Here is a 57,671-nt window from a genome sequence, read left to right as displayed (position 1 = left end):
CCACGGGGGTGAAGGGCGTCACCGGCAGCCAACCCTGCACGGCCGTGCAGGAGTTGGAGAGCCTCTCCAGCCAGATCGGGAGCCTGCAAGGCGGCCAGGCGGGTGTGGCCGACGCGTTGAGCGCGGACGCGCAACAGGCGAGCACCCACGCCGACTCCGGTGCCTATCAGTGCGGCGTCTTCCAGTACAAGGACGGCGACTTCGACTCGGCGCTCACCACGATGAACGACTTCGTGAAGAACAACACGCACGACAAGAACCGGGCCCGGGCCAAGAAGATCGCGATCGCCGCCGAGGTGGCGAAGACGGTTCCGGCCGCCGGCAAGAATCTGCCCACGACCGCGTCCGGCGGCAGCATCTCCGTCACGGTCAAGAACGACAGCCCGGACGACATCACGGTCCTGTACACCGGGCCGGTGACCGGCAGCTTCACGCTGAAGGGCTGCGGGAGCTGCACGTCGTACTCCCTCACCACGACCCTGCTCAAGGGGTTCAAGCCGTGCAGCTCCGGCAAGAACTACCCGCAGAAGACGATCAGTCTGCCGACCGGGACGACGTACTTCGTGCACCGGCCTGACAGTTCCACCGCGACGCCGGCCTCGGACACGGCGAAGCTCAGGTCGGGCTACATCTACACGGAGTGCGCGTACAGCACGGGAGCCTTCGGCACCGGCTGACCGTACGGGGCTTGCGAGTTGAGGCGGCGGGCGCGCCGGCACTTCGGTGCCGGGGCGCCCGCCTCCTGCTCACAGCAGTGTGGGTGCGTGGAACGTGCCGAGGCCGGTGGTGAGGTCGCGGTCCAGCCAGTAGCGGCGGGGTTCGGCGAGCATCACGGCGACGCTGACGCCCAAGAGGCCAGGGATCGTTGCCAGTTCGTCGTCGACGAAGAGCGCCAGCGCGGCGCGGTCGGTGACCAGGCCGGTGGCGAGCACGGACATGTCGCTGGCGACGTGCGCGGCGAGCCGGGTCTGGGGCAACCGGTCGATGCGGCGCATGACGTCGGGGGTCGCACCCGGCGCCACCCGCAGCCGGAGGATGAACGCGGTCTGGAAGCCCAGCCACTCCGACACGACCTCCAGCCGCGGCTTGACCCAGCCCTCGTCCAGGACCCGGCGGACCACCCGGTGCGCGGTGGAGGTGGCGAGGTCGGCGGTGCGGGCGATGCTCGCGGCGGACGCGCGGCCGTCCCGGAGCAGCTGGGCCCCGACACCGCGCTCGGCCTCGCTGAGCGGCTTCGCCGGGGGTGTCGCGGTCGCCGTGCCCTCGGGACGGGAGCCGGTCAGCTTCAGCAGGTCGGCGCGCTCGGTGTCGGCGAGGAACTGCGGGTCCCAGGTGATGCCCCGACGCAGCGTGCTGAGTGCGGGCAGGGCGTTGACGCGCCGGACACCGGGCACGGAGAACATCCGGTCGATCGCCTCGCTGGTCGCCGCCTCGGACGGGGCGTGCACGACGGCGTAGAGCGGGTAGTCGCCCGAGATCTGCGCCAGCAACTGGAGATGGGGCAGGTCACGGAGCCGGTGCAGGACCGCGAGGGGGCTCTCGCCGGTGATGTCCAGGAAGACGTGGACGGGCATCGCCGTGGAGTGGACGCCCCAGTCGGCCTGCCCGATCACGCGCACCATGCGTGCCTCGTGCAAGCGGTCGTAACGGCGTTTGAGCGTACTGGCGTCGGCGGCCAGGATCTCGCCGATGTCGTCCCAGGTGGCCCGGGGCGCCAGGTGCAGCGCGCCGATGAGGCGCCGGTCGAGCTCGTCGAGGAGAGGACGGGTCATAGGGCCTCACTCTAAGGTGCTGTTTAATCCCACTGTTACTTCTAAGATATAGAGAATCTCTCACCTGGATGCCATTGTTCGCAGGAACATCCCCCCATTGCGCCAAGAGGTACCGATGAGTGTCACCTCCGCTCAACCTCAGCCCCCGTCCACCGAGCCCCGGTCGAGAGTCCTGCGGACCGCCTTCCGGGGCCTGACGGCGATCGAGAAGGTCGGCAACAAACTCCCCAACCCCTTCTGGCTCTTCTGGATCCTCGCGGGGATCGTCGCCGTCCTCAGCGCCGTCCTGGCGGCGACCGGCCTCAGCGCCGTGCACCCCGGCACGCACGAGACCATCAAGGTGCAGAACCTGCTCAGCAAGGACGGCCTCACCCTGGCCGTCGAGGGAGCCGTCGACAACTACGCGGCCTTCCCGCCACTGGCCACCATTCTCACCGTGATGTTCGGCATCGCCGTCGCCGAGAAGAGCGGACTGTTCTCCGCCCTGCTGCGCCGCATGGTCGCGCGCGTCCCGGGCAAGTACCTCACCTTCGCCCTGTCGATGACGGCCATGGTCAGCCATGTCGCCGGCGACGCCGCCTACGTCACCCTCATCCCGCTCGGCGCCCTGGTCTTCCGCGCGGCCGGCCGCAGCCCCGTCCTCGGCTGTGTCGTCGCCTACGTCTCGATCGCCGCGGGGTACGACGCCTCCCCGTCGCTCACCACCACCGACGTCCTGCTGTCCGGGATCTCCACAGCCGCCGCCCACACCATCGACGCGCACTACGTCGTCACCCCGGTCGCCAACTACTTCTTCGGCCTCGGCTCGTCCGTCCTGGTCGCGCTGGTGATCACCCTCGTCGTCGACAAGGTCCTCGCCCGCCGCTCCGACCTGGAACCCGACGAGCCGGTCGCCGCGCTGGGCGCCGAAGAGCTGGCCGAGATCGAGGTCACCGACCAGCAGCGGCGCGCCCTGCGCACGACCGGACTGGTCGCCGTCGGCTTCCTCGCGTTCCTCGCAGCGGCCATGATCCCCTCGTCCTCACCCCTGCGCGGCGAGGGCGGCGGCATCGTCAACTCCCCGCTGATCGGCGGCATGGCACTCGTCCTCGGCGTGTTCTTCGCGGTGCTCGGCACCGTCTACGGCCGGATGACCGGCACGTTCACCGCGGCCCGCGACAGCATCGGCGCGATGGTGGACGGCACCCGCTCGATGGCGCCGATCCTCGTCCTGTTCTTCGCGATCGCCCAGTTCCTCGCCTACTTCAAGTGGACGAACATCGGCAACATCCTTGCCATCAAGGGCGCCGAGACCCTGCGCGACCTGCACCTGCACGGCTGGACCGTGCTCGTCGGCATCGCCGTACTGATCACCTTCATGAACCTCGTCATCACCAGCGGCTCCGCCCTGTGGGCCCTGGCCGCACCGGTTCTCGTCCCCATGCTGATGCTCATCGGCATCGAGCCCGAGACCACCCAGGCCGTCTACCGCGTCGCCGACTCGGTCACCAACTGCGTCACCCCGATGAGCCCCTACTTCGTCATGGCCCTGGGCTTCATCCAGCAGTACCGCAAGTCCGCCGGAATCGGCACCCTCGCCTCCTTCACGATCCCGATCGCCGCCGTCGTGTGGGTCGTCTGGGTCGCGTTCTTCGTGGCCTGGTACCTGCTGGGCATCCCGCTCGGCATCAGCTGACCACCTCCCGAGCGACCCCGTCCGTCCGGCCGTACGAGAAAGCAGATCATGACCGCATCACCCGCACCCGCCCCCCTTACCACCCGCGCCCAGGACGTCACGTCGCAGATCGTCGAGGACATCCTGACCCTCGTCCGCCACGAGACCGGCATCTACGACCTTCCCGGCCTCGCGAGCGGCCTGGACCTGCTGCGCGGGCTGACCGTCCAGCGGCTCGGCCTGCCCGACCGCGAGGAGCGTCACCCCGGGGGCGAGTGCGGTGACACCCTCACCCTGACCTACGGCGGCACCGGCGCCGGGCATGTCGCGCTCGTCGGGCACTACGACACCGTATGGCCGACCGGGACCCTCGCCGGATGGGAGCAGCCGGCGGTGGGCGAGGACGGGCGGGAGAGGCTCAGCGGGCCCGGCATCTTCGACATGAAGACCGGTCTCGCACAAGGGATCTGGGCGCTGAAGCTGGCCCGGGAGGGCGGTGTGCCGCTGCCCACCGTCACCTTTCTCTTCAACGGTGACGAGGAGATCGGCTCCCTGTCCTCGCGGCCGGTGATCGAGGAGGTCGCGCAGAAGGCCGACGTCACGCTGGTCCTTGAGCCGAGTGCCCACGGCGCGGTGAAGACCGCCCGCAAGGGCACCGGGATCTTCCACGTCACCGCCGCCGGTGTCGAATCGCACGCCGGGCTGGCGCCGCAGGACGGGGCGAGTGCGATCACCGCGCTGTCCGAGTTCGTGGTCGCCGCCGCGAAGGTCGCCGCGCCCGACAAGGGCACGACGATCAACACCGGTCTGATCAAGGGCGGTTCGGCCATCAACGTCGTCGCCGGGCAGGCCACCGCCGGGGTCGACATCCGGGTCAGCAGCGCGGCCGAGCAGGCCCGGGTGGACGAGGAGTTGGACGCCATCAGGGTGAGTGACCCGCGCGTCCGCATCGACATCGACCACGCCTGGAACCGGCCCCCGATGACCCTCAACGCGGCCTCAGCCCCGCTGCTCGACCTCGCCCGGGAGGTCGCCCGTGACCAGGGCCGCGACCATCTGCCCGACACCGCCGTCGGCGGGGCCAGCGACGCCAACTTCGTCGCCGCGCTCGGGCTGCCGGTGCTGTGCGGCATGGGCGCGGTCGGCGACGGGGCGCATGCCCAGGGCGAGTTCATCTACCCGGACACCGTGCCCGCGCAGACCGCCCTGGTGGCCGGACTGCTGGGACGGCTGGCGGAACCCCTGCGGGGCTGAGCCGCACCGCACACCCGTCATCGGCCGGAACATCCGCGGGCGTCCAGGGTGGGGCGCGTCGTCCGATCGCCCCCTGACCGGCGACAATCGGTGCCATGACGGACGGTACGGACGGTAGGGGCGACTCCGAGAGCCGCTTGGCCAGGATCGAGCGGCTGCTGGAGAACGGCGGGCGCGATGTGGTGCCCGCGTGGCGCCGGGTGACGCGCGGCGAGACACGGTGGGCGGTGTCCGCCGTGATCCTGGTGGCGTTCGCCCTGCAACTGATGCTGCCGCACCGGCTCGCCTTCCAGCCGTACTGGCTGCTGCCGGCCCTCGAAATCGCGCTGATGGTCGGCCTGTTCGTCGCCAATCCCCGGCGGATCGAGCCCGGCACACGGTGGTTGCGCTGGCCGAGCCTGGTCCTGACGGGCGTGATCAGCCTGGCCAACAGCTGGTCGGCGGCCCGGCTGGTGGTGGGCCTGGTCAGGGGCACCGAGGGGCTGGGCGCCGGGCCGCTGCTGCTGACCGGCGGCGCCATCTGGCTGACGAACGTCATCGTGTTCGCCCTCTGGTACTGGGAGTGGGACCGCGGCGGACCGATGGCGCGGGTCATGGGGCACCACCAGTACGCCGACTTCCTCTTCGTCCAGATGCAGAGCCCGGAGACCGCGCCGCCGGATTGGGAACCGGTGTTCCTGGACTACCTGTACCTGTCCTTCACCAACTCCACCGCCTTCAGCCCGACCGACGTGATGCCGCTCTCCCGCTGGGCCAAGATGCTGATGATGGGCCAGTCCACGGTCTCCGTGTCGATCGTCGTCCTCGTCGTCGCGCGGGCGGTCAACATCCTCTGACAGCAGGGGAGTTGAACTGTCGAACAGCTGTCGAAACTGTCGAGTCTGTGAGTCCGGGCGTTCCGCTTGCCGCGCTCCGGCGGCCGCCCGAGCATGGTGCGACTCGCCCGTCCCCCCCACTCGACAGGGAGCTCCTGTGCGCTCGCGAGACCTCAACCGCCGTGGCTTTCTCGCCGGTACCGCCGCCACCGTGCTGGCGACCGGCCTCGATTCCGGTGTCGCGTCGGCCGCCGACCGGCGCACCAGCCGGAGCGCCGACGACCCCGTGACCACGGAGTCCGGCCAAGTCACCGGCGTCCAGGGCGGATTGAAAGGCATCGTCGCCTACAAGGGCATCCCGTACGCGGACACCACCGCCGGCGCCAACCGCTGGCGCCCGCCCCAGCCGGCCCCGTCCTGGGAAGGGATCCGCAAGGCGAACGCGTGGGGCCCGGCCTGCCCCCAGCCCGTCACGGGCATCCCGAGCGACCAGGTGCCAGACCTGAGCGAGGACTGCCTCAACCTCGACATCTGGACCGGCGCGGCCACTTCGGGCGACAGCAGACCGGTCCTCGTCTGGCTCCCCGGCGGCCGTGACACCGCGATCTGGACCGGACAGGAGATCTACAACGGCACCCTGCTGGCCAACAAGGGCGTCGTCTTCGTCAGCGTCAACCACCGCGTCGGCCCCTTCGCCGACCTCGCCCACCCCGACCTGAGCGCCGAGTCCGGGCACGCCGCCTCCGGCAACTGGGGTGCCCTGGACGCCGTAGCGGCGCTGGAGTGGGTGTCCCGGAACATCGCCGCGTTCGGCGGCGACCCGGACCGGGTGACGCTCGCCGGCTGGCAGAACGGCGCGAACCTCGTCAACGTCCTGATGGCCTCGCGGGCGGCCCGGGGTCTGTTCCACCGGGCCCTGCTGCCGTCCGGCGTGCACTACACCAAGGACCCCGCGCTCGGTCAATCGCCGTACGGCTACCGCACGTTGGCAGCCGCCGAGACCAACGGCACTGCCTTCGCTGCCTACTTGGACTGCTCGGCCCTCGCCGATCTGCGCGCGCTGTCCGCCGACGAGATCGTGGCGCGGACCTACGCCGACGGAGCACCGGCAGACGCCACCGGCTTCGGCGATGTACTCGACGGATACGTCCTACCGAGCACATACACGGAGGCCATGGAGGCGAGCAGGGAGATCGACGTACCGGTCCTCACCGGCAACTGCCGGGACGGGAAGGCCGCTTCACCCACGCTGACCCAATACCAGGCCTACGCCGATTCGCAGTTCGGGCCGGTCGGCCTCACCGATACGTTCCTCGACCTGTACCCGGCGACCACCGACGCGGAGGCCGCCACGCAGTACAACGCCTACGCGCGGGACGAGGAACGCGTCTCGACCTTCCTGTGGGGCGGCCAGTTCGAGGACACCGCGGGCAATCGTGGTCCCGTACACACGTACTTCTGGACCCGGGTCCCGCCGGGCCACGACGCCACCAACCCTGTTGTCGGAACCGGCAGTTCGGGCGCCTTCGACGGGGCCGACGTCTACTACCTGCTGGGCTTCATCTACAACACCGACCGCCCGTGGGCGTCGCGCGACTACGACATCGCCGACACCGCCGCCTCGTACGTGGCGAACTTCGCGGCCACGGGCGACCCGAACGGCGGCAGTCTCTCCAGCTGGCCGGCCCTGGACACCGGCACCTGGCAGACGATGGAGCTCGGTGACCACTTCGCCACGCTCCCGGCAGCGGACAGCGACGCCAAGTACGCCTTTCTCAAGGCCTACTTGACGTCGCAGCCCGTGTCCTACTGATCCCGCCGGAGATCAGCAGGAGCCCTCGTCCTGCCACGGGCCCCACTGGGAGGCACCGGGCACCTCGTTCTGGGTCCACCACTTGGCCACCCAGTTGTGGTTGCCGTACGACACCTCGTTGCCCTGCGTGTAGACGGCCGTGGAACTCCACGCCGTCTTGCACGTGCCGGGGGTGGGCGTCGGAGTCGGGGTCGGCGTGGGTGTCGAGGTCGGCGGGGTCACGCCCGCGAACTGCACCGAGTACTTGGCGAAGTCCCAGGCGTTCTGCGCCACGCTGGAGCAAGTCCCGGACGTCGTACCGCCGTTGTCGACCGGAGTGCACTGGCGGTCGCGGTTGAGGGACCAGAACGTGAAGCGGTCCATGTTGTGGCTGGTGGCGTAGTTCAGGACGGTCTGGAAGTCCGCCTGGGTGAAGTACTCGCCGGTGTCGCTGCGGCCGTTCATCCCCGAGAAGCCCTCGTGGGCGTACGCGGTCGCCTGGTCCCAGCCGAACGTGGACTGGAGGATCGAGTTGAAGTTGGTGAGTGCGCTGGTCTGGGAGGCCGCGCCGTTGAAGCCGCCGTCGAAGGGCATGATGGAGAAGTTGTTCGGCGTGAAGCCCTGCGACTTCGCCTCCAGCAGCATCTGCTTTCCGAACCAGCCGGTGCCGTCCGCCGTACCGGCCGTGGTGACGGAGACGTACAGGCCCGAGTTGTTCTGCTGGAGGATCTTGGCCGCGCCGATCTCGTTGTGGATGGCCGCGGTGTTCTCGTACTCCGGCTCCTCCAGGTCGAAGTCGATCGCGTGCAGGCCGTACTTGGTGATCACCTGCTGGTAGGCCGCCGCGGTCGAGGCCGGGTCGGAGCAGGCCTGGCCGAGCTTCGTGCCGCCGTAGCCGCCGATGGAGACGGAGACGTCGCCGCCCTTGGCGCGGATCGTGTTGATCACCGACTGGACGGCGGTGTCCGAGGAGACCGGTGAGGTTCCGCCCCAGGTGGGGGAGCAGCCGCCGCCGTTCGGGGCGAGGACGAAGGCGAGCTGGAAGGCCTTGAGGCCGGTGGCGTCCATGATGGCGCCCGCGTCCGGCGGGTTGTTGTCCGTCGGCATCAGATAGGGGGCCGCGGCGTACCAGCGGTTGCTGAGCGCGGTGGCCGCGTCGGTGGCGCCCTGGGCGTTGGTCGCGACCAGCGCGGTCGTGCCCGCGGCGGCGGTCGTCACGGCGGCCGCCGCGACCAGACATGCACGAAGACGTGTCACGTTGTGCCTCCGGTGGGAGTGGGGGAGGCGCCCAGCTTCTGGTGCTGTCGCGGCCACGTCAATGGATTGGACTGGACCAAAGCTCACTTTGGACTAGACCATACGATTTCTTTACCGTCGGCTCGTCGGAGCGCACCACGCGACACGTTTGCGACTAGTGTCCCGGCTCACATGGCGTTACAGGGGCGGCGCCGACACCATGGTGCACGTCATCGGCAGGCTGAAGGGATCGGGAATGTTCCGCAAGGTGCTGGTCGCCAACCGTGGAGAGATCGCGATCAGGGCGTTCCGCGCCGGCTATGAGCTGGGCGCGCGAACGGTCGCGGTCTTCCCCCACGAGGACCGCAATTCGCTGCACCGGCTCAAGGCCGACGAGGCCTACGAGATCGGTCAGCCCGGGCATCCGGTCCGCGCCTATCTCTCCGTCGAGGAGATCGTCCGCGCGGCCCAGCGCGCGGGAGCGGACGCGGTCTATCCGGGCTACGGATTCCTCTCCGAGAACCCCGAACTCGCCCGCGCCTGCGAGGAGGCGGGCATCACCTTCGTCGGTCCCAGTGCCCAGATCCTGGAGATGACCGGCAACAAGGCCACGGCGATCGCCGCCGCCCGCGCGGCCGGTGTACCGGTGCTCGGCTCCTCGGCGCCCTCCACCGACGTCGACGAACTGGTCCGCGCCGCCGAGGACATCGGCTTCCCCGTGTTCGTGAAGGCCGTGGCCGGCGGTGGCGGACGCGGTATGCGCCGCGTCGAGGACCCGGCCACCCTGCGCGAGTCGATCGAGGCGGCGGCCCGCGAGGCCATGTCGGCGTTCGGCGACGCCACCGTGTTCCTGGAGAAGGCCGTCGTCGACCCCCGGCACATCGAGGTGCAGATCCTCGCCGACGGCGAGGGCAACGTCATCCACCTCTTCGAGCGCGACTGCTCGCTGCAGCGCCGCCACCAGAAGGTCGTCGAGCTGGCTCCCGCGCCCAACCTCGACCCCGCCCTGCGCGACCGGATCTGTGCGGACGCCGTCCGCTTCGCCCGCGAGATCGGTTACCGCAACGCGGGCACCGTCGAGTTCCTCCTCGACCCGGCCGGCAACCACGTCTTCATCGAGATGAACCCGCGCATCCAGGTCGAGCACACGGTCACCGAGGAGGTCACCGACGTCGACCTCGTCCAGTCGCAGTTGCGGATCGCCTCGGGGGAGACCCTCACCGACCTCGGCCTCTCGCAGGAGACGGTCACCCTGCACGGCGCCGCCCTCCAGTGCCGTATCACCACCGAGGACCCCGCCAACGGCTTCCGCCCCGACACCGGCCGCATCAGCGCCTACCGCTCGCCCGGCGGCTCCGGCATCCGGCTCGACGGTGGAACCACCCACGCCGGTACGGAGATCAGCGCCCACTTCGACTCGATGCTGGTCAAACTCACCTGCCGGGGCCGGGACTTCACCACCGCCGTCAACCGCGCCCGGCGCGCCGTCGCCGAGTTCCGCATCCGCGGCGTGGCCACCAACATCCCGTTCCTCCAGGCGGTGCTGGACGACCCGGACTTCCAGGCCGGGCGGATCACCACGTCGTTCATCGAGCAACGCCCGCAGCTGCTGACGGCCCGTCAATCGGCCGACCGCGGAACCAAGTTGCTGACCTACCTGGCCGACGTCACGGTCAACAAGCCGCACGGTGAACGTCCCGACCTGATCGACCCGACCACCAAGCTGCCGCCGGTCCCGAGCACCGAACCCCCGGCCGGTTCACGGCAGTTGCTCGCCGAACTCGGCCCCGAGGGCTTCGCCCGCCATCTGCGCGAGTCGCCCACGATCGGCGTCACCGACACCACCTTCCGTGACGCCCACCAGTCTCTCCTCGCGACCCGCGTCCGCACCAAGGACCTCCTCGCGGTGGCCCCGGTCGTCGCCCACACCGTGCCCCAACTGCTCTCGCTGGAGTGCTGGGGCGGCGCCACCTACGACGTAGCGCTGCGCTTCCTCGCCGAGGACCCCTGGGACCGGCTGGCCGCACTGCGCGAGGCCGTCCCCAACATCTGCCTCCAGATGCTGCTGCGCGGTCGCAACACCGTCGGCTACACGCCGTATCCGACCCAGGTCACCGACGCCTTCGTCCAGGAGGCCGCCGCCACCGGCATCGACATCTTCCGCATTTTCGACGCGCTGAACGACGTAGGCCAGATGCGCCCCGCCATCGACGCCGTACGCGCCACCGGAACGTCGATCGCCGAGGTGGCCCTCTGCTACACCTCGGACCTGTCCGACCCGGGCGAGCGCCTCTACACGCTCGATTACTACCTCCGCCTCGCCGAACAGATAGTTGAGGCGGGCGCCCACGTCCTCGCGGTGAAGGACATGGCGGGCCTGCTGCGAGCACCCGCCGCCGCGACGCTCGTATCCGCGCTGCGCCGGGAGTTCGGCCTGCCGGTACACCTGCACACCCACGACACGGCGGGCGGCCAACTCGCCACCTACCTCGCCGCGATCCAAGCGGGCGCGGACGCCGTCGACGGCGCGGTCGCCTCCATGGCGGGCACCACCTCGCAGCCGTCCCTCTCCGCGATCGTCGCCGCGACCGACTACTCCGACCGCCCCACCGGCCTCGACCTCCAGGCCATCGGCGACCTGGAGCCGTACTGGGAGAGCGTCCGCAAGATCTACGCCCCCTTCGAGGCGGGCCTCGCCTCACCCACCGGCCGCGTCTACCACCACGAGATCCCCGGCGGCCAGCTTTCCAACCTGCGCACCCAGGCCATCGCGCTCGGCCTCGGCGACCGTTTCGAGGACATCGAGGCGATGTACGCCGCCGCCGACCGCATCCTCGGCCACCTGGTGAAGGTCACCCCGTCGTCGAAGGTCGTCGGCGACCTCGCCCTGCACCTGGTCGGCGCCGGAGTGAGCCCCGCCGACTTCGAGGCGTCCCCCGACCGCTACGACATCCCGGACTCCGTGATCGGCTTCCTGCGGGGCGAGTTGGGCACTCCGCCCGGCGGCTGGCCCGAACCGTTCCGCACCAAGGCACTCCAGGGCCGCGCAGCCCCCAAGCCCGTCCAGGAACTGAGCCCCGAGGACCGCACGGCCCTCGACAAGGACCGCCGCGCCACCCTCAACCGCCTGCTGTTCCCCGGCCCGACCCGCGAGTTCGAGACCCACCGCCAGACCTACGGCGACACCAGCGTCCTGGACAGCAAGGACTTCTTCTACGGCATCCGGCCCGGCAAGGAGTACACGGTCGACCTGGAGCCCGGCGTCCGTCTCCTGATCGAGCTGGAGGCCGTGGGCGAGGCCGACGAACGCGGGCTGCGCACGGTGATGTCCGCGCTGAACGGCCAACTCCGGCCGATCCAGGTCCGTGACACCGCAGCCGCGTCCGACATCCCCGTCACCGAGAAGGCCGACCGCGCCAACCAGGGTCATGTCGCGGCGCCGTTCGCGGGCGTGGTCACCCTCGCGGTCGAGGAGGGCGACGAGGTGGAGGCCGGGGTCACCGTCGCCACGATCGAGGCCATGAAGATGGAGGCGGCGATCACCGCGCCCAAGTCCGGCCGGGTCGCCCGCCTCGCCATCAACCGCATCCAGCAGGTGGAGGGCGGCGACCTGCTCGTCGAACTGAGGTAGACGGTACGGCGGCAGGCCGCTCAACCCCGGTGACCGGATCGGTCCGGTCCCGGACCCGATGCGGCCTGTCGCCACCCCGCCCGCACGGCGCAGTCTTGGGACATGACCCGAGCACTGATCGTCATCGATGTCCAGGAATCCTTCCGAGCCCGCCCGCTGTGGGAGACCATCTCCGACCCGAAGATCGCCGAACAGGCGAACCGTCTGGTCCAGCTCGCCCGCCGGGCCGGTGACCTCGTGGTGTGGGTCCTGCACTCCGAGCCCGGCAGCGGCGGCGTATTCGACCCGGCCCTCGGCCACGTCCGCCTCATGGACGAACTGGAGCGCGCGGAGGGCGAACCACTCCTCCTCAAGACGTCGCACAACGCCTTCACCACCACCAACCTGCAGCAACTCCTCACCGAGCACGGCGTCCGCGAGCTCACCGTCTGCGGCATCCGCACCGAGCAGTGCGTCGAGACGACCACCCGGGTCGCGAGCGACTTCGGCTACCAGGTCACCTTCGTCACCGACGCGACCGCCACGAACCCCATCCCGCACCGCGACGCCCCCGCCGACCAGACCGTCGCCGAACTCCTCGCCGACCCCCGCACCCTCCCCACCGACGAGATCATCCGCCGCACCGAGTACGCCCTCGCCGGCCGCTTCGCCACCATCGCGACGGTCGACGAACTGGAAGCCGCCGCAGCACATCAGGCATGATGACCGGATCGTGAGCAACGTCGTCTTCTTCCTGGTACCCGGAGTCCACCTGCTGGACCTGGCAGGCCCCGCGCAGGTCTTCTCCACGGCGGCCGACTTCGGGCACCCGTACACGCTCTCCTACGTCGCCGAGCAGCCCCAGGTCACCAGCGCCCAGGGGCTGCCGCTGGCGGCCGGACTCGACTGGCCAGAGCTGGGCCCCGAGGACCTGATCGTGGTGCCGGGGTGGCGTGCCGTCACCCTGGCCGCCGCACCCTCCATCGGTGCTACGGCTCTGCGCGTCCTCCGGGACCACCACGCCCAGGGCGGGACGGTGGCCAGTGTCTGCGCCGGCGCCGACGCGCTCGGCCGGGCCGGACTCCTCGACGGCCGCCACTGCACCACCCACCACGACGTCCAGGACGAACTCGCCCTGCGCCACCCGAAGGCGGCGGTCGTCCGCGACGTCCTGTTCACCACCGACGACCGGATCATCACCTCGGCCGGCATCGCCAGTGGCATCGACCTCGCCCTGCACATCGTCGCCACCCGGCACGGCCCCGCCGTAGCCGCGCAGATCGCCCGGGACATGGTCGTCTACGCCCGCCGCAACGGCCACGAGCCGCAGACCAGCGCGATGCTCCGGCACCGCTCCCACCTCGACGACACGGTGCACCGGGCCCAGGACCTCATCGACACGCGATTCGGCGAGGCGCTTCCGCTGCCCGCCCTCGCCTCGGCGGTCGGCGTCAGCGAGCGCACCCTGACCCGCCTCTTCAGCCGGGCCACCGGACTCACCCCGCTGCGGTACCAGCAGACCCTGCGCCTCGAACGCGCCGAGCACCTCATCAGCCACGGCGCCACGATCGACGCCGCCGCCCGCACGGTCGGCTTCGAGGACGCGCGGATGCTGCGCCGACTGCGTGCGCGCACCTCGTAATGGAGGGGCGGCGGGGCAGGCGCGCTGTTAGGTTGCCGGGTCGGCAGACCGCCGTACCGCAGCCCGACCGGCTTGCCACAGGAGTGCCCCGTGATCCCACCCCGTCTGGTTCCGCTGCTCGACCAGTTCGACTTCGCGTGCGAACGTCTCTCCAGCCGTATGACGGGACCCGTCATGGACAGCGGCGACGGCACGGACACCCGGGTCGGGCCCATGACCGACGCGGAGTATCTCTGGGAGCCGGTGCCGGACTGCTGGTCGGTGCGACGGCGGACGGACGGTCCGGGAGTACGGGCAACTACCCTTACGGGACAGGGCGATTGGGGGCGGGACGTCGCCGCCTACCCGCACCCCTGGCCGCCGCCCTTCACCACCATCGCGTGGCGGCTGAGCCATCTCACCGAGCTGCTGACCCTCCGCGCCGACCACACGGCCGGCAGCCGTACGTTGACCCGCGACGACTTCTCCGTCAGCGGCGATGCCGTCGGTGCGGTCGATGCCTTCGACGCCGGTGCGGGTGCCTGGCGGAAGGCGCTGGTGAGTGCCGACGAGGCCGCGCTCGACACCGTGGGGTACTGCACCTACCCGCACGGCAGCGACGCGGAGGAGCCGTTCATCGACATCGTGTGGTGGGTCAACCAGGAAGTGCTGCACCACGGGGCCGAGATCGCGATGCTGCGTGACCTGTACCGAGAGCGTGGTTGACCGTCACAGGACCGCTCCCATGCGCCAGGGGACGATCTCCTCCGTCCCGAACCCGAGCGCCTCGGACTTGCTCCCGGTACCGGAGGCCATGTCAACGAGGGCCTCGAACAAGGCCGTGCCGTACGTGAGTTGATCGGTGTGGCTCATCGCGGGCCCGGCGTCGAAGTCGATGTCGCCGCGCATCCGCTCGTACAGCCCGCTGGTGGTGCTGATCTTCAGGCAGGGGACGGGACGGGAGCCGAACAGCGAGCCGCGTCCGGTCGTGAAGGCGAGCAGGTTGGCGCCGCCGGCGACCATGCCGGTGGCCGACACCGGGTCGTAGCCGGGGGTGTCCATGAAGGTGAGGCCCGGCGCGGTGACCGGCTCCGCGTATCCGACGACGTCGTTCAGCGGGCTGGTCCCGGACTTGAGTACGGCGCCGAGGGACTTCTCCCAGATGGTCGTGATGCCGCCGGCCCGGTTTCCGCGCGACGGGTTGTTGTCGAGGGTCGCGCCGTTGGCGTCCGTGTACTCCTGCCACCAGGCGATGAGTTGGTCGATGCGGGCCGCCGTTTCCGGGGTCGATGCCCTGTCTCGTAGGAGGTGGTGGGCGCCGTAGATCTCCGGGGTCTCCCCGAGGATGACCTTGCCGCCGGCCGCGACGAGCAGGTCGGCCGCCACGCCCAGCGTGGGGTTGGCGGTGAGTCCGGAGTAGGCGTCGCTGCCGCCGCATTGGAGGCCGAGGGTGAGTTCGGCGAGCGGGATCGGTACGCGGTGTGTCCGGGTGATGCGCGAGACCAGGTCCGCGATGCGGTCGAGCGCCGTGTTCAACGTGGCTGCGGTGCCTCCGAGTTGCTGGATGGCGAGGGTCTCGACACCCAGACCTGTGCTCTCACTCTCGCCGAGAAGATTCTCCGGCTGGTTCACCTCGCAGCCGAGGCTGATCAGGAGGGCGCCCGCGACGTTGGCGTGGCCGAGGTAACCGCGAAGTGTGCGTCGTAGGATCGCGTCCCCGGGAGTGCCCTCCGCCATTCCACAGCCGAGGTCGTGCGGGAGCGCGATGACGCCGTCGAGGCCCGGTGTTCCCTTGTGGCGCTCGTCGGCACGGAGGGCGATCATCCGGGCCACCGTGGCGGAGCAGTTCACGGTCGGGACCACGACGATGTAGTTCCGGGTGGCCGCGCGTCCGTCGGCCCTGCGGTAGCCGAGGAAGCGGTCGCGAGTGGGGGAGACGGCGGTCGGTCGCGTGCGCGTCGGCGACGGGCTCGCGGTCGGCTCCTCCCACCGGCCGATTCCGAGGTTGTGCACGTGGACGTGCCCGCCCGCCGGGATGTCGGACAGGGCCACGCCGATGACCTCGCCGTACTTGCGGACCGGTGCGCCCTTGGGGATGGCGTGCAACGCGACCTTGTGTCCGGCGGCGATGTCCTCGACGGCCGGTGTCGTGCCGTCGGCGAGTTCGAGGAGCGTTCCGCGCGGCACATCGCCGAGGAGCAGCCCTATGTCGTCCACGCCGGGACGAGGCACCAGCGGCCTGACGTCGGCCGCAGGTCCCGGATCCGGTCGTTCCACTGAGTCACGACGTTCACGGTTCACACGATCGACCGTAGGACGCCAACACCGCGCAGGGGAAAGACGGTTATCGATGGTCCGTCATCCGGAATACGAATGCGCAGTGCCCTGAGGGGAGTTGGGTCACCAGGGGAGTCGGGTCAGGCGCGGAACGGCCGGACAGGAACCCCCTCGGTCCCGGTCTCGACGACGAAGACGGAGCCGGACAGCGGGGAGTTGGTCAACTCCTCGGCGGAGAGGCCGTTTCGGGCGGAGGTGATGAACAGGCAGTCGTCCGCACCGAAGGCACAACTGGTGGGCTGGAGTACCGGCACCGGAACGAGCCCGACGACGCGTCCTGTCAGGTCGTAGCGGCGGACTTCGCGTCCTCCGTGCATGGCCACCCAGAAGCAGCCCTCGATGTCGACGGCGAGGCCGTCGGGGACGCCGACCCCCTCGGTCTTGGTCAGTACCTCCAGGCGGCCGAGTTCTCCCGGCTCGGCGTGGAAGTCCGCGCGGTACAGGAGGTTGGCGTAGCTGTCGGCGAGGTACATGACGGTGTCCTCGGCGTTCCAGCCGAGCCCGTTCGGCAGGACGAGTCCGTCCGCGACGACAACGCTCGGGCTGCCGCCGTCCCAGCGGTGCAGTCGGCCCTGGCCCGGTGCGAACTCCATGTCGTTGCTGCCGGCCCAGAACCTGCCGCGGGAGTCCACCTTGCCGTCGTTCATGCGCAGATTCGGCTCGGGGAGGACCGGGTCGACCAGGGTCAGCCCGTCGCCGGTGACGTAGCCGAACCCGTCCCCCACCGCGACGGCGAAACCGTCGTCCGTCGCACGCGGTGCGACCGCGCCGACCATCGTGCCGACATCCGTGACGGTCTGTCGACCCGTGGACAGGTCGTCCTGAAAAATCTTGCGGCCGTAGATGTCGACCCAGAGGAGATGCCCGGTGCGAGGATCGAACACCGGCCCCTCACCCACGTCCGACGTGTCATTGCGCACCGCCACATCGATATTCGTGTACGTGCGGACATCGGCCATCGCGACTCCCTTCGTTCTGCCTCTCGTTTTCCTCCAACCTCGCCGCGGTCACCCCCGATCGTCAACGGTGATTGGCGGATGTGGGGCATTCGTTCCGCGAATGGATCCGGGCCGCGTCACACCGGTGGAACGGCGGTCGTGCCTTCGGGCCTCGGCGCCTTTATCACCGCTCGGATGAAAGCCCGTGCGGACGCGCCCAGCGGTCGTTCGGAGTGCCACCAGATTCCCACGTCCCGATAGCGGTTGAGATACTGAATGGGGCGCATTTCCATTCCCTCGCGCAGGATCATCACCGCACCCAGATAGTTGATGATGCCGATTCCGTGTCCGGCCCGGACCATCGCACCGAGAGTGGTCGGCTGATGGGAGACCGTTCCGGAGGGTGCTACCAGGTCCTTGATGCTCAATTCGACCTCGGCCTCGTATCCGACGACCGTATTGGCGAGCGGATCGCCGATCGTGATGACGCGTTGGTCCGCGAAGTCCGCGAGTTCGATCTCGCTCTTCTTGAGCAGCGGATGACCGGTCGGGGCGAGCATGACGAAGGGTTCCCGCCACAACGGGCGCATGGTGAAGCCGTGGTCGTGGGGTTCGGGCCGGACCGGGCGCAGGGCCACCGAGACCCTGCGCTCGGACAGTGCCGCCTCGATGAAGCCCGCGTCGCCATCCAGGACCGCCACCCGGATCCGCGGATGCTCCTTCTGCAGCGCCGTGATGACCGCAGGAAGGAATTCCGAACTCCCGCTCGCGAAACTCGCGACCGTGACGGTTCCGGAGATGTCGCCCCGGTCGGTCTGGCGGGCGGTGACCAATTCGTCGGCGGCGGCGAGAACCGACCGCGCCCGGGCCAGCAGAGCGCGTCCGTCGTCGGTGAGGGTGAGCGGTCGGATACGGCGTTCGATGAGCAGACAGCCGAGTTCGCGTTCCAGATTCGCGATGTGCGCCGAGACGCGCGGTTGCGACAAATGCAACTTTTCGGCCGCTCTGGTGAAACCGCCGGTATCCACGACCTCGACCCAGGTACGCAACCAGGCCAGTTCGAGCGTCATTGACCGAACCTCCTCTCCTCGCAGTCGGACCACCGGCGGCGGGGAATTCCCGCTGACGGCATGTCATCTGCGCGGCAGATCATGTGTATTCGTATTTCGCTGTTGACGAGTTCCGACGGCCATGGCCGACTTGAACAATGACCGACGAGACTTCTTTCGGCACCGCCCGCGGGCTGCTGTCCGCGCGGGGAGCGGACCTTCTTCGCGGCGACGACGGTGCCGTGATCACCTCCGTGGAGACCTACGCCCTCGCCGTGCCCCTGAAGCGGCCCATCGCCGACTCCACGGCCGCCATGGCGCACTGGACGGTGCCCGTGGTCGAGATCCGCACCGCCGACGGCCTGGTCGGGACGGGGATCTCCGGCGTGCACTGCGCTCCCGAACTTCTCTCCGACGTGATCCTCTCCTACTATGCCGACGCCCTTCTGGACACCTCGTCGGAGGACGTCCTCGGCACCTGGAAGCGCCTGTACTGGCTGCCCACGCACTGGATCGGCCGGGCCGGAGTCGTCCACATGGCCCTCGCCATGGTCGACATCGCCCTGTGGGACCTCGCCGCGCAGCGGGCCGGCATGCCCCTGTGGCGGCTGCTCGGCGGCACGCAGGAGAGCGTCGAGGCGTACAACACCGACGGCGGCTGGCTCAACCTCACGGACTCCGGACTGGTCCGGGATCTCACCTCGCTGGTCGACCACGGCTGGTCCCGGGTGAAGATCAAGGTGGGGCGCTCGGACTGGCGCGAGGACGCCCGACGCGTGCGCGCGGTCCGGCGGGCCCTCGGCGACGACGTGACCCTGATGTGCGACGCCAACCAGCGCTGGGACCTGTCGACGGCGAACCAGATCATGCCGGTCCTGGAAGAAGCCGCCATGGACTGGGTCGAGGAACCCGTCCACGCCGACGACCTCCAGGCCCACGCCCGCCTCCAGTCGTCGACCCGGCTGGACGTGGCGGCCGGCGAAAGCATCTACTCCTACCACCAGTTCGCCTCCTTCATGGCCGCCGACGCCATCCGCGTCGTCCAGGCCGACGTCACCCGGGTCGGCGGCGTCACCGAGTTCCTGCAGATCGCGGCGCACGCGGCGGCACGGGGCCTGCGGTTCGCGCCGCACGCCGGCGACATGATGCAGGTCCACCAGCACTTGGTCGGCACCGTCCTCTCGGAGGTGCCGCCCCTCGTCGAGTTCATCCCCTGGACGCAGGAAGCCTTCGTCGAGCGCAGCGTCGTACGCGAAGGGCTCATGGAGCGGCCGCACGGGCCAGGCGCCTCGACGGCGATCGATTCCGCCGCGCGGATGCGATGGCAGATCCCTGGAGTGGGCTCGACCAGGACCCTCTGAGACCCCTGCCCCTCCACCGACGGAAGGACTGACATGACCGAGTCGCCCCAGAGGCACACCGAAGACCGCGTGGCCGTCGTGACCGGCGCGGGCCAGGGCATCGGGCGCGCCATCGCCGTGGCCCTCGCCGCCCGAGGCGTACGGGTCGTCGTCACCGACCGCAACACCGAGACCGGCACCGCCGTGGCCAAGGAGGTGGGCGGCGACTTCCTGTCCCTCGACGTGTCCGATCCCCGGGCCGTGGCGGGGGTGGCGGGCGAGGTCGTACGACGCTTCGACCGCGTCGACGTCCTGGTCAACAACGCGGGCATCGCCCACGAGGACGACGCCCTCGACGTGACGGACGAGGTCTGGCACCGCGTCCTCGACGTCGACCTGACCGGCACCTTCGTGGCCAGCCGTGAGTTCGGCCGCCACTTCGTGCGCCGACGGTCCGGTTCGATCGTGAACATCTCGTCCATCGCCGCCTTCATCGGCACCAACCCCGAGTACCACGTCGCCTACGACGTCGCGAAAGCCGGCGTCTCCCAGCTGGCGCGCTCGCTCGCGGTCGAATGGGCGCGGTACGGGGTCCGGGTCAACGCCGTCGCGCCGGGCCGGACCCGCACCCCGATTCTCGACACGGTCGGGATGGACGATCCGCAGCGGATGACGCAGTGGATCGGCCAGATCCCGATGGGCCGGCTGCTGGAGGCCGAGGAGATCGCGGCCGCTGTCGCGTTCGTGGCGCTCGACGCGACGGCGATGACCGGACAGACCCTCCTCGTCGACGGCGGTCAGATCGCCCAGTGACTCGGTCACCGACGCCTGCCCTCAGCCGACGCCGAGGGCAAGCGTCTCTCCCTCGGCGAGCTGGACTTCCAGGAGATCGGCGCCGTAGCGCACTCGTACGTCCGCAGCCCGTGACGCCCGGATCGACGCGACGGCCAACTGCCCGTCGCGCCAACGGATATCCGCCGTGAGACCGCCCCGGGCGCGCAGTCCGCACACACTTCCGTCCGGCCAGTCGGTGGGCAGCGCGGGCAGCAGCTCCACGTCCCGGCCGTCGGACTGGAGCAGCATCTCGGCTACTCCCGCCGTGCCGCCGGAGTTGCCGTCGAAGGAGTAGATGTTCTGCGCCGCGCCGGCCACCCCGCCGGCGGAGAACGTCATCAGGTTCGCCTCGCTGGTGTCCGCGATCAGGCTGGTGAGGTGCTTCAGGGCCGCGTCGCCGTTGAGGAGACGGGCGTAGTAGACGGTGAAGTTGGCTTCGACCCACTCGGTCTGCTCCCAGCCCGGGGCCTGTTGCCTGCGCTCGACGGTGACCTCGGCGGCGCGTGCGAGGTCCGGTGTGTCGCGCGGGGTGATCTGGCGCTCCGGGAACAGGGCGCTGAGATGCGAGGTGTGCCGGTGGCTCGGCTCGGCCTCTTCGTAGTCGTGCAGCCACTCCTGGACCTGCCCGTGCCGTCCGATGCGGAACGGCGGGAGGCGGCGGCGCGCGGCGGCGATCCTGGTCCTCAACTCGGCGTCGACACCGAGGAGTTCGGCACTCTCCGCGCAGATCCGCAGCACGGCCTCCATGAACACCCGGTCTACGGTGGCCCCCATGGACACCGAACACCGGCTGCCGTCGGGCGCGAGATACCAGTTCTCCGGCGACTCCGACGGCCCCGTGACGAGCAGGCCGTGCTCCGGCTCCTCGACCGCGTAGCCGAGGAGGAACTCGGCGGCCCCGCGCAGGACCGGATACGCGCGCTCCCGGAGGAACGTCTCGTCGCGCCCGTACTCGAAGTGCTCCCACAACTGGAGCGCGAGCCAGGCCCCGCCGGTCACGTTCATGCCCCAGCCGATGCCGGAACCGGGTGCCGTGTAGCCCCAGGCGTTGGTCACGGTGTGGGCGACCCAGCCCGGCGCGCCGTACAACTCCGCGGCGGTCGCCCGGCCTTGGTCCGCCAGCTTCTCCAACAGCCCGAACAGCGGCTCGTGGCACTCGGCCAGATTGGTCGACTCGACTGCCCAGTAGTTCTGTTGGGTGTTGATGTCCAGGTGGAAGTCGTTCGTCCAGGGCGCACTGCTCGCCAGACCGTCGTTCCACAGACCCTGCAGGGCAAGCGGCAGAGGGGAGTCGGCCCGTGAACCGGCCATCGTCAGGTAACGGCCGAACTGGAAGTAGAGCGCGACGAGTTCGTCATCGGCCTTCCCGGAGGCGAGCCGCTCGCGACGGGCGTCGGTGGGCAGGGCGGTGAGTTCGGGCGGCGCCGAACCGAGATCCAGGGAGACCCGTCGCATCAGCGCCTGATGGTCCGCGATGTGCGCCGCCCGGACCGACTCGTAACCGGCCTCCAGGCCTGCGCACAGCAGCGATTCCGCGCGCACTTGGGGGTCCGCTCCTGCCCAGTCCGTTCCTACGGCGATGTAGACGACCGCGCTGTCGGCGCCTTCCAGGCGAAGTTCGTCGCCCGCGCGGTGGACGGTGCCGCCGCCGGCTTCGAGGCGGGCGTGGATCTCCAGCGCGACGCCCTGCCGTCCGTCGCTGTGCAGGCTCTCGTACGCGTGGCCGTTGAAGGTGACGGACGAGTCGGTCGCCGTGGTGGTCCCGGGGAGTACGCCGTCCCGGATCGAGAGGGTGAAGGCCAGCGATCCTGGCCGGTCCGCGGTGAGGCGGACCGCGATCAGGCCGTGCGGGTTGGTGGCGAACACCTCGCGGGTGAACCGGACTTCGCCCTGTGCGTAGGTGACCGTGACGAGGCCCGTGTCCAGGTCCAGCGTCCGACGGTAGTGCTGGGCCGGAAGTCCGTCAGGGAAGGTGAGTTGGACTTCGGGCAGGGGCAGGTTGGTCCCGAACGACGGTGCCTTGCCCGGGAGATGCTCGGCGGCGAGCCGCTGCGCTTCGGCGTGGTCGCCCGCGAAGAGGAGTTGGCGGATGCGGGGTACCTGCTGCTGGGCGGTCGGGTTCAGGTCTGCAGTAGAAGGGCCGCCTGACCATGCGGTCGACTCGGAGAGTTGGATCCGCTCCCTGTCGGTGCCGCCGTAGACCATGCCGCCCAGGCGGCCGTTGCCGATGGGGAGGGCTTCGAACCAGCGGGTGGCGGGGCGGTCGTAGCGGAGGATTCCGGGTGGGACGCGGACATCGCGGAAGGCCTGGTCGGGGAGAGCTTTCAGCATGGTGTTCACCTTCAAGGCGTGTGAAAGGGGCGATCCACAGGGCTACTTGGCCGGGGCGAAGACGTGCTGCGCGGCCACGGCGGCGCCTCCTCGGGCCCATTCCTCGAAGGGGAGGGGTCTGACGACGAGGTCGCAGTCGGCCGCGGCGCCGAAGGCCCGGGCGGCGAAGGTGGTGCGGATCTGGTCCTCGTAGAGGTCGTAAGTGGCCACGCCCTCACCGGAGATGATGATGCGCTCCGGGCCGATGAGGTTGGCCACGGACGCGAGCGCCAGGCCCAGGGCGTGGCCGGCCCGGGCGAAGACCGCGCGGACGTCGGCGTTGCCGGCGTGGGCGAGACGGACCGCGCCGTCCATCGTCAGCGCCGGGTCGCCCGTCGCACGGCGGGCCTGTTCCGTGATCGCCTGAGTGGAGGCGACGGCCTCGACGCAGCCGGTGTTGCCGCAGGTGCACACCCGGTCGGTGCCGCCCACCGGGAGGTGGCCGACCTCTCCCGAGACGCCGTGCGCACCGGAGACGACCCGGCCGCCGATGGAGATGCCGCAGCCGATGCCCGCGCCGACGGTGACCAGGGCGAAGGACGACAGCCCGACCCCGACGCCGAACCACTGCTCCGCGACGGTCAGGGCACGGACGTCGTTCTCGATGACGGTCGGCAAGTTCGTTGCCGTCTCTACGAGTTGGGCCAGGGGCACGCGGCGCCAGTTCAGGAAGGGGGAGTACTGGACCGTTCCCGTGTGGCCGTCGACGTCCCCGGAGATCGTGACGCCGATGCCGTGGAGCGCGCCCGGTGCGTGCGGTGCCGCCTTCGCGTTCAACTGGTCGACCAGCCGGGCGACGGCCAGGACGACCGTGCCGACGTCACGCGAACCGAGTACGGCCCGCGCGGTGGCCAGAGGTCGTGCGGTCAAGTCGGTGAGCGTGCCGATGAGTTCGTCACCGGTGATCTTCACGCCCACGAAGCGGGCGCGCTCGCCACGCACCGCGATGAGGGTGGCCGGCCGGCCCTGGGTGCGCTCGGTCGAGCGGCCCAGCTCGTTGATCCAGCCGTCGGTCAGCAGGGGAGTGGCGACCTTGGTGACCGCACCGGCCGACAGACCGGTACGGCGCCCGATCTCGGCGCGTGTGAGTGGGCCGTGGGCGAGGAGGGTCTGGAAGAGCAGAGCGGCCGCGGGTGGCTGATCGGCGAGCGTCATGCGGCGACCATACATTTCCATTGGAAAAGAAGATAGAAGAAGGATCGCGGCGTTCTGTGCACGTCTTCTTCACTCATCGCCCGAATCCCGGTCCATTCTTTCCACGAATGTCGATGATTCGCGCTGCGCAATATGTTGACGCTGGAAGAAAAGCCTGACTACATTCGCGGCACCTCACGACAGGTGGATGGGACGTCCACCGACGCAGGTGGCGGCCGGTTTCCTCCTCGACCGGCCGCTCACGTCATCGCGGGCCGCGCTCTCCAACGGGCGTTGCCTTACGGCCACTTGGGCGGATCCGAACGCCCACTCACCAATTCCCCATGCGGCTGACCGTGCAAGGGGCACTTCCGGTCCTTCCCAGGCCCCGCCGTGCCTTTTCGCGCCGAGATGGAGTAAACACATGGCTCGTCCAGCAGGACCCGCATCCTCCGTACGCCACAGACTCCGTGCGGGCGGTCCGCGCCTCCGGCACCTGCCCGTCCTGGCCGCCACCGCACTCGTGGTGTCCCTCGCGGCACCCACCGCCGCGTCGGCGACGGACTCCTCCCCGGCGCCGACGAGCGCGGACCGCCAGCAAGCCGTCCTCGCCGCCAAGCCGTACATGGGCTGGAGCAGTTGGAGCCTGGAGGCCACCAGTTACCCCGGCTACGGCGGGGTGAACTGGCTCACCGAGGCACACGTCAAGCAGCAGGCGGACGTGGTCGCGTCGAAGCTCAAGTCCCATGGCTACGAGTACATCAACGTGGACGCGGGGTGGGTGAACGGCTTCGACCAGTACGCCCGCCCGAAGCCGAACGCCACCACCTTCCCGCACGGCATGAAGTCCCTGGGCGACTACCTCCACCACAAGGGCCTCAAGTTCGGGCTGTACCTGGCAGTCGGCCTCGACCCCGCCGCGTACGGCGACGGGACGACCGCCATCCACGACGCGCCCGGCTGCACCACCTCCGACATCGTCTATCCCGATCTGCGCAAGACCAACGGGTGGAACTCCGCGTACAAGATGGACTTCGCCAACCCCTGCGCGCAGAAGTACGTCGACTCCCTCGCCGACCAACTGGCGGGCTGGGGCGTCGACTTCCTCAAGGTCGACGGGGTGGGCCCGGGCTCGGCGCAGGGAGGCGCCGACCACGACAACACCTCGGACGTGAAGGCCTGGCACACCGCGCTCCAACAGACCGGCCGGCCCGTCCAGTTGACGCTGTCCTGGTCACTGAGCCACACCCAGGCGGCGACCTGGAAGGCCAACTCCAACGGCTGGCGCATCGACACGGACGTCGAGTGCTACTGCGACACGCTCGTGACGTGGAACAACTCCCTGAAGGTGCGCTGGAACGACGTCGTGCAGTGGATCGACGACGCCGGGCCCGGACACTGGAACAACCTGGACTCCCTGAACGTCGGAGTCGGCGCCATGGACGGTCTCACCGAGGCCGAGCGGCAGAGCTACGCGACCCTGTGGGCCATCGAGTCGGCACCGCTGTACTCGGGTGACGACCTCACCAAACTCGACGCGTACGGGCTGAAGTTGCTCACCAACGACGAGGTCATCGCCGTGGACCAGGCAGGTCGTCCCGCACGTCCCGTCAGCCAGACCACCAACCAGCAGACCTGGTACGCCCGTAATCCGGACGGCAGTTACACCGTCGCACTGTTCAACCTGGGTTCCCAAGCCGCCGATGTCACCGCTGACTTCGCCGACCTCGGCATCGGCGGAACGGCCTCGGTCCGTGACCTGTGGCAGCACAAGAACCTAGGCCGTGTCTCCAGGCACCTGACGGAGAACCTGCCGGCACACGGCTCGCGGCTCTTCACCTTCACACCGAACAGGCAGGGCACCGACCCCGGTACTCCGCTGGGCGTGCACGGCACCGCCGCCACCGCGACGAGCGTCTCGCTGGCCTGGGACAAGGTGAACACCGACGCCTCGCCCGTCACCCGCTACACCGTCTACGCCGACGGCCGGCCGGTGACCACCAGTACCGGCACCGCAGCCACCGTCACGGGGCTGAGCGCGGCCAACGCCCACACCTTCACCGTCGTCGCCCGCGACGCCAAGGGCCGAACGTCGGCTCCCAGCAAGGCAGTTGGAGTCACCACGCCCGCGTCCGGCGGACCCACCGCCTACGAGGCCGAGGCGCCCGGCAACACCCTCACCGGCAACTCCGTCGTCGCGGGCTGCGACAGCTGCTCCGGTGAACAGAAGGTCGGCAATCTCGGAGGCGGTGAGGTGGCCGTCAACCACGTCACCGCGCCGAAGGACGGCACGTATCTGCTGAAGCTGGACTACGTGGACGGCGACTCAAGTCGCGTCATCGACCTGTCCGTCGGCGACACCATCCTCCAGATCCCGGTGCCCGGCACCAACGACAACAACTGGGGTGCCTCGCAGTCGCTCACCGTCCCGGTACCGCTGAAGGCCGGGGACAACACGCTCCGCTTCGGCAACGCCACCGACTACGCCCCGGACATCGACAAGATCACCGTCTGATCCATCAGTTCGTACCGCACGAAGGAGGGTGCTGTGGTGGTCACATCACAGGGCAACCACGCAACGCCGGTGAAACCGCGGTCCGGTGAGCCGGGCGCGGTGGCCACCACGGCCACCTCACCGGGCAAGGGCCCGACCAGGAAAACACGGCGCGCCACCGCCACCAGGTCTGCGGCGGCACGACGCCGGGACCTGCCGGTCGCCCTGCTCCTCATCCTGCCCGCCGTCGTCGGCTTCGCGACCTTCTACGCCTATCCGACCCTGCGCGGCATCTACCTCAGCTTCACCGACTTCCACGTCCTGAGCCCACCGCAATGGGTCGGACTGGCCAACTTCCGGGAACTGTTCGGGGACGACGTCTTCTGGCACTCGCTCCTCGTCACCGTCTACTTCGTCCTGCTGTCCGTCGTCTTCGGCACGGCGATCTCCCTCGTGACCGCGGTCGTACTGCACCGGGTGACCCGGTCGTCGGTCCTGCGCGGCGTGATCCTGCTGCCGTTCCTGATCTCCAACGTCATCGCCGCCCTGGTGTGGCAGTGGATGCTCGACCCGACCCTCGGCATCGTCAACATCGCCCTCAAGCACCTGACCGGCCACTCCATCCTGTTCTTCGGCAGCGGGGGATGGGCGATCCCATCGCTTGCGGCGATCAGCGTCTGGAAGTGGATGGGCTACTACGCCCTCCTGATCTTCGCCGGCCTGCAGACCATCCCGTCGACCATCTACGAGGCCGGCCGGGTCGACGGCGCGAGCGAGGCGCAGATGTTCCGCCGGCTCACGGTGCCCCTGCTGCGGCCGATCCTCGTCATGGTGGTTGTCCTGACGGTGATCAACTCCTTCCAGGTGTTCGACATCGTGCAGGTCACCACCAAGGGCGGTCCGGCCAACGCCTCGAACGTGCTGCAGATGTACATCTACGACAAGGCCTTCCGGCAGTTCGACTTCGGCTACGCCGCCACCATGTCGCTCGCCCTGTTCGCCCTGCTCATCGCGGTCACCTTCACCCAGCTGCGGCTCGCCCGCGCCAACGAATCCGACCTGAACTGAGGAGGCCGCCCTCATGGCTGTCACCATCGCACCCGGCCCGGCGGCCGTCCCGCGCCGCCCCACCCGGGAGACCGCCCGCAGGTTCTCACCCGGGAGGGTCGTCGCCTGGACCTACCTCGGCGTCATCGTCCTCGTCACGCTCTTCCCGTTCTACTGGATCCTGCGCACCGCACTGTCCAACAACTACAAACTGGCGACCCGCCCGTCCTCGCTCCTGCCGGTCGGCTTCACCTGGGGCGCCTTCGAACGGGCCCTGGGCATCGCCTCCACCGCGTCGGCCCAGGCCCAGGGCGGCTCCGGCGCCTCCCTCGACTTCGCGCTCTACCTGCGCAACTCGGTGATCTACGCGTCCGTACAGACGGCGATGATCGTGCTCATCTCGGCAGCCGCCGCCTACGCGTTCTCCCGACTGCGCTGGCGTGGCCGCGACCTGGTGTTCAACATCCTGATCAGTGCCCTGATGGTGCCCAGCGTGTTCACGCTGCTGCCCAACTTCGTGCTCGTGAAGGACCTCGGCCTCACCGACACCTTTGCCGGACTCATCCTCCCCGGCGGCCTCTTCCAGGCCTTCACGCTGTTCTTCCTGCGGCAGTTCATGCTCGGCCTGAGCAGCGAGGTCGAGGAGGCAGCCATCATCGACGGCGCGGGACCGCTGCGGATCTTCTTCCGGATCATCCTGCCGATGACGTCCGCGCCGATCGCCACCGTGTCGCTGCTGATGTTCGTCAACGCCTGGAACGACTACTTCTGGCCGCTGCTGATCGCCAACGACCAGAGCGTCCAGCCCCTCACCCTCGCCCTCGGCGTCTTCAAGCAGTCCTCGCCCCAAGCCGCCCCCGACTGGGCGGGGTTGATGGCCGCCGCCCTCATCGCGGCGATGCCGATGCTGTTGCTCTTCCTCGCCTTCGGCAAACGCATCGTCAACTCCATCGGCTTCTCCGGCCTCAAGTGACCAGCGAAAGAAGGAACCATGAGAGTTCGCAAGGCCGTGGCACTCGGAGCCGCGCTCACGCTGACGGCCATCGTGTCCGCCTGCTCCTCCAACTCCAGCAGCAGCTCCGGCTCCTCGACCCTCAACTGGTGGACCTGGGACGACAAACAGGCGGCCGCCTACAAGGTCTGCGCCACGGACTTCGAGAAGGCCAACCCCGGCGTCACGGTGAAGATCTCCCAGTACGGCGTCACCGACTACTTCACCAAGCTCACCGCCGGCTTCGTGGCGGGCAAGGCTCCCGACGCCTTCCAGAACAGCGTCCAGTTCTTCCCGCAGTACGCCGACCAGCACCAACTCCTGTCGCTGGACGACTACATCAAGAAGGACAAGTTCGACCTGTCGAGGTTCTCCGTCGGAGTCGACTCGTGGAAGTACACCGACGGCCACCAGTACGGCCTGCCCCTGGACTGGGCCGCCACCGGCCTCTACTACAACACCGACATGCTCACCAAGGCCGGCTACACCACCAAGGACGTCCAGAACCTCAACTGGAACCCCGACAACGGCGGCACGATCGGCAAGATGATCGCCCACCTGACCGTCGACTCGAAGGGCCGACGCGGTGACCAGCCGGGATTCGACAAGGCGAACATCAAGACGTACGGCTTCGGTCAGCTGGCCGCCAAGGACTTTCTGGGCCAGACGACCTGGAGCTCCTTCGTCTCCACGACGGGCTGGCGGCTCGGCAACAAGGCCAACTGGCCGACCCAGTTGAACTACAACGACCCGCGCCTGGTGAAGACCATGGACTGGATCCGCACCCTGGTGGCGAAGGGATACGCCCCCAAGATCGGTACGTTCACCAACACCGTGTCCGACGTCGACCTGCTCTCCTCGGGCAAGGTCGCGATGGAGACCGGCGGTTCGTGGACGGCGTCCACCTTCGCCAAGATCCCCGACATCAAGGTCGGCATCGCCCCCACGGTCCTCGGCCCCGACAACAAGACCCGTGCCGTCTTCAGCAACTCCAACGGCAACACCATCTGGGCGGGCACCAAGAACCCCGACCTGGCCTGGAAATGGGTCTCCTACATGGGCTCCGAGGCCTGCCAGACCAAGGCGTCGGCGACCGGCACCTTCTTCCCGTCCATCCCCGCCTCGATGGACGCCTCCGCCAAGGCCCTCAAGGCACAGGGCGTCGACCTCTCGGTCTTCACCGACATGCTCAAGAACAAGGAGCTCTACCCGTCACCGGACTTCCGCAACGGCGCGGCTCTGCAGGACGCGATCGAGCCGCTGATCGAGGGCTACTTCGGCGGACAGAAGAGCGACAGCGTCTTCGCCGACATGCAGTCCAAGACCAAGAGCATCCTCACTCAGAAGTAACAGCCGCCCCTTGGCGCCCCGCGGCCGGACGCGTCCCCTACGGCGCGTCCCGCCGCCCTCCCCGAAAAGAGAGTGCATGCCCACAACCCCCTCGCGCATCGTCAGCCTGCGCGCGGCCGGCACCTGCCTCGCCGTGGAGCTCACCGAACCGGTGCCCCGAGTCCTGCACTGGGGAGCCGACCTGGGCGACCTCACCCCCGACGACCTGACCGCCCTGAGCCTGACCGCCGAACCCGCGATCCTCAACAACGCTCCCGACATACCGCGCCGCTTCACCGTCTGGCCCACCGAGGCCGACGGCTGGTCCGGCACCCCGGCCCACCACGGCCACCGGGCGGGCACCGCCACCGCACCCCGCCCGGCTCTCACCGGGTCCACCCACCACACGAACCCCGACGGCGGCGGCGTACTCGAACTGGACCTCACCGACGCGGCATCCGCACTGGACATCACCCTCACCTACACCCTGGACCCCCACGGCATCCTCACCGCCGACGCCGTCATCTCCCGCGCGGACAGCGCCGATTCGACGCCCTACGACCTGGCCGGCGCCCTCACCCTGCTGCCTCTCCCGCGCCGGGCCACCGAGATCCTGGACTTCACCGGGAAGTGGAGCAGGGAACGCTCCCCGCAACGCCACCCGCTGCACCACGGCGCACACGTCCGCGACGTACGACGCGGAAAGCCCGGCGTCGACTCGCCGCACCTTCTGACAGTGGGCGTACCCGGCTTCGGATTCGGCACCGGCGAAGTGTGGGCCGTCCACGTGGCCTGGAGCGGCGACCAGCGCTACCTCGTCGAGCAACTCCCGGAAGGCGCAGGCGTCCACGCCTCCGCGCTCGGCGGTGGCGAACTCCTCCGCGCGGGCGAGATCCGCCTCGCACCCGGCGACACCTACCGAACTCCCCGCTGCCACTTCGCCTGGTCGCCGAACGGCCTGGACGGCATCGCCGACCGCTTCCACCGTCATCTGCGCGCACGACCCCAACACCCGCGCGGCCCCCGTCCCTTGGTGCTCAACAGCTGGGAAGGGGTCTACTTCGACCACGACTTGGGTCGGCTGCGAGCTCTGGCCGAGCGCGCCGCCGCGGTGGGGGTCGAGCGGTTCGTTCTCGACGACGGCTGGTTCAGCGGCCGTCGCGCCGACACCGCGGGCCTCGGCGACTGGCTCGCCGACCCGACCGTCTGGCCCGACGGACTCAGCCCGCTCGCCGACCACGTCCGGTCGCTGGGCATGGACTTCGGCCTCTGGGTGGAGCCCGAGATGGTCAACCTCGACTCCCACCTGGCCCGCACCCACCCCGACTGGATCCTCGGTCCCGCCGCGGGCCTCGGCCCGACCGCCCGCCATCAGCACGTCCTGGACCTCTCCTGCCCCGAGGTCTTCGACTATCTGCTGAAGTCACTGGACGCGCTCGTCGGGAGCTACGACATCGCCTTCCTCAAATGGGACCACAACCGCGAACTCCTCGAAGCCGTACACACTTTGGGCGATCGTCCCGCAGGCCATGCCCAGGTCGAGGCGCTGTACCGGCTGCTGGACGCGGTCAAGCAACGGCATCCCGGACTGGAGATCGAGAGCTGCGCGAGCGGCGGCGGCCGGGTCGACCTGGGCGTACTCGACCGCACCGACCGCGTGTGGCCCTCGGACTGCAACGACCCCGTGGAACGTCAGTCGATCCAGAGCTGGACCGTCCAACTCCTCCCGCCCGAACTCGTCGGCACCCACGTCGGCGCCGCGCGCAGCCACACCACCGGACGCGTCACCGCCGACACGTTCCGCCTGATCACCGCCCTCTTCGGCCACGCGGGCATCGAGCAGGACCTCGTCGAGTGCTCACAGGACGAGCTGACGAGGCTGACCGCCTGGAGCGCCCTGTACCGCGAACTGCGCCCGCTGCTGCACAGCGGTCGTACGGTGCGTGCCGACCTGGAGGACGAGGCTCGGATACTGCACGGAGTCGTGGCCGACGACGGCTCAAGGGCGCTGTACTCCTGGGCCAGGGTGGCCACTTCGCCCGAAGGGCAGTCCGGCCGGACGCGTTTTCCCGGTCTGGGTCCCGACGCCCGCTACCAACTCCGGGTGCGTACCGAACTCGGCCTGCCCTCCTTCCACCAGATCGCGTCGCCAGCGTGGTTGACGGCCGCGCAGGAGGACTGGCTGACCCTGCCCGGCTCGGTGCTGGCCACCGCAGGCCTGCCCATGCCCACCCTCAACCCCGAGCAGGCACTCCTCATCGAGGTCCGTCGCCAGGACTGAAGGAGGCGAGGATGTCCCCTGACGTCCATTCCTCCGACATCGAGTTCCCCTACATCAAACGGAGTTCGGGCTCCCGGCAACCACGGCCGACACGGGAAGCCGCCGCACTCCGCGCATCAGCAGACCCGGCGTCCACTCCAAGTCGGCCGCGTCCACGGCCAGTTCCAGACTCTCGACGCGCTCCAGCATCGCGGTGATCGCGACCGTGGCCTCCATCCTGGCCAACGGTGCTCCCAGGCAGTGGTGGACGCCGTGCCCGAAGGCGACATGGCCGGCCGACCGCCCGAGGCGGAAGGAGTCCGGCTCCTCGAAACGGGCCGGGTCCCGGTCGGCCGCGGCGAGGGACACCAACAGCATCTCGCCCCGGCGCACCGGCACTTCACCCACCCGCATGTCCTCGGTGGCGAAGCGCTCGGTCGCCGTGAGCACCGGGCCGTCCAGACGGAGGAACTCCTCCACCGCCGCGGGCACGAGGGAGGGATCGGCCCGCAACGCCTTGAACAGGTCCGGTTGTTGGGCGAGTCCGAGGAGTACGGCCCCGATGAGGTTGGCGGTCGTCTCGTACCCGGCGATCAGGAGAAGGAAGGCCATACCGACCAACTCCGGGTCGGTGAGCCGGTCCTCGACGGTGTCGTTGGCCAGCGCGCTCAGCAGGTCCTGGCCCGGGTCGGCCCGCTTGCCCGCGATCAGCTCCGCCAGATACCCGCTCATCCAGACGTACGCCTCCTCCCGGTCACTGCCGGCGACCGGGGACACGATCTGCTCCGATGCCCAGCGGAACCTGTCCCAGTCGTCCAGGGGCACGCCCAGCAGTTCGCAGATCACGGCGATGGGGACGCGGGCGGCGAAGCCGTCGACCAACTCCGGTGACTCCAGGGCGAGTACATCGTCGGCGAAGCGGCCCGCGAGCTCCTGCGTGCGGGGCCGCAGGGACTCGATCTGCTGCGGAGTGAAGGCGCGGGTCACCAGTGTGCGGAGGCGGGTGTGGTCGGGTGGGTCCACGGTCAGCATGTAGTCGATCCCGACCTCGTCCCGGACACCGCTCATCAGCCAGCCCGGCTCCAGCCCAGCGCGTTCGCTCCGCTTGGACACGCGGGGATCGGTGAGCACTTGGCGTGCCGCGTCGTATCCCGTGATCAGCAACTGCGGGGGCGCACCGTCCGGTTCGCAGCGGTGGGCGGCTCCGGAATCCGTCAACTGCCGCAGCACCGCGTGCGGGTCCGCCTGGAACGCGGCGCCTTCCAGTACCGCCCGCAGCGAGCCGCCCTTGTCGCCCGGGGTGCTTGTGGTCATCGCGGTCTCCCACCCGAAGTTGTTGCTTTCGTCGGCAAGCATTGCGTTGAAGAAGGGGCATGTCAAGGTGTTCATTGGATGGTCGCCGGGTGATCAACTGCCGTCAGCACAGGGCTGGTTGGCGCTTGGCGACCCGGTGGGAGGGGAGCCGAACCCGCCCGTCCTACCGGGCGGCCGAGATCGTACGGCACCGCAGCAAGGAGATCGCCGAGATCCATGATTACTCCCGTCGCGACACGAAGGGGGCTCCAGTGAATCGCCCCCCAACAGCCTTTACAGCATTGCCTTCTGGGGCTGGGTGCGGCCCGCATGAACGCCTCCGGGACATCCTCGGCGCGTGCGGGTTCGTACGACCATTTCACCCATGGCTTGGGCAGTGTGGTCGCCTCGCGATTGCCCAAGTAGGGCTCGCCGATGACAAGTTCCCGGTGTTGCTGCCCCGAGGTGACGATCAGGGGGTGTTGCCGTGGTACGTACGCGGCGACGAGGTTGCCCACGGCGTTGCCCAGCCCGGCCGAGGAGTGCGCGTTGACCAGCGCGGGCCGGCGGGTGACCTGGGCGAAGGCGTCGGCCATCGCGATGGCGGAGGCCTCCTGCAAGGCCAGGACGTAGGTGAAGCCGTCGGGGAACTCCTGTAGGAACGTCTGCTCGGTGGACCCCGGATTCCCGAAGACGGTGGTCAGACCGAGAGACCGCAGCAGATCGTAGGTCACAGTACGGACGGTGGACGGTTGAGTCATGGCAACCTGCCGGCTTTCGTGCCGAGCCCGATGGTGGGGGGACGTATGACGGAATGTCTGACATCGTGGCCCGGGCGCGGCCGGTACGGCCTCCGTCCGATGACGCAAACGCCTGCCGCCCCGTGCGATCGCGTCGCCCGCTGCTTCCCGTGTGCCGTCTGCGGTTTCGGCCTCGGTCGGATGGCGGAAGCCGAGAGTCCCCGGCATGGGGAACCGTAACGCCGGTGCCACCCGTTGGGCGCGCCCCCGAACCGCGAGGAGCCGGCATGCCCGTCTATACCTGCACTGCGGCGCAGGGCTCGCTGACCAGTGAGTCGAAGGCTTCGCTGGCGGCCGAGATCACCGGATCCACGCGGCGATCAACCATGTGCCTACGGCCTACGTCAACGTGATCTTCTCCGAGCCGCCCTCGGAGAGCGTCTTCACCAGCGGCGTGCCGGGGACGCCACTGATCATCACGGGCTGGGCGCGACGGGGGCATCCGCAGCAGGACACGACGCGACTGGCGCTGGAGTTGTCCTCAACGGCCGTACGCGTCACCGGAGTCGAGGAGGACCACGTCATGGTGGTGATCGAGGACAGTCCCGCCCGCTCCGCCGTCGAGGGCGGTCAGGTCCTGCCCGAGCCCGGCGAGGAGAAAGCGTGGCTGGCGCGCCGCGGCGAGGTCTGAACCGTCGACGACCGGATGCCGGCGACCGCCCCGAGGCGGCCGCCGGCATCCAGCTGCTCTGCTGCTACGCGCCCTTGAACTGCGCGGTGACCGCGGCCACGCGCTTGCCCTGGTACAGGGCGGCGGCACGCGCGGTGTCGTCGACCGGGATCGCCCCCTGGCCGTTGACATGGCTGGTGCCGTAGGGGTTGCCGTCGGCGAACTTCACCGGGTCGGTGTAGCCCGGGGTGACGATGATGCCGCCGAAGTGGTGGACAGAGTTGTAGAGGGCGAGCAGCGTCGACTCCTGGCCGCCGTGCGCGGTGGCGGTGGCCGTGAAGCCGCTGTAGATCTTGTCGGCCAGCTTGCCCTGCGCCCACAGCCCGCCGAGCGTGTCGATGAACTGCTTCAACTGGCTGGCGATGTTGCCGAACCGGGTGGGGCTGCCGAAGACCACGGCGTCGGCCCACTCGATGTCGGCCGGGGTCGCCACCGGGATGTCCTTGGTGGCCGCCGCGTGCGCCGACCACGCGTCGTTGGCGGCGACGGCCTCCTCGGGGGCGAGCTCGGACACACGCAGCAGTCGTACCTCCGCGCCCTCCTTGCGGGCACCTTCCGCCACGGACTCCGCCAGCTCGTGCACGGTGCCGGTCGACGAGTAGTAGATGACTGCGATCTTGGGGGACATCGGGAGTTCCTCTCGCTGTTCTGTGGTCTCGACGGCAGATGCCGCCGTGCTGTCGACGACGGGAGCCGCCGTGCTCGGGTCGGGATGGGCGATGGTGGTCAGGGAGAGCCGCAGCCGGCGGGCCGCGAGACCCTTCGAGGCGGTCAGGCCGTGGCGGTACCGGTCGACGGTGGCCGTGGCCGATATCCGCAGCGATTCGTTCTCGACGGACAGGGAGTCCACCGTCAGCTCGATCGGTGCCTGGTGTCCGCGGACGGTGAGGAGCCCCTTGACGACCCAGGCGCCGTCCTCGCCGCGGGCCACCCTGGTCGACTCGAATCTGATCTCGGGGTGGCGGTCCACGTGGAGGAAGGCGGGCGAGCGCACGTGGTCGTCACGCTTGGCCGTGCCGGTGCGGAAACTGCCGGCCTCGATGACGGCCTGTGCGGTCGACCGGGTGACCGGCGCGGTGACCGTGATGCGGCCGGACTCCACCTGGAACGTGCCCGTCACCTTGCCCAGCCCGAACATGTGCCGCGTGGTGAAGGTGAGGGACGACCGGGCCGGATCGACCTCGTACGTCCCGGCGGGGGGCAACTGAACGCTCATGCCCTTGTGGCCTCTCGCTTGTGGTCGCGCGGGACGGCCCGTGCGGCGCTAGTGCTTGCTTGTGCAAGTATCTTCTCCTCGTGGAAAATGCTTTGTCAAGCAAGTAGTGATTGTGGTTCAGTGTTCATATCGGGAGCTTCGGAGAGGAGGGGGCGAGATGCCGACGTCGCAGAACCCCGCGATCCCACCCGCGCCAGAACCGCTGAGCGGCACGGAGGAACGCCTGTGGCGCTCACTTCAGAGACTGCTGGTGGCGCTGCCCCGGGCGCTCGACGAGGATCTCCTGCGCTCCACGGGACTCTCGCTCACCCAGTACATCGTCCTGATGCACCTCTCCGAGGCGGACGGCAGCCGCATGCGCATGACCGACCTGGCCGGCGCCACGGCCCTGTCCGCGAGCCGCATCACCCGGCTCGTTGAGACCCTGCGAGTGCAGGGCCTGGTGGTCAAGCGGCCTCATGCGACGGACGCCCGGGGGAGCATGGCCGTACTCACGGAAGCCGGTCGGCAACGGCTGTCGGGCGCATATCCGGCTCATCTGGCCAGCGCGCGCCGACGTGTCATGGGCCGGCTCGACCCTGCCCTGGTTCACCAGCTGGCCGAGGAGCTGGAGGCGGTGGCCGATCCGCTCCACTCCCAGTGCCGGGCGGGCTGCGCGTGCCGCGTGCGGACTTCCGTGTACGGCGAAGCAGTCATGTGACCCAAGCCGGGCCCGGTCTTCCCGGGGAAGCATGGTGTGCCGTCCCGGTCCGCCCGTCTTCCGAGGAGGCCCCCATGCTCCAGGGCTACACCTACCCGCTGTCACCGCGCGGAGAAGCGAACCTCGCCTCCGCCCCGCCATGGCACTACGCCGGAGACATCGTCGGCGTCGAGTTCTGGACGGACCCGGCCGCCGCCGAGGCGACACTTCCCGAAGGACTGACCCCCGACCCGGACTCCGACGGGCGCGCGGTGGCGCTGTTCATCGACTGGCAGTTCTCCGCCGAACACGACGAGTACCTCGACCCGGTGCGCAGCCAGTACCGCGAGTTCATGGTGCTGGTGGATGCCCGTTGGCAGAACCAGCCCGTGTCGTGGTGCCCGTACATCTACGTCGACAACGACCTTGCCCTGGCCCGCGGTTGGGTGCAGGGCTTCCCGAAGAAACTGGGCGCGGTCCACCAGACCCGTGTCTTCGCGGCACCCGGCAGCGCGTCGCCGACTCTCGCGCCCGGCGGGCGGTTCGGCGCGTCCATGTCGGCGGCCGGGCACACCCTCGCCGAGGCCACGGTCACGCTCCAGCAGCCGGCGCCCGACCCGGCCGCCCTGTTCGCCCGCCCCACGGTCAACCTCCGGCACTTCCCGCGCCTGGTCTCCGGCCAGTACGACAAGCCCTCCGTCCACGAGTTGGTGATGGCCGAGTTCAACGACCGGCGACTCGCCGACGTGTGGACCGGCACCGGCGACATCAGTCTGTTCGCGGCCAGGGGCGAGGAGTTGGCGGACCTGGCTCCCGTGCGCACCGGCGCCGGTTTCCGCGCCTCGATGTCCTACAGCGTGACGGACGTACGCCGGCTGGACGCGTAGCGGGACGGGCGCCGCTCGCCCCGTAGCCGAAACGACGACCGCGGTGTCGTAACGAGAGGAAGTTCATGTCCACCATCGCCGACCTCATCGTGGAGGGCCTGCGCAACGCCGGCGTCTCACGCATCCACGGGCTGCCCGGGGACTCGCTCAACGGACTGACCGACGCCCTGCGCAGGAACCCCTCGATGGCCTGGGAGCACTACCGGCACGAGGAGGCCGCGGCGTTCGCGGCCGCGGGGGAGGCGGCGACCACCGGATCGCTGGCGGTGTGTGCGGGCAGCTGCGGGCCGGGGAACCTGCACCTGGTCAACGGGCTGTACGAGGCGCAGCGCAGCCGCGTTCCCGTCCTCGCGATCGCCGCGCACATCCCCGGTTCGGAGATCGGCACCGGCTACTTCCAGGAGACACATCCCGAGGAGGTGTTCCGCGAGTGCAGCGTCTTCTGCGAACTGGCCTCCTCGCCCGACCAGTTCCCCCACCTCCTGGACATCGCCCTGCGCACGGCCGTCGAACGCAGCGGCGTCTCCGTCCTGGTGGTTCCGGGCAACGTCCTCCTGGACCGGCCCGAGCACAGGCCGAAGGCGGCCACGGTGCTGCCCACCGCGCCCGTGGTGCGCCCCAGTGATCCGGAGATCGAGCGCGCGGCGGACGTCCTGAACAAGGCCGGCCGGATCACGATCCTCGCGGGCGCGGGCTGCGCGGGCGCGCACGGCCAACTCGTCGAGCTCGCCCGGGCGTTGCGGGCACCGGTCGTGCACACGCTGCGGGGCAAGGAACACGTCGAGTACGACAACCCGTACGACGTCGGCATGACCGGGCTGTTGGGATTCACCTCCGGCTACCGGGCGATGGAACAGTGCGACACACTGCTGATGCTCGGCACGGACTTTCCGTACCGGCAGTTCCTGCCCGAGCACGCCACCACCGTGCAAGTGGATCTGCGCGGGGAGCAGATCGGGCGGCGCACGCGGGTGGACCTGGCGCTCGTCGGTACGGTGCGGGACACCGCCGAGGCACTGCTCCCGAAGCTCGCGCCGAGGACCGATTCCCGGCACCGGGACACGATGCGCGACCACTACGTCCAAGCCCGCGCCGCCCTCGACCGGCTCGCCGTCGACGATCACAACCGCACGCCGATCCATCCGCAGTACGTGGTCAAGGTCGTCGACGAACTGGCCTCCGAGGACGCGGTGTTCATCCCGGACGTCGGCTCACCGGTGGTCTGGGCCGCGCGTTACCTGACCATGAACGGCCGGCGCAGGCTGATCGGCTCGTTCAACCACGGCAGCATGGCGAACGCGCTTCCCCAGGCGATCGGCGCACAGTCCGCGTTCCCGCAGAGGCAGGTCGTCGCGCTGTCCGGAGACGGCGGACTCGCCATGATGCTCGGCGACTTGATCACGCTGAAGCAGCAACATCACCCGGTGAAGATCGTGGTCTTCAACAACGGGGCCCTGAGCTTCGTCGAGTTGGAGATGAAGGCCGAGGGTATGGTCAACTTCGGCACGGACCTCGACAACCCGAACTTCGCCGACGTGGCCACGACACTGGGCATTCACGGAAGCCGGGTGGAGCGCCCGGCCGACCTGCCGGACGCCCTGCGCGCCGCGTTCGCGCATCCCGGACCGGCACTGGTGGAAGTGATGACCGCCCGCCAGGAGTTGAGCATTCCGCCGACGATCAAGCTCGACCAGGCCAAGGGCTTCGCCCTGTACGCGGCCCGCACCGTTCTGTCGGGACGCGGCGACGAACTCCTTGAGCTGGCCCGCACCAATGTCGTGCGGCACCTCTCCTCCTAGCCTGCGCCGGCCCGGTCCTCCACGGCGACCGAGCGCCGCGTCACTGCCTCTCGCGCTCGGCGAGCCGTTGGGCGATCTCGGTCGTGACCGTTCCGGTCAACTGGTCAGCCGTGAGGCCGAGGTTGCCCGGGATCTGCGCGGCTGGCCTGCCCGATGGCTTCCTTGGTCTCCGACCGGAACGCGATGTGACCGCGCAGTGCCTTCTTCCCGGCCGGCGGCAGCGTTTCCTCGATCGCGTCGCGGACGCGCTGTTCCGACTCGGTCCATGACGCGCCGGTCCGCTTGGCCTTGTTGATGTAGTGGTCGATGAGCTGGTCACCCAGGCCGGACAGCGTCTGGGCCACGGAGTCGGGGCCCTTGAACCCGATCAGGCTCAGCACGGCCTGCTCGACGCCGTCCAGGTCCGGCAACACCGTCGTGGCCAAGCTGTCCGAGTTCACCTCGGCGACCATGCTCGAAGCGGCCCGGAGAGCAACCGGGTGGGGCCTGCCCGACGGTGTCCTGAACGTGTTCACCGGCACGGGGACACCTACCCCGTCCGGTTCCTGCCGCTCAGCAGTGACCTGCAACAGGTCTCGATGGCCTACATGGATATTCCCCCGAGCGCGGAGCCGAACGGGAAAACCGTACATCGGCTCGACGACCCAGCCGTTCCCGGTCGGCCGGCCGCCGGTCACGAGCGTGGCGCCGTTCTGCTCAGCCTCCACAGCGCCCTGGGGGGCCGCGGCGAGGTCGGCGGCCGCGAAGACGATGTCGGGGCACTTGCCGCCCAGTTCGCGCGTGAGCCGGATGACGCGGCCAGCGGCGATACGGCCGATCTGGGGTACTCGTAGTCCTCGAAGCAGATACCCAGGGCCGGCAGAGGTGCGGACGTGCTGTCACTCATCCGCGCAGCTCGAAGGCGACGTGGTGGACCGACGCGTGCGGCCCGGCGGCGATGCCCAGGTGCTGTGCGTACCACTGGCGGGTTGTGGCGGCATCGGTCGAGTTGACCACCTCATCGCCAGGCGGGCCGGGCGGGATGTCGTAGGTTGAGATTCCTTGCTTGAGCACGCTAACCTGCACGGATGACCGCTGACGATGCCCTGACCGCGCAGGAAGAGCGCTTCTGGCGTGCCCTGATGCGTGTCATCGTCGCGCTGCCCCGCTCGCTGGACGACGATCTGCTGCGATCGACAGGGCTGACGCTCACCGAGTACGTCGTGCTGATGAGCCTGTCCGAGGCCGAGAACCAGGAGCTCCGCATGGCGGACCTCGCCGCGGCGACAGCCCTCTCGGCGAGCCGTATCACCCGCGTCGTGGACGCGCTGCAGAGCCGCGGCCAGGTCGTCAAGCGGCGCTACGAGGGTGACGCGCGGGGCAATGTCGCGACCCTCACCCCGGAAGGGCTGAAGCGGCTCCAGGCGGCGTATCCGATACACCTGGCGAGCGCCCGCAAGCGGGTCATGGACCATCTCGACGGCCGGTCGCTGTCGGCCATGGTGCGGCAGTTCGAAACGGTGGTCGAGAATTTCGACTGACGGCCCCGATCCGTCGTCGTCATGCCGAACGGGAAAGGTCCCGGACACGCTCCTCGTGTCCGGGACCTTCCGTGTGACGGAGCGCCGCGTGGCGTCAACTCCCGTACACCCGGCGGGCCATGTGCTCCGCGATCATGATGGTGGTCGCGTTGGTCACCGTCGACGGGACCTCGGGCATGATCGAGGCGTCGACCACGCGCAGCCCCGTCAGCCCGTTCACCGCACCCGACTCGTCGACGACGGCCCACTCGTCCCCGGGGCCGCCCATGGGCGCGGTCGAGGTCGGGTGGCCGTAGGTGGCGATTCCGGTCGCGATCGCCGTCTCCAGTTCCTCGTCACTCCGCACGGCGTCACCCGGTACGAGTTCGGCGGCCACCGCACCCGCCAAGGGCGCGGTGCTCGCGAGACGGCGTACGAGCCGCACTCCCTCCAGCATGCGATCGCGGTCCCTGGCCGTGGCGAGGAAGTTGTTGTCGATGACCGGCGCGTCGTGGGGATCGCGACTGGCCAGCCGTACCGAGCCGCGCGACTCGGGCCGGGTGACGGCCGCGGCGAGGAGGATCGCCCCGCCAGTGGGGCTGAAGGAACCGTCCGGCAGGTGGGTGGCGACGATGCTGAGATCCAGTTCGCCGGCCTGCGCCTCGGGCGAGGCGAGCCACAGATGGGCTCCGAAGGCGTACGTCAGGGTCTGGTGCTCGGGAGCGAGAGCGAACAGCGAGTGGAAGAACGGGTGATCCTGGAGCCGGCGGCCGACCGGGAGATCGGCGACCACGTCGATGCCGAGCGCCCGCAGATCCTCGGCCGGGCCGACGCCTGAGCGCATCAGGATGGCCGGGCTGCCGTAACTTCCCGCGGAGAGTACGACTTCACCGGCCCGGAAGACCGCGCCCGACGCGTCCACGACGCCTCGCGACGCACCGTTCTCGATGATCACCTTGTCGATCGTGACGTCGCTCAGCACCGTCAGATTGGGGCGGCTGCGCACCTGCGGCGTCAGATACACCAGAGCGGAGTTCTGGCGCACACCGTCGACGATGTTGACCGGATAGCCACCGGTACCGTCCTGCCGGGCGCCGTTGAAGTCGTCGTTCCGCCGGAACCCCATGTCCGCCGCGCTGTCCACGAACGCCCGCAGCGAGGACGTGAGTTCGTCGTACGTCCACTGTCGGACGGGGAAGGTGCCGCTGCGGCCGTGGTGGGCGTCGTCGCCGGTGGGTGTGTTCTCCATGTCCCTGAAGGTCGGGAGGACTTCGTCGTACGACCAGCCCTTGATCCCGTAGCGCTCGCCCCAGGCGGCGAAGTCCGCCGCGCGCGCCCGGATCGCCACCCCCGCGTTCACCGCGGAACTGCCGCCCATGGCCCGGCCGCGCGGTGCGGGAATGCTCGGGGCGAGGTCGGTGGCACGTGCGGTGTAGCCCCAGTCGTGGTCCGGGTCGGCCAGGACATGCGGGGTCAGCAGCCCTTCGGGTACCCGGTCGGCCGGGTAGTCGGGGCCCGCCTCGATCAACAGGACCGTGCGCCGCGGATCCTCACTGAGCCTGGCGGCGAGTACGGCGCCTGCGGAACCTCCGCCGACGATGACGACATCCGCTCCGTTTGCGGGGTGTTCGCTCGTGGTGCTCATGTGCATCTCCTCGAATCTGTATCTATATGCTTTGGCAAGCAAATAAGACGGTGTTGGTGTGAAGTGCCGTGTGTTCGGTGTGCGCGGTCAGATGTCCAGCACTTCCGGCATGAGGCGCTCGCCCAGCAGGTGCAGCGCAGCAAGCTGATCGGAGCCGCGGACCGGGCCGATGACGTGGTCGATGCCGAGGTGGTCCAGTCGGCGCAGCTCCGCGAGCAGGACGCGGATGTTCTCGCCGTGTGCGCCGGGGTCGAGGGGGAGCAGGACGGTCTTCTCGATCTCGTCATAGTTACGCCCGACGTCGTCGCAGTGCCGGTGGAGTACGTCGAGTTTGTGCTGGAGGTCGGGTCCGTGGAAGAGGTTGCAGGCGTCCGCGTACTCCGCGACGAGCCGGAGTGTCTTCCGCTCGCCGGATCCGCCGATCAGGATCGGCGGGCGTGGACGCCGCACGGAGGTGGGGGAGTTGAGCGTGCGCTCCAGTCGGTAGTACCGCCCTTCGAAGGGCTTCTCGTCGTCGCTCCACATCTGCAGACAGATCCGAAGCGTCTCCTCCAGTCGCTCGAACCGCTCCGCGACCGGAGGGAAGGGCAGGCCGAGTCCGCGTGCCTCGGCGAGGTTGAAGCCGGCTCCGACGCCGATGCCCAGGGCGGCGCGGCCCTCGGAGAGGACGTCGAGCGTGGTGATCATCTTGGCGAGCAGTCCCGGTTCGCGGTAGCCGGCCGAGGTCACCAGGGCCAGTAGCTCCGCGCGTTCGGTCGATGCGGCCAGGTAGCCCAGCGTGGTGTACGCCTCCAGCATCTCCCGCTCGGAGGCGCCCACGATGCCGATCTGGAAGAGGTGATCCATGACGGCGATACGGGTGAAGCCGAACTCTTCCGCCGTGCGGGCCAGGCGGCCCACATGGCGAGCGATGCCTTGCGGGCCACCGGGCCGGGTGAAATCCGCGATGGCGATGCCGAGGTTCATGCGGGCCTTCCGGGGTGTGAACCGCTGGAACGATCGCCATCGAGTATGCCCGGTCCAATATATGCTTTGTCAAGCAAGGAAATGCGACACGCGATAGCTCCCTCCAAATCGGCCGGTGCCGCGTGGCGCCGTCTCCGCTGATGATCGGCGCCACGCGGCTGACCCCCGCCGAAGTCCTAGACTCCGACCGGTTCGTGGCGGCTCGCGTCGGTACCGTGACGCCGCGCCTCGAACGAGGCGAAGACCGACGAGACGCCGTAGACGAGGCTGAACAGGCCGAAGACCGTGGCGAGCGAGGCCGCGCCGATGTCCGGGCGGACGAAGAGCGAGAACGCGAAGACGATCGCCACCGCCCCGGTCAACAGGAACAAGGTCCGTTCTCCCGCCGTCTCACCGCGCTGGAAGGCCAGGGCTATCTCCATGGCGCCGGTCGTCAGCGCCCATGCGGCGATCCAGATCGTGAGGACCAGGGCCGTGATGCCGGGCCACGCCAGCGCGACCACGCCGGACACCAACGACAGCAGGGCCAGCAGCAGCCACCCGAGGACGGGTCCCACCCTGTCACTGGCGAAAGCGCGGGCACTGTCCGTCGCCGCGGTCATGAACGCGTAGACGGCGAAGAGGATCACGAAGGCGCCGATCGTGATGCCGGGCCACGCGACGGAGACCACGCCGAGGGCGACTGCCAGCAGACCGCGTGAGAGGAGTACGTTGGGTGAACTGAACATGGTCACCTTCCACATACGAGGGTGTCGCCTCGTTGTTCGCCCGAGGCCGGGGTTCGCCACGAAGGCTAGGATCGCGCTTTCCCGCCGCGATCTGTCATACGACTGCATCCGCTACTTCCTTACTCCTCTACCGTCGTCACATGAAGCGGTGCAGCCATCTGACGGATGCGCGCACCGAGTCGGGGCGAGAGCATCGGTGCCTTCTGGCACTGGGCCTGTCGACGAGGAGCCGACGTGATCAAAGGGATCGACGCCGTCGCTACGGCGGAGGGCTCCCCGGCTCCGGTGGTCGATGCTCCGCCCGGACGGACCGTTCGCCGTGCGGTCGATCTGTGGCGGCTGCTGGTGTCCCTGGCCGTGCTCGTGGTGGCGGTGCTGCTGGCCGTCGCGACACGTGACTTCGTCCGCGCGGCACAGCAGGGACTCCTCAGCACGGCGACCGCGCTGCCTCCGGCCCTGCGGGACGCGCTCGTGGGAACGGTGCAGGCCGTCGCCATGCTCGCGCCGGTCGTCACCCTGGCGGTGTGGTGCGTACGACGGCGGGCCGGCCCGGTGCTACGGGTCCTGCCCGCGGCGGCGCTGGGTGCGCTGGGCGAGTGGTCGCTCACCCACCTGGCGTTGGTGCGCGGGCGGCCGGACGTGTGGCCGGCGGTGCTGGACGGCCGGGACGGTCTGGTGCAGGCGGGCTGGCCCTCGGTCGTGTACCTGGCGGCCTGCGCGGCGGCGGTCGTCGCGGCCGGGCCGTGGCTGGCGGCGCGTCCGCGCCGGGCCCTGTGGTTCCTGACCGCCGTGTGCGGTGCGCTGAGCGTCGTCGCCGCCGCGATCGTGCCGCTGGACGCCGTCGCCGCACTCGCCGTGGGCGGCGCGGCAGGGTCGGCCGTACTGCTGCTGTCCGGCGCCCCGGCCGACCGCCCGGCGGCGCAGGCGGTCGCCGACGCCCTCGTGGCCTCCGGGATCTCGGTCGCCACGCTCCGTGAGCTGCCCGCGGACGAGCAGGTGCCGGGGGAGGGGACGGTCTACCGGGCCGGGACCACCGGTGATTCCCGGCTTGCGGTGCGGGTGCTCGCCGCCGAGGACCACAACCGCGATCTGTTCCACCGCCTCGCCCGGCGGACGCTGCTGCGTCACCCCGGTGACGCGACCGCCCAGACGCCGCTCGGAGCCGCCGAGCACGAACTGCTCATGCTCGTCTTCGCGGCCCGCACCGGCGCCCGGGTGGACGAACCGGTGATGGCGTATCCGGTGGCCGGAGGCGGCGCGCTCGTGGCGACCGTCGAGCATGACGCCCGTGCGCTGTCCGCGTTGCCGGACGAGGAGTTGACCGATCCGCTCCTCGCCGGGGTGTGGACCTCTGTGGCCCGGCTCCAGGAACACCGGCTGGGACATGGGGCGTTGCGCCCCGAGCACGTCCTCGTCGAACCGGGCGGCGAGAGCCGGCTCTCCGCGTTCGCGCGCGGCCGGCTCAATGCTCCGCCTGAGGCGCTCGGCAGCGACCTCGCCGAACTGCTGGCCACGACCGCGCTACGGGTCGGCCCTCGACGTGCCACCGCGTGCGCGCTGGCCGGCCTGGGCCCGGAACTGCTGGCGACCGCGCTGCCGTACCTGCAACCGCTCGCACTGATGGGGTCCGCCCGGCGTGCGGTCGCCCGGTACGACCAGGCCCACGCACGGGCGGCCAGGGAGAAGGCCGGGCGGCGGACGCTGCGCGCCGGTGGTCGGCCCAGTCTGCTGCGTGATCTCGCCGCCGAGGTCTCAACTGCCAGTGGCACAAAGGCGGTTCCTCCCGCGCATCTGGCGCGGTTCACGTGGAAGAGCGCCCTGGCACTGGCGGGCGCGTTCCTTGTACTGCACCTCGTGCTGCCGCAGTTGGCGAACGCGCCGGCGGCCGTCGACGCGCTGCGGGACGCGAACTGGTGGTGGGTGCTCGCGGTGCTGCCCATCACCTTCCTCTCGCAGGCGTTCTCGACCTGCTTGCAACAGGGCACCATCCCGGACAGACTGCCGTTCGGCCCCACCTACCAGGTGCAGTTCGCCAGTTCGTTCCTCAACCGGATCACCCCCAGCAACGTGGGAGGCATGGCGCTGAACCTGCGCTACCTCCAGAAGACGGGGATCGAGACCGGGGCCGCCACCGCCTCCGTCGGGCTCCAGAGCCTGGCCGGCGCGCTCTCCAACACCGTTGTCGCCGCCGTCTTCTTCGCCTGGGCGGGACGACGCCACGCCGGAGTGCACCTGGACCTGTCCGCCGGCCGATATCTGCTGTGGGCGCTCGCCCTGGCGCTCGCCGCCGGGGGCCTGCTCGCCTTCACCCCGCCCGGCCGGCGCTTCCTGCACGACAAGGTGTGGCCGTTCCTGCGTGCGGCCGGCTCGACCGTCGCCGGGATCGCGACGGAACCCGGCAAGGTCGCCTTGGGTGTCATCGGCGCTCTCGGCCTGCCCCTCATCCAGGCCGTCGGCCTGGCCATGAGCCTGCACGCGCTGGGCGGCGGCCTTCCCTTCATCCAGGTCGGTGCCGTGTACATGGCGGCCCGGCTGATCGCCAACGCGGCCCCCGTACCGGGCGGGCTGGGCGCGCTGGAGGCCGGCCTCATCGCCGGTCTCACGACGCTCGGCGTGGCCGCCGGTGCGGCCACCTCGGCGGTGCTCGTCTACCGGCTGCTCACGTTCTGGCTGAACGTCCCGCTGGGCGCGCTGGCCCTGAGCGTGGTGCAGCGGCGGGGTTACGTGTGAGACGTGTCGGTTCAGCCGAATCATCGCCCTTGTAGTTCAGGGTCCAGTCATATGACTCAAGCCCTGCCGCCGTGGCTTGCCTACGATCGTCCTGAGAAGACGCGGAACGTAGCGGAAAGCTGGGGAGACGCGTGGACGAACCCGGGCTCCTTGGCCGCGATGAGCAGTTGAGGGTCCTCCAGGAGCTGCTGGGAAGGCTGCCCGATGCCGGTGGCGCCCTGGTGCTGAAGGGCGGCCCGGGCGTCGGCAAGTCCGCGTTGCTGCGGGCCGCGGCCGAACGTGCCCGGACGGCGGGATGGCAGACGCTGGAGGTTGCCGGGCACTGCGACGGCACACCGTTCAGCGGTCTGCGGGAGTTGCTGCGGCCGGTGCTCGGCAAGGGGGACGCCCTGCCCGCGGGACAGGCCGGGATCCTGCGGTCCGCCCTCGAGACCGGTTCCGGGCCACGGCCGGAGACCTTCAAGGTGGCCCTGGCCGCGTTCAACCTGATCACCATGAGGGCGGCAGAGCAGCCCGCGGTGCTGATCGTCGACGACGCGCAGTGGCTCGACGGGCCCACCCGGGACGTCCTGGGGTTCATGGCGCGCAGGGCGGGCGACAACCCGATCGTCGTTCTCGCAGCAGCCCGCAGGGCCCGGGCCCGGGCGGGTGCGCCCGCGCTGGACGTGCCGGCGCTGGACGAGTCCTCGGCGCGGCGCCTGTTGACCCGCCATGCGGCCTCACTGCCTCCCGTCGTCCGGGAGCGGATGCTCGGGGAGGCGCTCGGCAACCCCCTCGCGCTGGTCGAACTCCCCGCCGCGTGGCACCAGTCGGGGCCGCACGGTTCGTGGACCCACCTGCCGGTGAACTCCACATTGGCGATGGCGTTCGCCGCCGGGCTCGGTGAGTTACCGGCGCAGGCCCGGGACGCCCTGTTGGTCGCGGCCGTCGACGACGTCGGAGACATCTCGGAGATCCTGGCCGCCGCTTCCGTCCTGGCCGGACGCGCTGTCGCGGTGGACCTTGTGGACAGCGTGGTCGAGTCCTCGTTGATACGGCTCGGCAGGACGACACTCCGCTTCGTCCATCCCGTGGTTCGCTTCGCGGTGCTGGAGGCGGAGACCCCGGCCCGACGGCAGGCCGCCAACGCCGCCATGGCGCAGGTACTGGCCGAGCACCCGGGCCGGCGCACCTGGCACCGGGCCCAGTCCGTCGACGGCCCGGACGACGGGCTGGCGGACGAGCTGGCGGACGCGCACACCTCGTTGCTCCGGCGGCACGGAGTCGTCGCGGCCATCCGGGCCCTCGAACGATCGGCACAGCTCACCACGGACCCGGCCACCCGGGGCCACCGGTACCTGGGCGCCGCCGAGCACGCGTACGGTCTCGGCCGCACCCGTCTGACCCACGCCCTGATCGACGAGGCCGAACGTCAGGAGCTCTACGACGCCGACCGGGCGAAGGCCTGGTGGTTGCGGGACATCTCGGACCCGGACCCGCGGCCCGGGCCGGCCCGCACACCGGCACGGGACATCACCGGACTTCCGGCGGGTGATCCCGACCAGGCACTCGACCTGCTCCTGAGCGCGGCACTCCGTGCGCACAGGACCGGCGCCGACCCCGCCGCGCGAGCCGCCGTCGTCGAGACCGCCGAGCGGCTGACGGACACGAGCGACCCACGGCGCATCGCGGCGCTCGCACTGACCGAACCCGTGCTCCACGGCCGGGAGTTGTCGGACCGGCTGCCGTCGAGCGAGACGGTCTGGTGCCACCCCGACGCCGACGTCCTCCGGCTGTTCGGCACGGCCGCGCACGCGATCGGTGATCCGGTCCGCGCGGTCGACCTGCTCGGCCGGGCGGAACCCGTCCTCCGCGAACAGGGCAGGCTCGGTCTGCTGTCGGCGGCACTCCTCACCGAAACCGCCGACCTGCTGCTGCTCGGAGACTGGCCCCGGGCCGATCGACTCACCGAGGAAGCACGCCGGATCCTCGCCGAGACCCGACAGCCGGACATGGTCGCCGCGCTCACCACCACGGACGCACTCGCCGCCGCACTGCGCGGACAGGCCGTGCGCGCGCGGGAGTTGGCCGACACCGTGGCGCCATGGCAGCACATGGATCTCGCCCTGACGCTCCGGCTGGTCGGTGGCCTGGCCCGGCTCGCCGACGGGCGGTACACCGAGGCGTACGAAGAGCTGCGGCCGCTCCTCGACCAGCCGCACGGAGGCCTGCGCTGGCAGGGCCTCGCCGCGGTGATGCCGTTCGCCACGGCAGCGGACCGCGGCAACAGCCGTGATGAAGCCACGCCCGTACTCGCGACCCTGGAGGAAGCGGCACGGGTGACCCCTGCCCAGCTGCTGCACGTCCAACTGCCGTACGCGCGAGCTGTGTTGGCCCCGGACGCGGCCGCCGAGGAACTGTTCGTGGTGGCATTGGGCCAGGATCTGTCCCGCTGGCCGCTGGTCAGGGCCCGGACGGAGCACGCGTACGGACAGTGGCTGCGGCGCCGCCGGCAGGCCGCTCGGTCCCGCACGATGCTGCTCTCGGCACGGACCGCTTTCGACCTCGTCGGAGCCTCCGACTGGGCGGGCCACACCGCCGCGACAACCGACAACCCGCTTCCGTCCGTCACGGAACTGCTGTCGCCGCAGGAGACCCTGATCGTCAAGCTCGCCGCGGAAGGGCTCTCCAACCGGGAGATCGCGGAACGGCTGTATCTGTCACACCGTACGGTCGCCGCGCATCTGTACAGAGCCTTCCCCAAGCTCGGAATCACCTCACGCGGCGAGCTGGCGTCACTGTTGAAGCTGCCGGAACCGGCCGCGAGCGACCACTGAAGGCAGCGCCCGCCGCCTCACCGGATGGGTGAGCGGGTGCGGTCAAACGACGCAAGCCGCCGCTGGCGCGGTGTGATTAGCGTGGAGTTCCACGGGAGTTGGGGGGAAGTCGAGGGAGTCACGGGTGCGGCGATGCTGATCGGAAGGGAACGGGAGATCGCCGTGCTGGAGAGACTCCTCGAAGGCACGCCGCCGAGGGGTGCGGTGCTGCTGATGCTCGGGGACCCGGGTATCGGCAAGTCGTCGCTGCTGCGGGAGGCGGAGTCCCGGGGGCGCGCCCGGGGTTTCCGGATACTTCGGCTCGTCGGTGTCGAGTGCGAGACGGCGTTTCCCTTCGCGGGCCTGCACCAGCTCACCGGTCCGGTACTCGATCGCGTCTCGGTGCTGCCGCGGCCCGAGAGGGAAGCGCTGGTGGCGGTGTTCGGGCTGGCCGAGGGCCTGCCGCCGGAGCCGCTCCTGATCGAACTGGCGGTCGTGGATCTGCTGGCGGAAGTGGCGGCGGACCAGCCGGTGCTGGTACTGGCCGACGACGTGCAGTGGCTGGACCCGCAGTCGCACGCGGCATTGACGTTCCTCGGACGGCGCGCGACGGGACCGGTGGTGATCGTCGCCGTGATGCGCCGTGGCCACCCGGGCCCGTTCCTCGACGCAGGCTTCCCGGAGCTGACCGTGGGCGCCGTGGACGACGACGCGGCAGCGCGGATCCTGTCCGCTCACGCACCCGGCCTGAGTCCGGCCGAACAGCGGTGGATCCGGCGGGAGGCGCTGGGCAATCCGCTGGCGCTGCGCGAACTGCCGATCGCGATGACGGACCTGCCGTCCGCCGGACCGCGGCCGCTGCCCCTGTCCGACCGGCTGGAGCACGCGTTCGCCGGGCGCGGGGCCGAACTGCCCTCGGCCACCCGGGACGCGTTGCTCGTCGCGGCCGTCGACCCGGCCGGCGACCTCGCCGAGATCATGGCCGGGACCTCGGCCCTGCGCGGCGAACCGGTCACCCCTGAAGTGCTGGCCCCGGCGCGGGCCGTAGGACTGGTGACCGTGGAGGAGAACCGGGTCGCCTTTCTGCACCCTCTGATGCGTTCGGGAGTCCTCCAGGCCGAAGGCCTCGCCCGGCATCAGTCGGCGCACCGGGCGCTGGCGCGCACACTGGACGACGTGTACCGGCGGACCTGGCACCGCGCACGGTCCATCGTGGGTCCCGACGACCGGATCGCCGACGCCCTGGAGGCAAATGCCGCGCGGGCGTTGAACCGGGGTGCGGTGATCGCGGCGATCAACGATCTGGAGCGGTCGGCGGAGTTGACGAGTTGGTCGGCGCTGCGCGGGCACCGGCTGCTGGTGGCCGCCGGGCACGCGTACGGAATGGGCCGGGACGACCTTGTCCACGGGTTGCTCCAGTCGGCTGCCAGGACCGACCTGACCGACCTGGACCGGGCGCGCATGGAATGGCTCGGCGAGATGTTCGACCACGGCACCCCCAGGGACGCCGCCCGCGTGTACGAGCTGTGCGACATCGCCGTGCGGTCCGCTCCCGCCGATCCCGATCTGGCGCTGGACGTGCTTCTGGTGGCCGCTTTCCGTTGCCACATGGCCGACACCGGTCCGGTCGCCCGGGCACGTGTGGTCACCTGCGCCGACCGGCTGCCCGAGACGGCGAGTGACCCGCGCCATCTCGCGACCCTGGCGATGGCGGAACCGCTGCTGCGTGGCCGGCAGGTCGTCGAAGCGCTGACCCGGACGCCGTACGGCGACGACGGGGACGCGCTCCGGATCATGGGCATGGCCGCACACGTGGTCGGGCACCTGCCTCTGGCGTCCGAACTGCTGGACCGCTCGGAGGAGATTCTGCGCCGGCAGGGCCGCCGGGGACTGCTTTCGCACGTGCTGACCATCCAGGCGTTGACGCGTGTGCTGCGCGGGGAGCTGGTGCGGGCGGCCGACGCGGCCGAGGAGGGGAAGCGGCTGGCCGCGGAGACGGGGCAGCCGCTGTGGGAGACCGGAACGCTGGTGTGCGACGTCCTGCTGAAGGCACTCGTCGGTGACATGCGGGAGGCACTGCGGCGGGCCGCCGAGGCGGAACTGCACGAGGCCCGCGGCCGGAACGCGATGCTGTCGCTGCTCCAACTCGCCCGTGGACTGGCGTCACTCGGGGCCGGCCGGGACCGGGACGCCTACCGGACCTTGCGGGCGGTGTTCGACCTGGCCGACCCCAGCTTCCACCGGGCCGAGAGGTACGTCAGCCTGATGTTCCTCGTGGACGCGGCCGTTCGCGCCGGATACCTGGAGGACGCCCGCGAGCTGGTGGCGGAGCTGGAGCCGGCCGCACGGGCGACGCCGTCGCCGATGCCGCACATCAATCTGTCGTACGCCCGCGCCGTCCTGGCCGCCGACGAGGACGCCGAGGACCTGTACCTGGCGGCGCTACGACAGGATCTCTCCGACTGGCCCTATGCCCGCGCGAAGGTAGAGCTGGCGTACGGCTCCTGGCTGCGCCGACAGGAACGGGTCCGCGAGGCGCGGTCGCTGCTGGACTCGGCGCAGCGCACCTTCGACCGGATCGGCGCGCTCCCGTCCGGTGACGAGGCACGGCTCGAACTGCGGTCGGCGGGGGCCCCGATCGACTGGCCGGAGTCGTCCGCCGAGCGCCTGCGACAGATCACCGAGCTGTCCGCGCTGCGGCTCGCGGACGACGAGATCGCCGAACTGCTCGGCCTGCGCGCGGAAGTCGTGGCGATGTACCGGGACAGGACACGGCCCGACAGCCCTCAGTGAGGACACCGCGGCAGTCGGATGACTCAAGCCCGGCAACGCGACCTCCGGCAGCATGACATCAGTCTGCTTCTCTCGAGTCGCCGGATGGGACTGTATGGAAACAGCCGAGAACGGATCGATTTCCTGCGGATCGCATTCCTCGCCCGATTCGGAGAATTCGGCACCCCAGGGTGTCGAACTGCGTCATCTGCGCTATTTCGTAGCCGTCGCGGAAGCGGGAACCTTCACCCATGCCGCGGAGCGCATGTATGTCGCGCAGCCGACCCTGAGCCAGCAGATTCGGCGGCTGGAGGAATTCGTCGGAACACCTTTGCTGCAGCGCCGGCGTGAAGGAGTCCGGCTGACCGAAGCCGGCACGGTGCTGCTGGAGGAGTCCCGGGCCGTTCTCTCCCTGGTCGATCACGGCGTGGGCCGAACCCGACGGGCGGCGGGTCTTGGCCGGACGCGCCTGCGTTTCGTCGTACAGCCGTATCTGCCGCCCGCGCTCGCCGCGGCGACCGTGTCGAGGCTGCGCTCCGCGGCCCCCGAGGTCGACGTGACCTGGATGGAGACGCAGCTGGACGCCGAATTCTCCTCGCTCCTCCAGCGGCGGGCCGACGCCGCTCTGGGGTGGATGAGCCCGTCGGGCCGTGCGCTGCCGGAGCCCCTCGACGCGATGGAGATCGGATCCTTCGAACCCGACGTCTGGATTCCGGCACGGTACCGAGGGGCGGCGGACAGGGCCGTCGGCCTCGACGAACTCGCCCGGATGCCCGTCATCCACGGTCCTCGTCCCGCCGACCCAGGGACGTACGACGCATGGCGCTCGGTGCTGCGCACCAGGAACCCGACCTTCGACTTCGGCGAACCGCCGTTTCGGCACTCGCTGCCCATGACACTTGCCTTCGCCGCGACCGCGATCCGCCCGAGCGCCGTCCTGACCGGGCCGTACCGACCCGTGGGGAGTGCTCCGCGGTCCACGGCGGACGCGGGCCGTCACGAGATGGTCCCCGTTCGGGTCGAGGGGGCCCCGCTCAGCGCCACCGCCGGTCTGGTGTGGAGCACGGACCTGCCCCGTGCAGTGCAGCAGGTGCTTTTCGACATCGCCGAAAAGATATCCACCTGAACCGCTTACGGAACTGTGCCATGAAATCCATAGCGCAGACCAATACCAGAATCGGCCACATCACTTTTACCGGCGTCGACGTCTCGCGGTGAACTGATGACGGAATGGATAACACGGCTCTCACCGGAACGGAAGGATCCCCCGATGAGCAGGACAAAGGACGTTCGCCAGTCGGTCGAGGCGGAACTCGTCTTCGATCCGCTGGTGGACGCGACGGACATCACCGTTCACAACCTGGGCGGTGAAGTAAGGCTCACCGGCACCGTCCCGAGCTACCTCCAGTACCTGGAGGCCGCCACCGCGGCGCAGCGCGTCGCCGGCGTCACCAAGGTCCACAACAACCTGGAGGTGGTGCTGTCGGCCGCGCACGAGCGCGACGACGCGACGCTGGCGGAGACGGCGAACACCGTGCTGCTGATCAACATCGCCGTGCCGGTCGGTGTCGAGGCGACCGCCGACAACGGCGACGTGACGCTGACGGGTGTGGTCCGCTACGGCTCGGAACGGCAGGCCGCGGAGCAGGCGGTCGCCGGACTCGCGGGGGTCCGCGGCATCAAGAACAAGATCGAGATCGCCGACGACGCCGACCCGGTCGACGTCACCCTGCTGGTGTCGGACGCGCTGGACCGCAACGCGCTGATCCTCGACGACAGTGAGGTCGACGTCACCACCAACGCGAACACGGTGGTCCTCGCCGGCCATGTCCGCACCTGGGCGGAGCACGACGCCGTGGTCGCGGCCGCCTGGATGGCCCCGGGCGTCTACGACGTACGCGACGACCTGTACATCACCGGCTGACACCCGGATGCGTCGAGGGCCGGCCCTTCGGGAAACCCCGCGGGACCGGCCCGCTCCTCTTCCCCGGACCACCCGAACCCGACCGAGAGGCACCGAACGCCATGCCCGACGCCACCCGATCCACGAAGAAGGGCACCGGCCGTTTCCGCGAGCCGGCCGCCGAACTCGAACACCTGCTGCGGGACGCCCTCGCACTGGTCGCCGGCACGAAGGCAGTCACCCGCACTGCTGCTGACCACCATCGCTCCCACGAGGCTGCGCGCCACAGGCCGGCCCGCTTCACAGCACACCTGTTCGGCTACGGCCTGCTCGGCTACATAGTCGTCCACCAGCGGCGGAGTCTGAAGAACCACGCCGCCTGACGAGGTGGCCGGCTGCCCGGCGCGGCACGGGAGACACACCCGCATCCCCGTGCCGCGCCCCGGCGCGGATCGGCACAGAAGGGAAGAACATGTCCCGCTCGCCCAACGAACCTGCGAGGGAAGCACGTTCACATTCCTCGGAACAGGACTGCGCTGATCTCGTCCTGACCATGTGGCGGCACGTGTCCGAGCATGAGTCAGTGCCGGTCCGGGCCCGATTCGGCTACGACCGCGCCCAACCCCTGGAGGTGTGCGTCGAGTTCGTCAACGACCGCGGTGGCGCCGTCACTTGGGTGCTCTCCCGGGACCTGCTCATGGCGGGCCTGCACCGGCCGAGCGGTGACGGCGACGTACGGATCTGGCCGCCGTGCCCGCGTCATGGCGGGGACAGCCTCTGGATCCTGCTCCAGGGACGGACCGGAGTCGCACTCCTCGAAGGCGGCATCGCCCCCTTGCGCGCCTGGCTCGGAGAGACCCTCAGATCCGTTCCCCTCGGCACGGAAGACCTCGCGACGGACTGGGACGAGGCCATCGCGCACCTTCTGGCACAAGGGGACCGCTGACGGTGCGCGATGTGTGGCCGACCGTGTGCCGTGAACTCGGGGCCGGGTGTGCCCAGGGCGCCGGCGCTGCCACAAGTAGGCCTGGGAGCAGCGCACTTGGCGGCCATGGTCGCTGAGCGGTCAGTCGGTCGCGATGGCTCTGCGCGTCCGTGGCCGCCGTTGCTGCCTGCGTTCGCCCTCTGACATACCGCCCCAGACGCCGTACGTCTCAGGGCCGCTCATCGCGGTCCAGGCGCAGGCCTCCAGTACGGGGCAACGCCCGCAGACGGCCCGGGCCTTCTTCTCCCGCGCCCGCTTCTCGATACCGCGCTCGCCGGACGGGGAGAAGAAGACCGAACTGTCCATGCCCCGGCAGAGCGCGCGTTGTTGCCAGTCCCAGTAGGCGAGGAAAGGGCGATGTCGAGGGATCATGACGCTTCCTCCCGATGACAGGTGGATCCGGTACGGGTCATCGTCTTTGCCGGGGCGGCGGCGAGGCTTCAGTCGATTGGCTGATTGGCTGTCGGTATCTGCTCGGTGTCGTTCATCTTTGCCCGGTTCTGCGCCAGCAGGGTCCGCACATCCTGTTCGACCTCCTCGGCATCGACCCCGAGGGCGTGTCCCATGTGGGCCGCCCACACCTCGGAGCGGATGTTCGTCTCGAAGTCCAGGTCGGCGCGGACCTTCTCACGGATCGCCTGGCGGTTCTGACTCACCATCACGAAGGTGGACAGAAAGATCGCCTCAAGGCTGACGATCATGGTGAGCAGTCCGAACGGGTAGGGGTCCCAGATCGCGGAACGGCCGAACAGCCCTTCGTTGAAGGTGATCCAGACCGTGAACCACACCGCGTGGAGATAGACGAACTGCATGGTCCCGGCGAAGGTGGTGATCGCGTCCGCGATCCGGTCCTGTGTCCCGCGCATCCGCGCGAGAACGGCCTGCTCGTTCGGAAGGCGTATGTCCAACCCATTGATTCCAGGGGCCACGGGCACTCCTTGATCCGCTGTTCACCAGAGATGGCGGTCAGCGTACGGACGGGCCGGGCGCCTTCCTTGGGTCAATCGACTGCGTATGAGGCCACATGCGTAGCCGTACGCCGCTCATTGAGTCGATTGACCGATGCGGGTCGGGCCGGCGCGAGGTGAGAGTGGCGGCAGCTCGGATATGCACCTCAGCACGTCGCGTCATCGAGCAGCACACATCCGTCAAGGAAAGGGATCACCATGTCGGACCCGACGCCGCAGAAGAACCAGGCCCCCGGTACCGCCCCGGACGGCCGCCTCGTCGAGCTCGCGCGGAAGGCCGAGGAAGCACAGCGGACCGTGGCGGCGAGTGCCGCGGAGGACCGGCAGAAGCTGTCCGCCGCGGTGGCCGACGCGAAGGGCAGGGCCGAACAGGGCGCGCAGCGGCTCCAGTCGAGTGGGCAGCGGGCGAAGGCCGACGTCACCGGAACCTGGAACCAGGTGCAGACCTCCTGGCAGGACCATGTGGACTCGGTCCGCGGAAAGCTGGAGGAACGCAAGGCGGAGCGTGATGTGAAGCGGCTGCAGAATGCCGCCGACGACGCCGAGGACTACGCCGCGGACGCCGTCGACTTCGCGATCGCGGCCGTGGAGGAGGCCGAGTACGCCACCCTCGACGCCCTGCTGGCCCGGGTGGAGGTGGACGAAGCGGCCGACGTGAAGTAGTCGGCGTCTGACGTACCCGCGGTACGAGCGGCCGGACGGCCGGAGCAGCGGGTCGTGGGACAACACCCACGACCTGCTGTCTTCTGTCGGGCCGGAACGGCGCTGTGTCGCCTCCGGGCAGATCGCCGAGCGCCGGCCCCGACGTGCAGACGGAGCGACGGTGTGACCGGCCACTGTCGTCGGCACCCAATGCTGTGGCTGGGAACATCGACCATCACTCCTCGATCAGCGACGATCTCGCTGACGAGGGACAAGTGCATACTTCTCTCTCGCGACCCGATATATTTCTTTCGGCAAGCAATTTGATGGAGGGAAGTCGGTGACCTCGCGGGCTGGAGCGGACCTGGTCGGTCGCACGGCCGAGCTGGACCTGATGGACTCGTTGTCGCGGCGTGACGGAGGCTGCCGCGGCCTGCTGCTGCGCGGCGGCCCGGGGGTGGGGAAGACCGCGCTGCTGGACGCCGCCGCGACACGGGCCACGGAGACCGGAACGCGTGTACTGCGGGCCTCCGCCGTGGAGTTCGAGGCCGAGATGACCTTCTCGGCGCTGCACCAGATGCTGTACCCGCTGCGCCATCACGCCGAGCGGCTCGCACACCACCATCGCGACGTCATCGACCGGATCTTCGGTCTCGCGCCGGGACCGCTGCCGAACCCGCTGGCCGCTTCGACGGCGGTACTCGCCCTGCTGGACGAGGTCACCGTCGAGAGCCCGCTGCTGATGATCGCCGACGATGCGCCGTGGATCGACCGCGCCAGCGCGACCGTGCTGGGTTTCGTCGTCCGCAGGATCAGC

The 57,671-nt window shown here is 69.7% G+C and carries 47 protein-coding genes and 1 pseudogene (2 of these 48 running past the window's edge); 30 read left to right on the top strand and 18 right to left on the bottom strand.

What is annotated here, in order from left to right; all coding sequences use genetic code 11:
- A protein-coding gene (locus tag ACGFY9_RS28810) for a hypothetical protein (protein WP_393758873.1) crosses the window boundary here: on the top strand, positions 1-677 show its final stretch. The gene continues 880 nt to the left of window position 1, outside the view; only the last 677 of its 1,557 coding nucleotides appear in the window; the start codon falls outside the window, past its left edge; the stop codon is at positions 675-677.
- A gap of 69 nt (positions 678-746) precedes the next feature.
- Here the strand turns inward: ACGFY9_RS28810 and ACGFY9_RS28805 are convergent, their stop codons facing one another.
- Entirely contained in the window at positions 747-1,772 is a 1,026-nt protein-coding gene (locus ACGFY9_RS28805) for an Lrp/AsnC family transcriptional regulator (RefSeq protein WP_393758871.1), read from the bottom strand.
- Between the two features lie 115 nt (positions 1,773-1,887).
- Here ACGFY9_RS28805 and ACGFY9_RS28800 point away from each other — a divergent pair, with 115 nt between their 5' ends.
- From ACGFY9_RS28800 to ACGFY9_RS28785, 4 genes are all read left to right on the top strand, one after another.
- Positions 1,888-3,447 carry an AbgT family transporter gene (locus ACGFY9_RS28800; RefSeq protein WP_393758869.1) on the top strand — a complete coding sequence of 520 codons (1,560 nt, stop codon included), beginning with the start codon at positions 1,888-1,890 and terminating at the stop codon, positions 3,445-3,447.
- A gap of 48 nt (positions 3,448-3,495) precedes the next feature.
- The gene (locus ACGFY9_RS28795) at positions 3,496-4,680 is read left to right on the top strand and encodes a M20 family metallopeptidase (RefSeq protein WP_393758867.1); all 1,185 of its coding nucleotides are present in this window, start codon (positions 3,496-3,498) and stop codon (positions 4,678-4,680) included.
- 95 nt (positions 4,681-4,775) lie between these two features.
- Positions 4,776-5,516, top strand: coding sequence for a hypothetical protein (locus ACGFY9_RS28790; RefSeq protein WP_393758865.1), 741 nt, complete (start codon positions 4,776-4,778; stop codon positions 5,514-5,516).
- Between the two features lie 136 nt (positions 5,517-5,652).
- A complete protein-coding gene (locus tag ACGFY9_RS28785) occupies positions 5,653-7,308 on the top strand; it encodes a carboxylesterase/lipase family protein (RefSeq protein ID WP_393758863.1) in 1,656 nt (551 codons plus the stop codon).
- Positions 7,309-7,320: 12 nt separating this feature from the next.
- Here the strand turns inward: ACGFY9_RS28785 and ACGFY9_RS28780 are convergent, their stop codons facing one another.
- Complete coding sequence (locus ACGFY9_RS28780; protein WP_393758861.1) at positions 7,321-8,544, bottom strand: chitinase; 1,224 nt, start codon at positions 8,542-8,544, stop codon at positions 7,321-7,323.
- 235 nt (positions 8,545-8,779) lie between these two features.
- Between ACGFY9_RS28780 and ACGFY9_RS28775 the strand changes: the two genes are divergently transcribed.
- The 4 genes from ACGFY9_RS28775 to ACGFY9_RS28760 all read left to right on the top strand — a co-directional run bounded on the left by ACGFY9_RS28775 (position 8,780) and on the right by ACGFY9_RS28760 (position 14,480).
- Positions 8,780-12,154 carry a pyruvate carboxylase gene (locus ACGFY9_RS28775; RefSeq protein ID WP_393758859.1) on the top strand — a complete coding sequence of 1,125 codons (3,375 nt, stop codon included), beginning with the start codon at positions 8,780-8,782 and terminating at the stop codon, positions 12,152-12,154.
- 102 nt (positions 12,155-12,256) lie between these two features.
- On the top strand, positions 12,257-12,856 hold the full coding sequence (locus tag ACGFY9_RS28770) for an isochorismatase family protein (protein WP_393758857.1): 600 nt from the start codon (positions 12,257-12,259) through the stop codon (positions 12,854-12,856).
- A gap of 10 nt (positions 12,857-12,866) precedes the next feature.
- Positions 12,867-13,775 carry a GlxA family transcriptional regulator gene (locus ACGFY9_RS28765; protein ID WP_393758855.1) on the top strand — a complete coding sequence of 303 codons (909 nt, stop codon included), beginning with the start codon at positions 12,867-12,869 and terminating at the stop codon, positions 13,773-13,775.
- Between the two features lie 90 nt (positions 13,776-13,865).
- Positions 13,866-14,480, top strand: coding sequence for a DinB family protein (locus tag ACGFY9_RS28760; RefSeq protein ID WP_393758853.1), 615 nt, complete (start codon positions 13,866-13,868; stop codon positions 14,478-14,480).
- 3 nt (positions 14,481-14,483) lie between these two features.
- Here the strand turns inward: ACGFY9_RS28760 and ACGFY9_RS28755 are convergent, their stop codons facing one another.
- The 3 genes from ACGFY9_RS28755 to ACGFY9_RS28745 form a co-directional block, all read right to left on the bottom strand.
- Positions 14,484-15,971: a UxaA family hydrolase gene (locus tag ACGFY9_RS28755; RefSeq protein WP_393758851.1), complete on the bottom strand. Its 1,488-nt coding sequence runs from the start codon at positions 15,969-15,971 to the stop codon at positions 14,484-14,486.
- A 200-nt stretch (positions 15,972-16,171) separates the two neighbouring features.
- Entirely contained in the window at positions 16,172-17,050 is an 879-nt protein-coding gene (locus tag ACGFY9_RS28750; protein ID WP_393758849.1) for an SMP-30/gluconolactonase/LRE family protein, read from the bottom strand.
- Between the two features lie 116 nt (positions 17,051-17,166).
- Positions 17,167-18,099 carry a LysR family transcriptional regulator gene (locus tag ACGFY9_RS28745; RefSeq protein ID WP_393758847.1) on the bottom strand — a complete coding sequence of 311 codons (933 nt, stop codon included), beginning with the start codon at positions 18,097-18,099 and terminating at the stop codon, positions 17,167-17,169.
- 137 nt (positions 18,100-18,236) lie between these two features.
- On the opposite strand from ACGFY9_RS28745, the gene ACGFY9_RS28740 reads away from it, so the two are divergent.
- Positions 18,237-19,439: a mandelate racemase/muconate lactonizing enzyme family protein gene (locus ACGFY9_RS28740; RefSeq protein WP_393758845.1), complete on the top strand. Its 1,203-nt coding sequence runs from the start codon at positions 18,237-18,239 to the stop codon at positions 19,437-19,439.
- A 33-nt stretch (positions 19,440-19,472) separates the two neighbouring features.
- A complete protein-coding gene (locus ACGFY9_RS28735) occupies positions 19,473-20,231 on the top strand; it encodes an SDR family NAD(P)-dependent oxidoreductase (protein ID WP_393758843.1) in 759 nt (252 codons plus the stop codon).
- 21 nt (positions 20,232-20,252) lie between these two features.
- Here ACGFY9_RS28735 and ACGFY9_RS28730 read toward each other — a convergent pair whose 3' ends face one another.
- Entirely contained in the window at positions 20,253-22,583 is a 2,331-nt protein-coding gene (locus tag ACGFY9_RS28730) for a glycoside hydrolase N-terminal domain-containing protein (RefSeq protein WP_393758841.1), read from the bottom strand.
- Positions 22,584-22,625: 42 nt separating this feature from the next.
- Positions 22,626-23,777: an ROK family protein gene (locus ACGFY9_RS28725; RefSeq protein ID WP_393758839.1), complete on the bottom strand. Its 1,152-nt coding sequence runs from the start codon at positions 23,775-23,777 to the stop codon at positions 22,626-22,628.
- A gap of 403 nt (positions 23,778-24,180) precedes the next feature.
- Here ACGFY9_RS28725 and ACGFY9_RS28720 point away from each other — a divergent pair, with 403 nt between their 5' ends.
- The 5 genes from ACGFY9_RS28720 (at position 24,181) to ACGFY9_RS28700 (ending at position 31,898) form a co-directional block, all read left to right on the top strand.
- A complete protein-coding gene (locus tag ACGFY9_RS28720; protein WP_393758837.1) occupies positions 24,181-26,271 on the top strand; it encodes a fibronectin type III domain-containing protein in 2,091 nt (696 codons plus the stop codon).
- A gap of 33 nt (positions 26,272-26,304) precedes the next feature.
- Positions 26,305-27,318, top strand: a complete 1,014-nt coding sequence (locus ACGFY9_RS28715; RefSeq protein ID WP_393758835.1) for a carbohydrate ABC transporter permease — start codon at positions 26,305-26,307, stop codon at positions 27,316-27,318.
- Positions 27,319-27,331: 13 nt separating this feature from the next.
- The gene (locus ACGFY9_RS28710) at positions 27,332-28,270 is read left to right on the top strand and encodes a carbohydrate ABC transporter permease (RefSeq protein WP_393758833.1); all 939 of its coding nucleotides are present in this window, start codon (positions 27,332-27,334) and stop codon (positions 28,268-28,270) included.
- Between the two features lie 18 nt (positions 28,271-28,288).
- Entirely contained in the window at positions 28,289-29,638 is a 1,350-nt protein-coding gene (locus tag ACGFY9_RS28705) for an ABC transporter substrate-binding protein (protein WP_393758831.1), read from the top strand.
- A 76-nt stretch (positions 29,639-29,714) separates the two neighbouring features.
- The gene (locus ACGFY9_RS28700) at positions 29,715-31,898 is read left to right on the top strand and encodes an alpha-galactosidase (protein WP_393758829.1); all 2,184 of its coding nucleotides are present in this window, start codon (positions 29,715-29,717) and stop codon (positions 31,896-31,898) included.
- Between the two features lie 54 nt (positions 31,899-31,952).
- Here the strand turns inward: ACGFY9_RS28700 and ACGFY9_RS28695 are convergent, their stop codons facing one another.
- On the bottom strand, positions 31,953-33,191 hold the full coding sequence (locus tag ACGFY9_RS28695) for a cytochrome P450 (RefSeq protein WP_393758827.1): 1,239 nt from the start codon (positions 33,189-33,191) through the stop codon (positions 31,953-31,955).
- 71 nt (positions 33,192-33,262) lie between these two features.
- Positions 33,263-33,904, bottom strand: coding sequence for a thiamine pyrophosphate-binding protein (locus ACGFY9_RS28690; protein ID WP_393758825.1), 642 nt, complete (start codon positions 33,902-33,904; stop codon positions 33,263-33,265).
- A gap of 394 nt (positions 33,905-34,298) precedes the next feature.
- On the opposite strand from ACGFY9_RS28690, the gene ACGFY9_RS28685 reads away from it, so the two are divergent.
- On the top strand, positions 34,299-34,601 hold the full coding sequence (locus tag ACGFY9_RS28685) for a tautomerase (protein WP_393758823.1): 303 nt from the start codon (positions 34,299-34,301) through the stop codon (positions 34,599-34,601).
- 64 nt (positions 34,602-34,665) lie between these two features.
- Here ACGFY9_RS28685 and wrbA read toward each other — a convergent pair whose 3' ends face one another.
- Both wrbA and ACGFY9_RS28675 read right to left on the bottom strand, forming a co-directional pair.
- Positions 34,666-35,268, bottom strand: a complete 603-nt coding sequence (gene wrbA / locus ACGFY9_RS28680) for an NAD(P)H:quinone oxidoreductase (protein WP_393759058.1) — start codon at positions 35,266-35,268, stop codon at positions 34,666-34,668.
- A 144-nt stretch (positions 35,269-35,412) separates the two neighbouring features.
- Positions 35,413-35,856, bottom strand: a pseudogene (locus ACGFY9_RS28675) (YceI family protein); the annotation flags it as partial.
- A gap of 157 nt (positions 35,857-36,013) precedes the next feature.
- Here ACGFY9_RS28675 and ACGFY9_RS28670 point away from each other — a divergent pair.
- The 3 genes from ACGFY9_RS28670 (at position 36,014) to poxB (ending at position 39,221) form a co-directional block, all read left to right on the top strand.
- Entirely contained in the window at positions 36,014-36,556 is a 543-nt protein-coding gene (locus ACGFY9_RS28670; RefSeq protein ID WP_393758821.1) for a MarR family winged helix-turn-helix transcriptional regulator, read from the top strand.
- Between the two features lie 74 nt (positions 36,557-36,630).
- Entirely contained in the window at positions 36,631-37,422 is a 792-nt protein-coding gene (locus tag ACGFY9_RS28665) for an acetoacetate decarboxylase family protein (protein ID WP_393758819.1), read from the top strand.
- A gap of 65 nt (positions 37,423-37,487) precedes the next feature.
- Complete coding sequence (gene poxB / locus ACGFY9_RS28660) at positions 37,488-39,221, top strand: ubiquinone-dependent pyruvate dehydrogenase (RefSeq protein WP_393758817.1); 1,734 nt, start codon at positions 37,488-37,490, stop codon at positions 39,219-39,221.
- Positions 39,222-39,325: 104 nt separating this feature from the next.
- Here the strand turns inward: poxB and ACGFY9_RS28655 are convergent, their stop codons facing one another.
- Both ACGFY9_RS28655 and ACGFY9_RS28650 read right to left on the bottom strand, forming a co-directional pair.
- The gene (locus ACGFY9_RS28655) at positions 39,326-39,661 is read right to left on the bottom strand and encodes a hypothetical protein (protein WP_393758816.1); all 336 of its coding nucleotides are present in this window, start codon (positions 39,659-39,661) and stop codon (positions 39,326-39,328) included.
- 442 nt (positions 39,662-40,103) lie between these two features.
- On the bottom strand, positions 40,104-40,274 hold the full coding sequence (locus ACGFY9_RS28650; protein ID WP_393759073.1) for a hypothetical protein: 171 nt from the start codon (positions 40,272-40,274) through the stop codon (positions 40,104-40,106).
- A gap of 14 nt (positions 40,275-40,288) precedes the next feature.
- Here ACGFY9_RS28650 and ACGFY9_RS28645 point away from each other — a divergent pair, with 14 nt between their 5' ends.
- A complete protein-coding gene (locus tag ACGFY9_RS28645) occupies positions 40,289-40,741 on the top strand; it encodes a MarR family winged helix-turn-helix transcriptional regulator (RefSeq protein ID WP_393758814.1) in 453 nt (150 codons plus the stop codon).
- Positions 40,742-40,835: 94 nt separating this feature from the next.
- Here ACGFY9_RS28645 and ACGFY9_RS28640 read toward each other — a convergent pair whose 3' ends face one another.
- The 3 genes from ACGFY9_RS28640 to ACGFY9_RS28630 form a co-directional block, all read right to left on the bottom strand.
- Complete coding sequence (locus ACGFY9_RS28640) at positions 40,836-42,365, bottom strand: GMC family oxidoreductase (RefSeq protein ID WP_393758812.1); 1,530 nt, start codon at positions 42,363-42,365, stop codon at positions 40,836-40,838.
- Positions 42,366-42,452: 87 nt separating this feature from the next.
- Entirely contained in the window at positions 42,453-43,331 is an 879-nt protein-coding gene (locus tag ACGFY9_RS28635) for an LLM class F420-dependent oxidoreductase (RefSeq protein ID WP_393758810.1), read from the bottom strand.
- Between the two features lie 176 nt (positions 43,332-43,507).
- Positions 43,508-44,059 carry an HdeD family acid-resistance protein gene (locus ACGFY9_RS28630; RefSeq protein ID WP_393758808.1) on the bottom strand — a complete coding sequence of 184 codons (552 nt, stop codon included), beginning with the start codon at positions 44,057-44,059 and terminating at the stop codon, positions 43,508-43,510.
- Between the two features lie 234 nt (positions 44,060-44,293).
- Here ACGFY9_RS28630 and ACGFY9_RS28625 point away from each other — a divergent pair, with 234 nt between their 5' ends.
- From ACGFY9_RS28625 to ACGFY9_RS28595, 7 genes are all read left to right on the top strand, one after another.
- The gene (locus ACGFY9_RS28625) at positions 44,294-46,789 is read left to right on the top strand and encodes a flippase-like domain-containing protein (RefSeq protein WP_393758806.1); all 2,496 of its coding nucleotides are present in this window, start codon (positions 44,294-44,296) and stop codon (positions 46,787-46,789) included.
- 131 nt (positions 46,790-46,920) lie between these two features.
- Positions 46,921-49,605 (top strand): AAA family ATPase, encoded by a 2,685-nt coding sequence (locus ACGFY9_RS28620; RefSeq protein ID WP_393758804.1) that lies wholly within the window; start codon positions 46,921-46,923, stop codon positions 49,603-49,605.
- Positions 49,606-49,737: 132 nt separating this feature from the next.
- Entirely contained in the window at positions 49,738-52,377 is a 2,640-nt protein-coding gene (locus ACGFY9_RS28615; RefSeq protein ID WP_393758802.1) for an ATP-binding protein, read from the top strand.
- 52 nt (positions 52,378-52,429) lie between these two features.
- Positions 52,430-53,482 carry a LysR family transcriptional regulator gene (locus ACGFY9_RS28610; RefSeq protein WP_393758800.1) on the top strand — a complete coding sequence of 351 codons (1,053 nt, stop codon included), beginning with the start codon at positions 52,430-52,432 and terminating at the stop codon, positions 53,480-53,482.
- A 144-nt stretch (positions 53,483-53,626) separates the two neighbouring features.
- A complete protein-coding gene (locus tag ACGFY9_RS28605; protein WP_393758798.1) occupies positions 53,627-54,280 on the top strand; it encodes a BON domain-containing protein in 654 nt (217 codons plus the stop codon).
- A 101-nt stretch (positions 54,281-54,381) separates the two neighbouring features.
- Positions 54,382-54,642, top strand: a complete 261-nt coding sequence (locus ACGFY9_RS28600; protein WP_393758796.1) for a hypothetical protein — start codon at positions 54,382-54,384, stop codon at positions 54,640-54,642.
- A gap of 182 nt (positions 54,643-54,824) precedes the next feature.
- On the top strand, positions 54,825-55,205 hold the full coding sequence (locus ACGFY9_RS28595; protein ID WP_393758795.1) for an SsgA family sporulation/cell division regulator: 381 nt from the start codon (positions 54,825-54,827) through the stop codon (positions 55,203-55,205).
- Positions 55,206-55,325: 120 nt separating this feature from the next.
- Here ACGFY9_RS28595 and ACGFY9_RS28590 read toward each other — a convergent pair whose 3' ends face one another.
- Together ACGFY9_RS28590 and ACGFY9_RS28585 are read right to left on the bottom strand one after the other, a co-directional pair.
- Entirely contained in the window at positions 55,326-55,616 is a 291-nt protein-coding gene (locus ACGFY9_RS28590; protein ID WP_393758793.1) for a WhiB family transcriptional regulator, read from the bottom strand.
- Positions 55,617-55,684: 68 nt separating this feature from the next.
- Entirely contained in the window at positions 55,685-56,152 is a 468-nt protein-coding gene (locus ACGFY9_RS28585) for a DUF1003 domain-containing protein (protein WP_393759056.1), read from the bottom strand.
- Positions 56,153-56,410: 258 nt separating this feature from the next.
- Here ACGFY9_RS28585 and ACGFY9_RS28580 point away from each other — a divergent pair, with 258 nt between their 5' ends.
- Positions 56,411-56,875, top strand: coding sequence for a hypothetical protein (locus ACGFY9_RS28580; protein WP_393758791.1), 465 nt, complete (start codon positions 56,411-56,413; stop codon positions 56,873-56,875).
- Positions 56,876-57,194: 319 nt separating this feature from the next.
- Positions 57,195-57,671: the 5' portion of an AAA family ATPase gene (locus ACGFY9_RS28575; RefSeq protein ID WP_393758789.1), read on the top strand. The gene runs 2,331 nt beyond the window's last position; the window shows 477 of its 2,808 coding nt (coding positions 1-477); it begins with the start codon at positions 57,195-57,197; its stop codon lies off the right edge, out of view.

Source organism: Streptomyces sp. NPDC048504, from assembly GCF_043200035.1.
Lineage (GTDB): Bacteria > Actinomycetota > Actinomycetes > Streptomycetales > Streptomycetaceae > Streptomyces.
The sequence above is the reverse complement of the archived record's forward strand: the minus strand, read 5'-3'. Positions and strand labels throughout refer to the sequence as shown.

What these genes read in the sequence shown, in the direction of transcription:
- ACGFY9_RS28805 (WP_393758871.1), bottom strand. Translation starts at nt 1,772, where the DNA reads ATGACCCGTCCTCTCCTCGACGAGCTCGACCGGCGCCTCATCGGCGCG.
- ACGFY9_RS28800 (WP_393758869.1), top strand. Translation starts at nt 1,888, where the DNA reads ATGAGTGTCACCTCCGCTCAACCTCAGCCCCCGTCCACCGAGCCCCGG.
- ACGFY9_RS28795 (WP_393758867.1), top strand. Translation starts at nt 3,496, where the DNA reads ATGACCGCATCACCCGCACCCGCCCCCCTTACCACCCGCGCCCAGGAC.
- ACGFY9_RS28790 (WP_393758865.1), top strand. Translation starts at nt 4,776, where the DNA reads ATGACGGACGGTACGGACGGTAGGGGCGACTCCGAGAGCCGCTTGGCC.
- ACGFY9_RS28775 (WP_393758859.1), top strand. Translation starts at nt 8,780, where the DNA reads ATGTTCCGCAAGGTGCTGGTCGCCAACCGTGGAGAGATCGCGATCAGG.
- ACGFY9_RS28770 (WP_393758857.1), top strand. Translation starts at nt 12,257, where the DNA reads ATGACCCGAGCACTGATCGTCATCGATGTCCAGGAATCCTTCCGAGCC.
- ACGFY9_RS28750 (WP_393758849.1), bottom strand. Translation starts at nt 17,050, where the DNA reads ATGGCCGATGTCCGCACGTACACGAATATCGATGTGGCGGTGCGCAAT.
- ACGFY9_RS28745 (WP_393758847.1), bottom strand. Translation starts at nt 18,099, where the DNA reads ATGACGCTCGAACTGGCCTGGTTGCGTACCTGGGTCGAGGTCGTGGAT.
- ACGFY9_RS28740 (WP_393758845.1), top strand. Translation starts at nt 18,237, where the DNA reads ATGACCGACGAGACTTCTTTCGGCACCGCCCGCGGGCTGCTGTCCGCG.
- ACGFY9_RS28735 (WP_393758843.1), top strand. Translation starts at nt 19,473, where the DNA reads ATGACCGAGTCGCCCCAGAGGCACACCGAAGACCGCGTGGCCGTCGTG.
- ACGFY9_RS28730 (WP_393758841.1), bottom strand. Translation starts at nt 22,583, where the DNA reads ATGCTGAAAGCTCTCCCCGACCAGGCCTTCCGCGATGTCCGCGTCCCA.
- ACGFY9_RS28725 (WP_393758839.1), bottom strand. Translation starts at nt 23,777, where the DNA reads ATGACGCTCGCCGATCAGCCACCCGCGGCCGCTCTGCTCTTCCAGACC.
- ACGFY9_RS28720 (WP_393758837.1), top strand. Translation starts at nt 24,181, where the DNA reads ATGGCTCGTCCAGCAGGACCCGCATCCTCCGTACGCCACAGACTCCGT.
- ACGFY9_RS28710 (WP_393758833.1), top strand. Translation starts at nt 27,332, where the DNA reads ATGGCTGTCACCATCGCACCCGGCCCGGCGGCCGTCCCGCGCCGCCCC.
- ACGFY9_RS28705 (WP_393758831.1), top strand. Translation starts at nt 28,289, where the DNA reads ATGAGAGTTCGCAAGGCCGTGGCACTCGGAGCCGCGCTCACGCTGACG.
- ACGFY9_RS28700 (WP_393758829.1), top strand. Translation starts at nt 29,715, where the DNA reads ATGCCCACAACCCCCTCGCGCATCGTCAGCCTGCGCGCGGCCGGCACC.
- ACGFY9_RS28695 (WP_393758827.1), bottom strand. Translation starts at nt 33,191, where the DNA reads ATGACCACAAGCACCCCGGGCGACAAGGGCGGCTCGCTGCGGGCGGTA.
- wrbA (WP_393759058.1), bottom strand. Translation starts at nt 35,268, where the DNA reads ATGTCCCCCAAGATCGCAGTCATCTACTACTCGTCGACCGGCACCGTG.
- ACGFY9_RS28670 (WP_393758821.1), top strand. Translation starts at nt 36,014, where the DNA reads ATGCCGACGTCGCAGAACCCCGCGATCCCACCCGCGCCAGAACCGCTG.
- ACGFY9_RS28665 (WP_393758819.1), top strand. Translation starts at nt 36,631, where the DNA reads ATGCTCCAGGGCTACACCTACCCGCTGTCACCGCGCGGAGAAGCGAAC.
- poxB (WP_393758817.1), top strand. Translation starts at nt 37,488, where the DNA reads ATGTCCACCATCGCCGACCTCATCGTGGAGGGCCTGCGCAACGCCGGC.
- ACGFY9_RS28645 (WP_393758814.1), top strand. Translation starts at nt 40,289, where the DNA reads ATGACCGCTGACGATGCCCTGACCGCGCAGGAAGAGCGCTTCTGGCGT.
- ACGFY9_RS28640 (WP_393758812.1), bottom strand. Translation starts at nt 42,365, where the DNA reads ATGAGCACCACGAGCGAACACCCCGCAAACGGAGCGGATGTCGTCATC.
- ACGFY9_RS28635 (WP_393758810.1), bottom strand. Translation starts at nt 43,331, where the DNA reads ATGAACCTCGGCATCGCCATCGCGGATTTCACCCGGCCCGGTGGCCCG.
- ACGFY9_RS28630 (WP_393758808.1), bottom strand. Translation starts at nt 44,059, where the DNA reads ATGTTCAGTTCACCCAACGTACTCCTCTCACGCGGTCTGCTGGCAGTC.
- ACGFY9_RS28615 (WP_393758802.1), top strand. Translation starts at nt 49,738, where the DNA reads ATGCTGATCGGAAGGGAACGGGAGATCGCCGTGCTGGAGAGACTCCTC.
- ACGFY9_RS28610 (WP_393758800.1), top strand. Translation starts at nt 52,430, where the DNA reads ATGACATCAGTCTGCTTCTCTCGAGTCGCCGGATGGGACTGTATGGAA.
- ACGFY9_RS28605 (WP_393758798.1), top strand. Translation starts at nt 53,627, where the DNA reads ATGAGCAGGACAAAGGACGTTCGCCAGTCGGTCGAGGCGGAACTCGTC.
- ACGFY9_RS28600 (WP_393758796.1), top strand. Translation starts at nt 54,382, where the DNA reads ATGCCCGACGCCACCCGATCCACGAAGAAGGGCACCGGCCGTTTCCGC.
- ACGFY9_RS28590 (WP_393758793.1), bottom strand. Translation starts at nt 55,616, where the DNA reads ATGATCCCTCGACATCGCCCTTTCCTCGCCTACTGGGACTGGCAACAA.
- ACGFY9_RS28580 (WP_393758791.1), top strand. Translation starts at nt 56,411, where the DNA reads ATGTCGGACCCGACGCCGCAGAAGAACCAGGCCCCCGGTACCGCCCCG.